Origin of the sequence: Cupriavidus gilardii, from assembly GCF_017598945.1 — a bacterium.
GTDB classification, from domain to species: domain Bacteria; phylum Pseudomonadota; class Gammaproteobacteria; order Burkholderiales; family Burkholderiaceae; genus Cupriavidus; species Cupriavidus gilardii_E.
This window is the reverse complement of the sequence record NZ_JAGFTW010000052.1, coordinates 1-43,083: the sequence shown is the minus strand read 5'-3', so window position 1 is coordinate 43,083 and position 43,083 is coordinate 1. Positions and strand designations below refer to the sequence as shown.

The 43,083-nt window shown below is 68.9% G+C and carries 40 protein-coding genes and 1 riboswitch; of the genes, 21 read left to right on the top strand and 19 right to left on the bottom strand.

Going from position 1 to position 43,083, the window contains the following annotated elements:
* Positions 1 to 117 precede the first annotated feature (117 nt).
* The 3 genes from J5T34_RS19630 (at position 118) to J5T34_RS19620 (ending at position 3,686) form a co-directional block, all read left to right on the top strand.
* The gene (locus J5T34_RS19630) at positions 118 to 1,563 is read left to right on the top strand and encodes a class I adenylate-forming enzyme family protein (RefSeq protein ID WP_244259089.1); all 1,446 of its coding nucleotides are present in this window, start codon (positions 118 to 120) and stop codon (positions 1,561 to 1,563) included.
* Between the two features lie 34 nt (positions 1,564 to 1,597).
* Entirely contained in the window at positions 1,598 to 2,452 is an 855-nt protein-coding gene (locus J5T34_RS19625) for an IclR family transcriptional regulator (RefSeq protein ID WP_208582121.1), read from the top strand.
* A 193-nt stretch (positions 2,453 to 2,645) separates the two neighbouring features.
* Entirely contained in the window at positions 2,646 to 3,686 is a 1,041-nt protein-coding gene (locus J5T34_RS19620; protein ID WP_208582104.1) for a hypothetical protein, read from the top strand.
* Here J5T34_RS19620 and J5T34_RS19615 read toward each other — a convergent pair.
* Entirely contained in the window at positions 3,676 to 5,394 is a 1,719-nt protein-coding gene (locus J5T34_RS19615) for a thiamine pyrophosphate-binding protein (protein ID WP_432207687.1), read from the bottom strand. The genes J5T34_RS19620 and J5T34_RS19615 overlap by 11 nt on opposite strands.
* A gap of 290 nt (positions 5,395 to 5,684) precedes the next feature.
* On the opposite strand from J5T34_RS19615, the gene J5T34_RS19610 reads away from it, so the two are divergent.
* The gene (locus J5T34_RS19610) at positions 5,685 to 6,797 is read left to right on the top strand and encodes a malate/lactate/ureidoglycolate dehydrogenase (protein WP_208582100.1); all 1,113 of its coding nucleotides are present in this window, start codon (positions 5,685 to 5,687) and stop codon (positions 6,795 to 6,797) included.
* An 85-nt stretch (positions 6,798 to 6,882) separates the two neighbouring features.
* Positions 6,883 to 7,251, top strand: a complete 369-nt coding sequence (locus J5T34_RS19605; protein WP_208582098.1) for a 5-carboxymethyl-2-hydroxymuconate Delta-isomerase — start codon at positions 6,883 to 6,885, stop codon at positions 7,249 to 7,251.
* A 13-nt stretch (positions 7,252 to 7,264) separates the two neighbouring features.
* Here J5T34_RS19605 and J5T34_RS19600 read toward each other — a convergent pair whose 3' ends face one another.
* Genes J5T34_RS19600 through J5T34_RS19590 form a run of 3 tightly spaced genes read right to left on the bottom strand, consistent with a single transcriptional unit; the run spans position 7,265 to position 10,712 of the window.
* Positions 7,265 to 8,575 (bottom strand): alpha/beta hydrolase, encoded by a 1,311-nt coding sequence (locus J5T34_RS19600; RefSeq protein ID WP_244259087.1) that lies wholly within the window; start codon positions 8,573 to 8,575, stop codon positions 7,265 to 7,267.
* 38 nt (positions 8,576 to 8,613) lie between these two features.
* Positions 8,614 to 10,032: a heavy metal sensor histidine kinase gene (locus tag J5T34_RS19595; RefSeq protein ID WP_208582096.1), complete on the bottom strand. Its 1,419-nt coding sequence runs from the start codon at positions 10,030 to 10,032 to the stop codon at positions 8,614 to 8,616.
* The gene (locus tag J5T34_RS19590) at positions 10,029 to 10,712 is read right to left on the bottom strand and encodes a heavy metal response regulator transcription factor (RefSeq protein WP_208582094.1); all 684 of its coding nucleotides are present in this window, start codon (positions 10,710 to 10,712) and stop codon (positions 10,029 to 10,031) included. Before J5T34_RS19590 ends, J5T34_RS19595 begins: the two co-directional genes overlap by 4 nt.
* A gap of 336 nt (positions 10,713 to 11,048) precedes the next feature.
* Between J5T34_RS19590 and J5T34_RS19585 the strand changes: the two genes are divergently transcribed.
* Positions 11,049 to 11,435 carry a hypothetical protein gene (locus J5T34_RS19585; protein ID WP_244259086.1) on the top strand — a complete coding sequence of 129 codons (387 nt, stop codon included), beginning with the start codon at positions 11,049 to 11,051 and terminating at the stop codon, positions 11,433 to 11,435.
* 185 nt (positions 11,436 to 11,620) lie between these two features.
* On the opposite strand, the gene J5T34_RS19580 is transcribed toward J5T34_RS19585, so the two are convergent.
* Entirely contained in the window at positions 11,621 to 12,064 is a 444-nt protein-coding gene (locus J5T34_RS19580) for an HU family DNA-binding protein (RefSeq protein WP_174104700.1), read from the bottom strand.
* Positions 12,065 to 12,343: 279 nt separating this feature from the next.
* Entirely contained in the window at positions 12,344 to 12,841 is a 498-nt protein-coding gene (locus J5T34_RS19575) for a DUF962 domain-containing protein (protein ID WP_208582092.1), read from the bottom strand.
* 221 nt (positions 12,842 to 13,062) lie between these two features.
* On the opposite strand from J5T34_RS19575, the gene J5T34_RS19570 reads away from it, so the two are divergent.
* The 4 genes from J5T34_RS19570 (at position 13,063) to J5T34_RS19555 (ending at position 17,451) form a co-directional block, all read left to right on the top strand.
* A complete protein-coding gene (locus J5T34_RS19570; RefSeq protein ID WP_208582090.1) occupies positions 13,063 to 13,815 on the top strand; it encodes a Crp/Fnr family transcriptional regulator in 753 nt (250 codons plus the stop codon).
* Between the two features lie 2 nt (positions 13,816 to 13,817).
* On the top strand, positions 13,818 to 14,672 hold the full coding sequence (locus J5T34_RS19565; protein WP_208582110.1) for an arylamine N-acetyltransferase family protein: 855 nt from the start codon (positions 13,818 to 13,820) through the stop codon (positions 14,670 to 14,672).
* A gap of 194 nt (positions 14,673 to 14,866) precedes the next feature.
* A complete protein-coding gene (locus J5T34_RS19560; protein ID WP_208582088.1) occupies positions 14,867 to 15,631 on the top strand; it encodes an SDR family oxidoreductase in 765 nt (254 codons plus the stop codon).
* A gap of 23 nt (positions 15,632 to 15,654) precedes the next feature.
* Positions 15,655 to 17,451 carry a class I adenylate-forming enzyme family protein gene (locus J5T34_RS19555; RefSeq protein WP_208582086.1) on the top strand — a complete coding sequence of 599 codons (1,797 nt, stop codon included), beginning with the start codon at positions 15,655 to 15,657 and terminating at the stop codon, positions 17,449 to 17,451.
* A 28-nt stretch (positions 17,452 to 17,479) separates the two neighbouring features.
* Here J5T34_RS19555 and J5T34_RS19550 read toward each other — a convergent pair whose 3' ends face one another.
* From J5T34_RS19550 to J5T34_RS19535, 4 genes are all read right to left on the bottom strand, one after another.
* Positions 17,480 to 17,992, bottom strand: a complete 513-nt coding sequence (locus tag J5T34_RS19550) for a CreA family protein (protein WP_208582084.1) — start codon at positions 17,990 to 17,992, stop codon at positions 17,480 to 17,482.
* Positions 17,993 to 17,994: 2 nt separating this feature from the next.
* Positions 17,995 to 18,480 (bottom strand): acyl-CoA thioesterase, encoded by a 486-nt coding sequence (locus tag J5T34_RS19545; RefSeq protein WP_149318152.1) that lies wholly within the window; start codon positions 18,478 to 18,480, stop codon positions 17,995 to 17,997.
* Between the two features lie 153 nt (positions 18,481 to 18,633).
* Positions 18,634 to 18,915 (bottom strand): HU family DNA-binding protein, encoded by a 282-nt coding sequence (locus J5T34_RS19540; protein ID WP_006577833.1) that lies wholly within the window; start codon positions 18,913 to 18,915, stop codon positions 18,634 to 18,636.
* A 243-nt stretch (positions 18,916 to 19,158) separates the two neighbouring features.
* Entirely contained in the window at positions 19,159 to 20,379 is a 1,221-nt protein-coding gene (locus J5T34_RS19535; RefSeq protein ID WP_208582082.1) for a Bcr/CflA family multidrug efflux MFS transporter, read from the bottom strand.
* 383 nt (positions 20,380 to 20,762) lie between these two features.
* Between J5T34_RS19535 and J5T34_RS19530 the strand changes: the two genes are divergently transcribed.
* Entirely contained in the window at positions 20,763 to 21,293 is a 531-nt protein-coding gene (locus J5T34_RS19530; RefSeq protein WP_208582080.1) for a hypothetical protein, read from the top strand.
* 279 nt (positions 21,294 to 21,572) lie between these two features.
* Here the strand turns inward: J5T34_RS19530 and mdoH are convergent, their stop codons facing one another.
* Positions 21,573 to 24,152 carry a glucans biosynthesis glucosyltransferase MdoH gene (gene mdoH, locus J5T34_RS19525; RefSeq protein WP_208582078.1) on the bottom strand — a complete coding sequence of 860 codons (2,580 nt, stop codon included), beginning with the start codon at positions 24,150 to 24,152 and terminating at the stop codon, positions 21,573 to 21,575.
* Complete coding sequence (locus tag J5T34_RS19520) at positions 24,125 to 25,705, bottom strand: glucan biosynthesis protein G (protein ID WP_208582076.1); 1,581 nt, start codon at positions 25,703 to 25,705, stop codon at positions 24,125 to 24,127. Before J5T34_RS19520 ends, mdoH begins: the two co-directional genes overlap by 28 nt.
* Before the next feature lie 707 nt (positions 25,706 to 26,412).
* On the opposite strand from J5T34_RS19520, the gene J5T34_RS19515 reads away from it, so the two are divergent.
* On the top strand, positions 26,413 to 26,835 hold the full coding sequence (locus tag J5T34_RS19515; protein WP_208582074.1) for a hypothetical protein: 423 nt from the start codon (positions 26,413 to 26,415) through the stop codon (positions 26,833 to 26,835).
* A gap of 40 nt (positions 26,836 to 26,875) precedes the next feature.
* Here the strand turns inward: J5T34_RS19515 and J5T34_RS19510 are convergent, their stop codons facing one another.
* Both J5T34_RS19510 and ribB read right to left on the bottom strand, forming a co-directional pair.
* Complete coding sequence (locus J5T34_RS19510; protein WP_208582072.1) at positions 26,876 to 27,514, bottom strand: surface-adhesin E family protein; 639 nt, start codon at positions 27,512 to 27,514, stop codon at positions 26,876 to 26,878.
* 148 nt (positions 27,515 to 27,662) lie between these two features.
* Positions 27,663 to 28,382 (bottom strand): 3,4-dihydroxy-2-butanone-4-phosphate synthase, encoded by a 720-nt coding sequence (gene ribB / locus J5T34_RS19505; protein ID WP_208582070.1) that lies wholly within the window; start codon positions 28,380 to 28,382, stop codon positions 27,663 to 27,665.
* 234 nt (positions 28,383 to 28,616) lie between these two features.
* Positions 28,617 to 28,809, bottom strand: a riboswitch (FMN riboswitch).
* Positions 28,810 to 29,058: 249 nt separating this feature from the next.
* On the opposite strand from ribB, the gene J5T34_RS19500 reads away from it, so the two are divergent.
* Positions 29,059 to 29,658, top strand: coding sequence for an acyloxyacyl hydrolase (locus J5T34_RS19500; protein ID WP_244259085.1), 600 nt, complete (start codon positions 29,059 to 29,061; stop codon positions 29,656 to 29,658).
* Here the strand turns inward: J5T34_RS19500 and J5T34_RS19495 are convergent.
* A complete protein-coding gene (locus J5T34_RS19495) occupies positions 29,646 to 30,548 on the bottom strand; it encodes a helix-turn-helix domain-containing protein (protein WP_208582068.1) in 903 nt (300 codons plus the stop codon). The genes J5T34_RS19500 and J5T34_RS19495 overlap by 13 nt on opposite strands.
* A 167-nt stretch (positions 30,549 to 30,715) precedes the next feature.
* Here J5T34_RS19495 and J5T34_RS19490 point away from each other — a divergent pair, with 167 nt between their 5' ends.
* From J5T34_RS19490 to J5T34_RS19475, 4 genes are all read left to right on the top strand, one after another.
* Positions 30,716 to 32,029: a hemolysin family protein gene (locus tag J5T34_RS19490; protein ID WP_208582066.1), complete on the top strand. Its 1,314-nt coding sequence runs from the start codon at positions 30,716 to 30,718 to the stop codon at positions 32,027 to 32,029.
* Between the two features lie 233 nt (positions 32,030 to 32,262).
* A complete protein-coding gene (locus J5T34_RS19485) occupies positions 32,263 to 32,646 on the top strand; it encodes a DUF6152 family protein (RefSeq protein ID WP_244259084.1) in 384 nt (127 codons plus the stop codon).
* 19 nt (positions 32,647 to 32,665) lie between these two features.
* Positions 32,666 to 33,172, top strand: a complete 507-nt coding sequence (locus J5T34_RS19480; protein WP_208582064.1) for a DUF6644 family protein — start codon at positions 32,666 to 32,668, stop codon at positions 33,170 to 33,172.
* Positions 33,173 to 33,300: 128 nt separating this feature from the next.
* Entirely contained in the window at positions 33,301 to 33,432 is a 132-nt protein-coding gene (locus J5T34_RS19475) for an entericidin A/B family lipoprotein (RefSeq protein WP_144828365.1), read from the top strand.
* 74 nt (positions 33,433 to 33,506) lie between these two features.
* On the opposite strand, the gene J5T34_RS19470 is transcribed toward J5T34_RS19475, so the two are convergent.
* From J5T34_RS19470 to J5T34_RS19455, 4 genes are all read right to left on the bottom strand, one after another.
* Entirely contained in the window at positions 33,507 to 35,213 is a 1,707-nt protein-coding gene (locus J5T34_RS19470) for a phospholipase D family protein (RefSeq protein WP_208582062.1), read from the bottom strand.
* Between the two features lie 123 nt (positions 35,214 to 35,336).
* Positions 35,337 to 35,978 (bottom strand): bifunctional 4-hydroxy-2-oxoglutarate aldolase/2-dehydro-3-deoxy-phosphogluconate aldolase, encoded by a 642-nt coding sequence (locus tag J5T34_RS19465; protein ID WP_208582060.1) that lies wholly within the window; start codon positions 35,976 to 35,978, stop codon positions 35,337 to 35,339.
* A 77-nt stretch (positions 35,979 to 36,055) separates the two neighbouring features.
* Positions 36,056 to 36,991, bottom strand: a complete 936-nt coding sequence (locus J5T34_RS19460) for a sugar kinase (RefSeq protein ID WP_208582058.1) — start codon at positions 36,989 to 36,991, stop codon at positions 36,056 to 36,058.
* An 11-nt stretch (positions 36,992 to 37,002) separates the two neighbouring features.
* Positions 37,003 to 38,304, bottom strand: coding sequence for an amino acid deaminase (locus tag J5T34_RS19455; RefSeq protein ID WP_208582056.1), 1,302 nt, complete (start codon positions 38,302 to 38,304; stop codon positions 37,003 to 37,005).
* Positions 38,305 to 38,497: 193 nt separating this feature from the next.
* Here J5T34_RS19455 and J5T34_RS19450 point away from each other — a divergent pair, with 193 nt between their 5' ends.
* The 4 genes from J5T34_RS19450 (at position 38,498) to J5T34_RS19435 (ending at position 42,911) form a co-directional block, all read left to right on the top strand.
* The gene (locus J5T34_RS19450; protein ID WP_208582054.1) at positions 38,498 to 39,412 is read left to right on the top strand and encodes a MurR/RpiR family transcriptional regulator; all 915 of its coding nucleotides are present in this window, start codon (positions 38,498 to 38,500) and stop codon (positions 39,410 to 39,412) included.
* Between the two features lie 2 nt (positions 39,413 to 39,414).
* Positions 39,415 to 40,941: an N-acyl-D-amino-acid deacylase family protein gene (locus J5T34_RS19445; RefSeq protein ID WP_208582051.1), complete on the top strand. Its 1,527-nt coding sequence runs from the start codon at positions 39,415 to 39,417 to the stop codon at positions 40,939 to 40,941.
* A gap of 98 nt (positions 40,942 to 41,039) precedes the next feature.
* Positions 41,040 to 41,432: a RidA family protein gene (locus tag J5T34_RS19440; protein ID WP_208582049.1), complete on the top strand. Its 393-nt coding sequence runs from the start codon at positions 41,040 to 41,042 to the stop codon at positions 41,430 to 41,432.
* Positions 41,433 to 41,549: 117 nt separating this feature from the next.
* Positions 41,550 to 42,911 (top strand): GntP family permease, encoded by a 1,362-nt coding sequence (locus J5T34_RS19435; RefSeq protein WP_208582047.1) that lies wholly within the window; start codon positions 41,550 to 41,552, stop codon positions 42,909 to 42,911.
* Positions 42,912 to 43,083: the final 172 nt, after the last annotated feature.

Here is a 43,083-nt window from a genome sequence, read left to right as displayed (position 1 = left end):
CCGTTGGACAGCGGGCCGACCAGCAGCACCGACAGGCCGTAGACATGCGAGATCGGGAGGACGCCATAGACGCGATCGCGTGGTGCTGGTGACCGAGAACAGCGTCGGCAGCGTCAGATGTGTATAAGAGACAGCCGCGCAGCCGACGCTGTTCTCGGTCACCAGCACCACGCGATCGCCGCCGCGGCCGCCTTGGCCAAGGCCGGCGTCCGCGGCGGCGATCGCGTGGTGCTGGTGACCGAGAACAGCGTCGGCTGCGCGGTGCTGATCCTGGCCCTGAGCTCGCTCGACGCCTGGGCGATCCCGGTCAACGCGCGGCTGTCGGCGCGCGAGATCGACAACATCATCGAGCACGCCGGCGCCCGCCTGGCGCTGTATCTGGACAACGCCTACCCCGAGGCGCGCGAGCACGGCCTGGCGCGCGGCGCGCAATGGGCCGAATGGCCGCATGTCGGGCGGCTGCTGATCGGCAAGCTCAATGCCGAGGCGGTGCCCGAACCGGTGCAGGCGGACGCGCGCGAACAGGTGGCGGCGGTGATCTACACCACCGGCACCACCGGCGCTTCCAAGGGCGTGATGCTGACGCATTCGAACCTGATGTTCATCGGCCACAGCAATCGCGTACAGGCGCGCGTGCAGCCGGGCGATCGCGTCTATGGCGTCCTCCCGATCTCGCATGTCTACGGCCTGTCGGTGCTGCTGGTCGGCCCGCTGTCCAACGGCGCCACGGTCTACTACGAGCCGCGCTTCCGGCCCGAACGGCTGGCGCGCGCGCTGGTCGAGGAGAACCTGTCGGTGCTGCACGGCGTGCCGGCGATGTACGCCAAACTGATCGAATGGGGCCGCAGCCAGCCGACGCCGCTGCGCGCGCCGGCCCTGCGCATGGCGCAGTCGGGCGGCGCGCCGCTGACCGCGACGCTGAAGGCGGCCTTCGAGCAGACCTTCGGTATCACGCTGCACAACGGTTACGGCATGACCGAAACCTCGCCGACGGTCAGCCAGACCCGCGTCGATGCGCCGCGCAGCGACTGCTCGGTAGGCCAGGCGGTGCCGGGCGTCGAGGTGCGGCTCGGCAATCCGCTGCCGGACGGCAGCGGCGAGCTGCTGGTGCGCGGCCCCAACGTGATGAAGGGCTACTACAAGCGCCCCGATCTGACCGCGCAGGCAATCGATGCCGACGGCTGGCTGCATACCGGCGACCTGGCGAAGATCGACGGCGACGGCGCCATCTCGATCGTCGGCCGCTCGAAGGAAATCATCATCCACTCGGGCTTCAACGTGTATCCCGAGGAAGTCGAACAGTCGATCAACGCCTATCCGGCGGTGGTGCAGTCGGCCGTGGTCGGCCGCGCGATCGAAGGCAACGAGGAGGTGATCGCCTTCGTCGAGGTCCGGGCCGGCATGACGCTCGATCCGGCCGCGCTGAAGGCCTTCCTGCGCGAACGCCTGTCGCCGTACAAGATCCCGGCCGAGATCAAGGTGGTCGCGCAATTGCCGGCCGCGCCGTCGGGCAAGATCCTGAAGGCCCGGCTGCGCGAGATGCTGGCCGCCGGCGAATTCTGATCTCGCCATGACGACCGAGGACCAGGCCGAAGCGATGCTGCGCGAGCCCGCCGAGCGGGTCGAAGGCGACCGCACGGAAGACCAGGCCCCGCGCCACAAGGAGGACCGGCACTTCGTCACTGCGCTGGCGCGCGGCCTCGACGTGCTGGCCTGCTTCCGCGGTTTCGATGCGCGGCTGGGCAACGCCGAACTGGCGCAGCGCTGCGGGCTGCCCAAGTCCACCGTGTCGCGGCTGACCCATACGCTGACCGAACTGGGCTATCTGCGGCTGGAGCCCGACGTCGGCAAATATCGTCTCGGCAGCTCCGCGCTGGCACTGGCGCCTGCCGCACGCGAAGGCGCCGATGTGCTGGCAGTGGTGCGGCCGCACATGCAACGGCTGGCCGATCTGTCGCAAGGCGTGGCCTCGCTGATCCTGCGCGATCGCGGCCGCATGCTGATCTTCGAGAACTGCCAGGCCGAAAGCTATCTGACTCTGCGCGTGGCGGTCGGCACGCGCATCTCGGGCCTGACCACCGCCGCGGGCCGCGCCTATCTGCAGGCCCTGCCGGCCGCCGATGCGCGCCAGGCGCTGGCCGCCTTCCGCGCCGACGACGGGCTTGGCGAGGCCGACGCGCAGGCGGTACTGGCGCGCAGCCGCGACGAAGTCCGCCGGATCGGCTGCACCAGCTCGTTCGGCGAATGGCTGCCGGACATCAACTCGATCGCTGCCGCCTTTCATCCGGGCCCCGCGCTGCCGCCCATGACGTTGAGCTGCAGCGGCCCCAATGCGGTCGTCCCGCCCCGCCATCTGCTCGACGTGGTGCGGCCGGTGCTGATCGAATGCGTGGCGCGCATCGAGCGCGAACTCGGCAGCGGCGCAGCGGCGGCCGGCACGCCGCGGCGCTGACGGGCGAGCCGGCACGTCGCCAGCGGGCTACCGTTTGCGACACTGGCGGCGACAAATTCGCAAGCAAGCGGCCAGCATGCCGCCATGATTCCGGTGTTCCGCGAACCGATCGGCCCGCCTGGGGGCGCGGCCCATCGGAGCGGCAATTCCACTGCCCGCGCGTCCGTGCGGCATCTCCCGGATCGGTCCTCGCATGCCTGCTCTGCCCTTCTGCGCCCGCACTTCCCTTCCCGCGCGCTTTGCGACGCCGCACGACTTCTTCGAAGCCCTGGCAACAGGCAGCGACGAATCCACGCTGCGGCCGATCGTCAATCGGCGCGCCGCCTTCTTCGTCGGCGGTCGCGGCGTCAGGCTGGTCGTCGAGGAAGCCCGCAACGCCAATGCGGGCCACCCCGTCGATATTCGGCTGGAACGCACCTGGCGCGAGTTGGGCTGGTTTCGCCGCGTCGTGGTAACGCTGCTCCGCTGCGTAGTGCCAGGCGACACCAACCGATGCGCTCGGCCGCATCGCGGCCAGCTCCGCGCCGTATCGAACGCCATCGGGCGGCTGCGCCAGCGTGCCGGTGTGGCTGGCGCCGCCGCTGCGCCGCCGCAGGGGGAACCAGCCATGCCCGGCAATTCCGGCATTGCCGTTGCCAATCCGCCTCCGCCGATTGCCCCGTCGATGCCGCCCGAGCTGTACCGCGAAAGGTTGCGGTCCCTCGCCGACCGCATCGGCAAGGCCAGCCGCTGCAAGCTCTTCGAAAGCAAGGAGAAGTGGCGCGACGTGGTCCTCTCGGTCGCACGCAACGACCCGCCCGAATGCCTGGACGTCGTCGCCGCCGTCGTACTGGCACAGATGGCCGCCGTGGTCACATACCTGCGTCGCAGCCGCGCGGGCAACGAATCGTCGGCGTACCCGCAGGTGCGCGACGTGATGCAGGCCATCTGCAACGCCGCCGATGCCGAGGACGACAAGCTGGCCGACCTCGCCGTGCGCCTGACCGAAGTGTGGAAACAGCACTGGTGGCGCGGCGAGAGCGCGCGGCATTCGCCGTTCCGAGAGTTCAAGCTGCCCGTCGGCGTGGTCCGGCGCATCGGTGCGTCCTTGCGCGACGACTGGCTGCTCGTTGCCGACGAGTTCTGCACGCTGGAGCTGCGCGACCGCGAGATCAAGCGCCTGATCGTTGCCGCGTCGGCAAGGTCCATCACCACTGCCACCGGCCCGGCAGATCCGTCCCCTTCTATTCGCTGAGCCGCATCGCCGGCGTGATCTGCCGCGGATCGGTGCACAGTTCCAGCAGCGCCGGCTTGCCCGCGGCACAGGCCCGGGCGAATGCGTCGGCGAACCCGGCCGCGCTGGTCAACCGCTCGGCCCAGGCCCCACAGGCCTGCGCCAGCGCAACGAAATCCGGATTGACGATACCGGTGCCGCTGACACGGCCCGGATAACGCCGCTCCTGATGCATGCGGATCGTGCCATACATGCCGTTGTTGACGACCAGCACCACCACATTGGCGCCCACTGCCGCGGCGGTGGTCAGCTCCTGCGGATACATCTGAAAGCAGCCATCGCCGGCGAAACAGACCACCGTGCGCTCCGGGTGGCGCAGCTTGGCCGAGATCGCTGCCGGCAGCCCATAGCCCATCGCGCCGCAGGTCGGCGCCAGTTGCGTGCGCGGGCGGCGATAGGCGAAGTAGCGATGCAGCCAGACGGCATAGTTGCCGGCGCCGTTGGTGACGATCGCATCGTCCGGCAGCGTCCGGTTCAGATGGTCGACCACCGCGGTCATGTCGACGCCGCTCGCCTGCGCATGCGGCGCCGCCGGCGCGACGAAGCTCTCGTGATCGGCGCGGGCTGCGGCAGTCCACTCCCGCCAGCGGACCGTGGCCGGTGCCGCCAGGCCGGCCAGCATCGCGGCGCCCGGACCGATGCCGGCGTGAATCGCCAGTTCCGGCTGATACACGCGGCCCAGTTCCGCGGCATCCGCATGGATATGCACCAGACGCTGGCGCGGCCGCGGCGGCTCGAGCAGCGTATAGCCGTCGGTCGCGACATCGCCGAGCCGCGTGCCGAAGGCGACGATCAGATCGGCGCCGCGCACGCGCTCGGCCAGGCGCGGATTGACACCCAGGCTCAGATGGCCGACGTAGTGCGGGTCGCGGTTGTCGAGCACGTCCTGGCGGCGGAAGGCACAGGCCACAGGCAGATCCCAGGCATGCACGAAGCGGGCGAACGCGGCCGCATCCTCGTCGTGCCAGTTGGCGCCGCCGGCGATCACCAGCGGGCGCTGCGAGGCGGACAGCAGCTCGGCCAGCTTGACGCCATCCGCGGCCGAAGGCGAGGCCGCCACGGGCCGATACGCGCCGGTGTCGCGGCAGACCGCATCGCCGTCGAGCACGTCCTCGGGCAGCGCCAGCACCACCGGTCCGGGCCGGCCCGAGGTCGCGACCTGGAAGGCGCGCGCCACCAGTTCCGGGATCCGTGCGGGGTCGTCGATCTCGGCCGCCCATTTGGCCATGCCGCCGAACATCGCCGCGTAGTCGACCTCCTGGAACGCTTCCCTGCCCCGGTGCTCGCGGGCAATCTGCCCGACGAACAGGATCATCGGCGTCGAGTCCTGCGCGGCGATATGCACGCCCACGCTCGCATGCGTGGCGCCGGGTCCGCGCGTGACAAAGCAGATGCCGGGACGTCCCGTCAGCTTGCCGTCGGCCTCGGCCATATTGGCCGCCGCGCCTTCGTGCTTGCAGACCACCAGGTCGATGGCGGGCTGATCGTGCAGGGCGTCGAGCACGTCGAGGAAGCTCTCGCCCGGCACGCAGAACACGCGCTCGACGCCGTGGATGCGCAGCGCATCGACCAGGATGCGGCCGCCGCTGCGCGGCGCGGGTGCGGGCGTGCCGGCGGCAGATTCGGGAAGGTTGGCGGTAGGGGCGGTAGAGGCGGCAGGCATGGTCATCGGCTGGCTCATCGAATCGGAGTCGAAATCGGAAGCGGGACGGCGGTCGTACAGCGTCCCATTCTGCAGGCGAACGCCAATCGCGCGACAAGGCAGGACCGATTATCGCGCCAAAATTTCGGGCCGCCGCTGCGCTTGCCCGCGCGGGCGTTGGCCATGCGACGGCACGGCGCTTATCATGATTGCCCCGCGCCGTGCCCTGCCCCGGCGGCAGGCCAGCGTCGGCGGCTACTACAACAACGCGCGCGGCAACGAACAAGAACGATGAGAGCGAGACGATGAACGAGGCAATGACCGAACCCCTGCTGCCGACCGAAGCCCTGCTGCCGACCGAAGCCCTGCACCGATGGGTCACCGAGCTGTGGCTCGCCGCCGGCTCCGACGCGCGCGAGGCGCGGCTGACCGCCGACCATCTGGTCGGCGCCAACCTGAGCGGGCACGACTCCCATGGCGTCGGCATGATCCCCAAGTACGTGCTGTCGTGGCAGGCCGGCGAGCTGCAGCTGAACCGCCAGGTCAGCGTGGTGCAGCAGGCCGGCAGCCTGCTGAGCCTGGACGGCAACCGCGGCATGGGGCAGGCGGTGACCGAGCAGGCCATGGCGATGGCGATCGAGCGCGCGCGCGAGCATGGCGTCTGCGTGATGGGCCTGCGTCATGCGCACCATCTCGGCCGGGTCGGCCATTGGGCCGAGCAGGCCTGCGCGGCCGGCATGATTTCGATCCACTTCGTCAACGTGCTGTCCAAGCCGATCGTCGCGCCGCATGGGGGCTACGAGGCGCGCTATGGCACCAACCCGTTCACCATCGGCGTGCCGGTCGCCGACGCGCCGCCGCTGGTGCTGGACTTCGCCACCAGCGCGATCGCGCTGGGCAAGGTCCGCGTCGCGCATAACAAGGGCGTGCCGGTGCCGCCCGGTTGCCTGGTCGATGCCGAGGGCCGCCCCACCACCGATGCCGGCGTGATGTACCCTGCCGACGGTCAGACGCGCGGCGCGCTGCTCGGCTTCGGCGAGCACAAGGGCTACGTGCTGGCGATGATGTGCGAGCTGCTCGGTGCCGCGGTGACCGGCGGCCACACCATCCGCCCCGAGACGCTGACCCACCGGCACGCGGTCTGGAACAATATGCTGGCGATCGTGTTCGATCCGGCCCGGCTGGCCGACAGCACCGCGTTCGGCCACGAGGTGCAGGCCTTCGTCGACTGGGTGCGCGCGTCGCGCCGGCAGCCCGGTTGCGATGCGATCCTGCTGCCGGGCGAGCCCGAACGCGAGGCGCGGCGCCGGCGCGCCGAGGCCATCCCGATCGACGCCGGCACGCTCGCCGAGCTCGACGATGCGGCAGCGCGCGTGGCGGCGGCCACCGGGCGGTCGCCGGGGCCGCTGTCACGGCTGTGCCGGCACTGAGGTCTTCTCGCTTTTTCCCCGCCGTATTTCCGCTGTCCTTTCTCGCTACTTGATACTTGCTGCTCGCTACCCGACGGAGTCTTCCATGCCCCATCTCGTCATCGAAATCACCGAAAACGCACGCCTGAACTGCTCGCCCGAGGAATTGCTGGACCAGGCCAACGCCGCGCTGCTGGCATCGGGCCAGTTCCAGGAGCCCGATATCAAGTCGCGTTGCATCACGCTGCAGACCTACCGCCAGGGCACGGAGCCGGTCGAACGCGCCTTCGTCCATGGCCGGCTGTCGATTCTCGATGGCCGCGACGTGGCGACGCGGCAGGCGCTGGGCCAGGCGGTCTGCGAGGTGATCGCCGAAGCGGTCCGCTCCGGCGCCAACAATACGCCGGTGCAGGTCAGCGTCGAGGTGCGGGAGATGGAGCGCGCCAGCTATGCGAAGCAGGTGATCGGCGGCTGAAGGGCGCGCCGCGCTATTGCGATGCCGTCGTGGAAACTGGCGCGGGCGCGGCGTTCCCGTCCAGCCCCAGCACCGACAGCATCACGCCGGTCTGCCAGGCGAAATACGGGTTGTAGGTCAGCCGCGCGTGCACCTTGCCCGGCTCTCGATAACCCCAGTCGGAAAACCAGACCTCGCCGCCATCGACGCAGCGCTGGTACTCGGCCGGCTCCTGCCCGTTCAGGCACAACCGCAGCGATCCCTGCCGGCCATAGAGCGGGTTCGCGTCGGAAAACAGCACCCCCATGTGCGAAAACTGGCTGATGCGCTCGGCCGGCAGGCGGTCCGGCCGCACCAGCACGCGGCCGGCGCTTGCTTCGTTGCCTGCTTCGTTGCCTGCTTCGTTGCCTGCTTCGTTGCCCGCGCCGATGCTGCCGTCCATGCCTGCCTCGCCCGCCTCCGCGCCATACCAGATCAGCCGGCTGGCCGGGTGCGTGAAGCGCGTGCCGAACACCTGCCGCACGTAATGCGCGTCGACCACCGAGTCGTGCTCGGCGACGATCAGCAGCGCCGGCTTGTCGTAGGGGCGCGCATCGAGCGCCGCGCGCGCCGCTACATTGCTGCGGTAGTACTGCGCGAAGCCGTTGGTCGGCGTGTTCAGATAACGCACCGGCGTCTGCTGCGGCCGGTCGTCGCCGGTGGACAGCAGCCACGGCACCACCGGCGCGAGCCAGGGTGTCACCCACTCCCAGCGGCTGCCGGAGCGCAGCGCCGGCGACACCAGCAGCAGCCCGGCGATCTCGGGATGTGCGTGCGCGTAGTCCAGCACCAGATTGGCACCGGTGGAGAAACCGCCGAGATACAGCGGCCCCTCCCCGACGCTGTTCCGCAACGCCGTGACCTGCTCGCGCAGCACGCGCTGCCAGTCCTCCAGCCGCACGCCCATCAGGTCCGACGGCGCGGTGCCATGCCCCGGCAGCAACACCGTGCGCACGAGCAGGCCGCGTTCGGCCAGCCGCGGCGCGATATCGACGAAGGACCACGGCGAGTCGCCGAGCCCGTGCACCAGCAGCGCGCCGCCCTGCGGCGTGCCGGTCGGGCGCCATTCGCGCGGCAGGTTCCACTCGGTTTCGGCATGCATGTCCGCAGAGACATAGCGGCGGCGACCTTCGAGCGCCGCGAGCGCCTGCGCGCGATGGGCGGCGAAGGTCGGCGCCATCGCAGGCGTGCGGCCCGCGATGTCGTCCTGCGCGGTGGTGCTGCAGGCCGCGGCGAACAGCATGCAAAGCCCGGCCGCGGTGGCGATCAGCGCCGCGGCGCCGAGGCGGCGGACACGGTTTGCCATGCGCACGCCGTGCGGCGTGCGCGGTTTGCTGCCGCCGATCATGCCGTGGCCGCCTGCGTCAATGGCGGCAGGCTATCAGACGCCGGCGCCTGCGGCGGCAGCGCCGGCAGCGTCAGGCCGATGCAGACCACGCCGCGCGACTGGCGCGCGAATACCGCACCGCCATGCATGGTGGCGATGGCCTTGACGATCGCCAGCCCGAGCCCGTGGTTCTGCCGGCTGTCGGCGCGCGCGCTGTCGACGCGGTAGAAGCGGTCGAACAGCCGGTCCATCTGCGCGGTCGACAGCGGCTCCGCCTCGTTGCGTACCGCGATCGTTACCAGGCCGCCCTCGTCGCCGATCTCGACCGCGACCGGCCGTCCGTGCAGGCCATGCTGCAGCGCATTGCCGAGCAGGTTGGTGATGGCCCGCTGCAGCAGCGAGGCGTTGACGCGGGCACGCGCGTCGCCGACGACCTCCAGCGTCGCGCCGGCATCCTCGAACAGCATGTCGAGAAAGTCCGCGCTGCGGCGGACTTCATTGGCCACCGATACCTCGACCAGATCGCGCGCCAGCGCGCCGCGGTCCGATTGCGCGAGAAACAGCATGTCGACGACGATGCGGCCGAGCCGTTCCAGGTCCTCCAGGTTCGACTGCAGGATGTCCTCCAGCTCGCGCACGCTGCGCGGGCGCGACAGCGCCACCTGGGTCTGGCCGATCACGTTGCCCAGCGGCGTGCGCAACTCGTGCGCGACATCGGCATTGAACGCGGACAGCTGCACGTAGGCGCGTTCGAGCTTGTCGAGCGCGCCGTTGAAGGCCAGCACCAGGCCGCACAGTTCGGCCGGCAGATCGGTATCGGGCAGCCGCTCCAGCTTGCGCGGATTGAGCTCGCCGGCATGGCGCGACAGCGCCTCGATCGGCGCCAGCCCCACCTTGGCGATGCGCCAGCCAAGCACCGCCACGGCCAGCACGCCCAGCGCCGAGCAGACGATCAGGGCGACGCCCAGCACGCGGCTGGTCTGGTAGAACGGCGCCTGATCGACTGCGACCACCAGCGCCAGCGCGGGGCGGTCGTCCAGTGCGGGGATGATGCGCTTGAGCATCAGGAAGCTGCGGTCGTCGAACTGCACCGTCCAGACATCGGGCGCACGCTGCGTCGTCACCGCGTCGGGCGGAAACGGCTTGCCGAAGCGGAAGCGCGTGTCCGGCGTGTCGACGAAGTAGCGCAGGCTGTCGTCCTCCGGCGTCATGCCGGTCAGCACCGCGCCGAAGCGCTCCCATTGCGGCTGCGTGCCGTAGTGGGCCGCCTTCGGGCCGATCAGCTGGAAGCGCGCCTCCAGCTCCTCGACCTGGCGCTTCTCGAGTTCGACGCATTGGACGTAGTACATCACGAAGCCGGTGACCGAGAACACCAGCGCCGCCGCGAGGGCGAACATCGCGGCCAGCCGCGTGGCGATCGAGCGGCGGCGGCTCACGCGACTTCCTCGGCGCGGCACTCGAGCACATAGCCCATGCCGCGGATGGTATGCAGCAGCTTGGGCTCGCCGGGCCAGTCGAGCTTGGCGCGCAGGCGCTTGATCGCGACCTCCACCACATTGGTATTGCAGTCGAAGCTGATGTCCCAGACCAGCTCGGTGATCGCGGTCTTCGAGACGATCTGCGACTGACGCCGTGCCAGCACCGACAGCAGCGTGAATTCGCGCGCGCTCAGGTCCAGCCGCCGGGTGCCGCGCATCGCGCGCCGCGACAGCAGATCGATGCGCAGGTCGCCGACCGTCAGCTGCGACGGCTCGCTCTGGCGGCCGCGGCGGGTCAGCACATTGAGCCGGGCCAGCAGCTCCAGGAAGGAAAACGGCTTGGCCAGGTAATCATCGGCGCCGGCATCGAAGGCGTTGAGCCGGTCGTCGAGATCGTCACGCGCGGTCAGCATGATGACCGGCGTCTGCTGCTCGCGCCGCAGCGATTTGAGCATCGACACGCCGTCCAGATCGGGCAGCATCACGTCGAGCACGATCGCATCGTAGGGCTCGGTGCACGCCATGTGCAGGCCGTCGACACCGTTGGTCGCCGTGTCGACCACATAGCCGTTCTCCGACAGTCCACGGCGCAGATAGTCGACGGTCTTGACCTCGTCCTCTACCAACAACAGTTTCATGGGTCCGGCCCTCCGTGTCCGGGAATGTTTCGCGGCGCCCGCAACGGCCGGCCCCGCCATTTCCGGCAACTATAGGTGAAAGCCGCCGGCCGAACCTGTCAACGTTGTCAGCTTGCCGCCAGCACGCCGGCCCGGCCCGAACGGCATGCTGCCGGCGATATCCGGCCGATGCGTCGCGGTGCAGCGAAGGCCCTCGCATCCTGACGCAATTGTCAGGCTGGCGTCACCGCCGCGTCCGGCCCGGTTCGTAGACTGCAAACCGTGCTTGGCCAAGCCGTCTCCCCTCGTCAAGGTTCCTCGAACCACCCCGGACCTCACCTCTGAAGGAGTGTTGCCATGACTCGAACGACCCCGACCACCGTCTCTCCCCGAACGTCCAGCGCCCCACCCCGCCCGCGTCCGCCGCTAGCGGCCCAGCGGCTGCGCGCCTTGCGCCAGCGCTGGCATGCGCGCCGCCGTGCGATGCTGGCCGCGCTGCTGCCCACGATGGCAATGATGATCGGCGCCACCGTCTCGCTGTCGGCCAAGGCCGCGCCGCGCACGACCGACCCCTACACCGACGGTGCCCGCAGCGCGACCCAGAAGTTCGATGTGTTCACCGAAGGCGCGAACCGCCTCGGCCCGCGCGACAGCTTCACGCAGGGCGGACACAGCGCGGACCATCGCGATCGCTTCAGCGACGGCGCGCACACGCAGGAAACGCCGGCCGATCACAGCGCCTAAGTCGGGAGGGCTCCGGCTCGCTGCTCGCCATGATTGGTGGGTGGGCGAAAATGCCTGGCGGTTAATTGCAAATACACATGGCATCGTACCGAGCCGCCAATAGAAAAGGGAGCCGCAACGCGGCTCCCTTTTTCACTGCCTGCCGCCACGGGCAAGATGCCCGTCGCGGCCACGTCGATGACGAATTACAGCGCAGCGTCCTTCAGCTTCTTCAGCGGGCGGACCTTGACCTTGACGCTGGCCGGCTTGGCCGGGAACCAGCGCTCTTCGCCGGTGAACGGATCCTTGCCGAAGCGCTTCTTCTTCGCCGGGACCTGTTGCGCGGTGATCTTCAGCAGGCCGGGCAGCGTGAATTCGCCGGCGCCCTTCTTGTGCAGCGCGCTGACGATGGTGTTTTCCAGATGGGCGAGCACCGTCTTCACGGCCTTCGGCTCGACTTGCGTCTGCGCGACCAGGTGAGCGACCAGGCTGGATTTGTTGAAGGTGTCCTTCAGCGGACGCGGGGTTGCGGTTGCCGGCGCAGCGGCCTTCTTCGCGGCAGCCTTCACGGGCGCCTTGGTTGCCGGTGCCTTCTTGGTCGCGGTGGTCTTGGTTGCAGCTTTCGCGGTCGATTTCGCTTTGGTCGCCATATTGGTCAGATAGAGTTGAACGGTTGGCGCCGCAAACCCCGCGAAAACAGCGTACGGCTGCGGCGGCCACCGAATCATAGCGGAAAGTGACGCATTTCCAAGGGGGTTTGGCCCGTTACCCCCCGAAAACCCCGTAAAAACCCGGGGAAAAGTCCCGCTGTCTGTCGCGCCGATGCATCGATGCACGTGCACGGCAACGCCGGCGGCTGCGATCGACGCGCATCGCTGCGCTGCGCGCGTGAGGCCGTGATGGCCCGCGCCTTCGCTGGCGCAGCCGATTCAGTGCGCGTGCGCGTCCATCCGTTCGCGCGTATCGCGCGCCAGGCCCAGCGCGAAGGCAGTCTCGGCTACCAGGAACAACGGCCCGATCAGCAGCCCGACCAGATCGTCGACGAAGGCCGGCTTGCGCCCCTCGTAATAGTGGCCGACGAACTGGATGACCCATCCGAGCACGAACAGCCCGATGCCGATCGCGAGCCATGCGGCGGTCGACATCTCGCCGATCAGATGGCCGGCATAGACGAACAACGCCAGGATCAGCGTCATCGCAACGCCGAAGCCCGCCGACAGCCGCAGGTAGAACAGACAGGACAGCAGATAGACCACGATCGCCGGCGTCAGCACCGCGGCACCGTCGCCGAGCGGAATCTGCGGGCGCGCCAGCAGCGTGGTGACCGCCAGCACGATCATCGGGATGCCGACGAAGTGCGTTGCCACGTTGCGGCGGTCGCGGTGATAGGCGGCGTACTGGGATAGATGGTCTACCAGCGTTTTCATGGCGTCTCCTCCTGTGAGCAGCGGCGCGAAGCGCATGCCGTTGGCCGGTTGCGGCGCCGTGCTGCGCGCGCCGGCCCGGCGCGATCGATTTATAGTAATGGGCGCACCGGGCACGGTCTGTCCGAATTTTGACAGTCCGGGTTTGCACCGAGGGCTGCCCTGCCTCGCGGACCGGCGCGCGCGCACCGGCGCCCTGCGCCGCGATGACGAGGGAGACCACCATGGGCATTCCGCCCCTTGCCCGCCCCACGCACGACAGCAGCCGCGATGCCGACGCGCTGGCCCCGCTGCGCACGGGAAGCTGGTTTCGCGGCCTGCCCGACGACATGCGGGCGGCGCTGCTCGACGGCGGCGCGATGCGCCGGCTCGAAGCGGGCGAGGTGCTGTTCCAGCGCGGCGATCCCTTCGATGGCCTGTACGCGGTGATCGCCGGTGCGGTACTGGTGCATGCGCACGATGCCGGCGGCAAGGCCGCGCTGCTCGGCCTGCTCGAAGCGGGCGCATGGTTCGGCGAGATCTGCCTGTTCGACGGGCTGCTGCGCACGCATGACGCCCGCGCGGCCACGCGTGCCGCGGTGTGGCACGTCCCGCGCGCCCGGCTCGACGCGATGCTGGGCGAGCAGCCGGCCTGGTGGCGCGAATTCGGCAGGCTGCTGGCCGGCAAGACGCGCGAGGCGTTCCGCTATGTCGAGGAGGCGCAGCTGCTGCCGCCGGTGGCACGCACCGCGCGCCGGCTCGCCGCGATCGCCCGCGCCTATGGCGACACGCCGCCGGCGACGGGCGAGCCCGGGGTGTCCGCACGGCAGCCCCATCGCTCGATTCACCTGCCGCAGGAACAGCTCGCGCAAATGCTTGGGCTCTCCCGGCAAACGGTCAACCACGCGCTGCGCGAACTGGAGGCACGCGGCCTGCTGCGGCTGCGCTACGCCGACATCGAACTGCTCGATCCTTCGACACTGGAGACCCTGACGTGACCATGCCCGACCAGCCGGCCCTGGACGCCGCTCGACTCGACGCCTACCTGCATCGCATCGGCCTGCCGCAACGCCCCACCCCCAGCCGCGAGGCGCTCGACGCGATCGTCGCCGCGCACCTGCAGCGCATCCCCTTCGAGAATATCGACGTGCTGCTCGGCCGCCCCATCGATATCGCGCTCGACGCGGTGTTCGACAAGCTGGTGACGCGCGAACGCGGCGGCTATTGTTTCGAGCACAACACGCTGCTGGCCGCCGCGCTGACCGCGCTGGACTTCGATGTGGTGCCGCTCGCGGCGCGCGTGCGCTTCGGCATCGAGGAAGGCGTGCCGACGCCGCAGTCGCATCTGCTGCTGCGCGTGCGCGTCGCCCATCGCGACTACATCGCCGATGCCGGCTTCGGCGGCCCCAACCCGCCCTGCTCGCTGCCGCTGTCCGAGCCGGCGCCGCAGGGGCTGCCGTACCGGCTGGTCGGCGCGCCGCCGAGCGCGGCATCGAACGGCGCCTTCCATCTGCTCGACCTCGAGCTCAACAGCGGGGACGAGTGGATCAAGCTCTATCGCTTCGACCTGTCGCCGCAGGCCTGGATCGACTACGCGGCGCGCAACTGGTATGTCTGCACGCATCCGGACAGCATCTTCCTGCACCGGCTGATGGCGGCGCGCACCGACGGCGCGGTCCGCCTGACGATGACCAACGGCGAGCTGACCGAACGCGATGCCGATGGCGGCAGCCGGCACGTGGTGCTGGAAACGCCGGCACAGATCGTGGCCACGCTGCGCGAACGGATCGGCGTGCGCCTCGATGACGAGACGGCGGCCGGATTGAAGGCATGGCTGGCGCGGCGCACCGTTTGATCCGCCCACCATGCACGCCGTGAATCCCCCGCAGAAAGAATGCTGATAAGGGCCAAAGAACGCGTGCCGGCCTGTGGACGGGCCCCGACCCTCCGACCATAATGTGCCGGTCGGCGCCGCCTCGCATCGCGAACCGCGGCGCCGCAACAACATCAGAGTCCACCGGAAAACGGGATCGGTAGAGGAGACACCCCATGTCATTGTTCGATCTGAGCGGCAAGGTCGCCATCGTCACCGGCTCTTCGCGCGGCATCGGCCGTGCGATCGCCGAGCAGATGGCAGTCCAGGGCGCCAAGGTGGTCATTTCGTCGCGCAAGGCCGAGGCCTGCCAGGAAGTGGTCGACGCCATCAACGCAAAGCACGGCGACGGCACCGCGATTGCCGTGCCCGCCAACATCTCGTCCAAGAGCGAACTCCAGCATCTGGTCGACGAGACCAACCGCGTGTTCGGCAAGATCGACGTGCTGGTCTGCAATGCCGCGTCCAACCCCTACTACGGCCCGATGGGCGGGGTCACCGACGAGCAGTTCCGCAAGGTGCTCGACAACAACGTGATCTCGAACCACTGGCTGATCCAGATGGTGGCGCCGCAGATGATCGACCGCAAGGACGGCTCGATCATCATCGTGTCGTCGATCGGCGGCCTGCGCGGCTCGCCGACCATCGGCGTCTACAACATCTCGAAGGCGGCGGACTTCCAGCTCGCGCGCAATCTGGCAGTCGAGTTCGGCCCGCACAACGTGCGCGTCAACTGCATCGCCCCGGGCCTGATCAAGACCGACTTCGCCCGCGCGCTGTGGGAAGACCCGGTGCGCTACAAGCAGTCGACCGAGAACGCGCCGCTGCGCCGCATCGGCGAACCGATCGAGATCGCCGGCGCGGCGGTCTATCTGGCCTCGAGCGCAAGCTCCTTCATGACGGGCCAGGCGCTGGTGGTCGACGGCGGCGTGACGATCTGAGCGGCCGCCCGCTCGTCACCGCCATGGCACCGTCCGCCCGCAGTGCACACGGGGACTCCCAGGGAAGTTCGCCGCGAATTTCGCCTGCCTGGCCGGCGATCTCGCTGGCCGAGGCCCACGCCCGCCTGACCGCGCCCGGCGCGCCCTTCGAGACCGAGGTGCGCGAGGTCCGCGGCACCCCTACCACGGTATGGAAGCACGCGCCGCCGACGCTGCGCGATCTGTTCCTGCAGGCGCGCGCCCGCGGCGAGCGCACCTTCGTCGTCTACGAGGACCAGCGGGTTTCCTATGCCGGCTTCGCGCGCGCCGCGCTGGCGATCGCGCATGCGCTGATCGAGGACGGCGTGCGGCCGGGCGATCGTGTCGCGGTGGCGATGCGCAATCTGCCCGAATGGCCCGCCGCGTTCTACGGCGCGCTGCTGACCGGCGCCATCGCGACGCCGCTCAACGCGTGGTGGACCGGCCCCGAACTCCAGTACGGGCTCGCCGATTCCGGCTGCAAGGTGGCGATCGTCGACGACGAGCGGCTCGAGCGGCTGCGTCCGCATCTGGCCGACTGCCCTGCGCTGGTGCGCGTCCATGTCTGCCGGGGCGCCGCGGATGCGCCAGACGGCGACCCGCGCGTGGTACCGCTGGAGCGGACCACCGGCGACGTGATGGCCTGGGACCGTCTGCCCGAACTGCCGCTGCCGGATGTCGCCATCGATCCCGAAGACGACGCCACGCTGTTCTATACCTCCGGCACCACCGGCAAGCCCAAGGGCGCCATCGGCACGCACCGCAATGCGACCACGGTGGCCTTCTGCGGCGGCTTCGGCCCGGCCCGCAACTGTCTGCGCCGGGGCGAGCCGATCCCCGAACCCGATCCGCTTGCACCGCAGAAGGCAACGCTGCTGTCGGTGCCTTTTTTTCATGTGACCGGCTGCATGTCGGTGCTGAACGGCGCGCTGCACGCCGGCAGCAAGATCGTGCTGATGCGCCGCTGGGACGCGCTGCGCGCGCTGGCGTTGATCGAGCGCGAGCGCTGCACGGTGGCCGGCGGCGTGCCGACCATCGCGTGGCAACTGGTCGAGCATCCCGAGCGCGAGCGCTTCGACCTGTCCTCGCTGGAGAGCGTCAACTACGGCGGCGCGCCGGCTTCCCCCGAACTGGTGCGCCGCATCGTCGAGGTCTTTCCGAAGTCGATGCCGGGCATCGGCTGGGGCATGACCGAGACCTCTGCCACCTTCACCAGCCACAACGCCGAGGAGTATCTGCACCGCCCGGACAGCAGCGGTCCTGCGCTGCCGATCGGCGAGATGAAGGTGGTCGACGGCCGCGGCCGCGCCTTGCCGCCCGGCGAGGTCGGCGAGCTGATGGTGCGGGGCGCCAATGTCGTGCGCGGCTACTGGAACAAGCCCGAGGCCACGGCCAATACCTTCGTCGACGGCTGGCTGCGCACCGGCGATATCGCGCGGCTGGACGAGGAAGGCTTTCTCTATATCGTCGACCGCGCCAAGGACATGCTGATCCGCGGCGGCGAGAACATCTATTGCATCGAGGTCGAGAGCGCGCTGTACGAGCATCCCGCGGTGATGGACGCGGCCCTGGTCGGCATCCCGCACCGCACGCTCGGCGAGGAGCCGGGCGCGTTGGTCGGCATCAAGCCGGGGGCCAGCGTCACCGAGGCCGAGCTGCAGGCCTTCGTCGCCCAGCGGCTGGCGGCGTTCAAGGTGCCGGTCCGCGTGATCGTGCGCAACGAAACGCTGCCGCGCAATGCCAACGGCAAGATCCTGAAGTCGGAACTGCGCAAGCTGTTCGACGACGGCGCCGGCGCCTAGGCCCCGCTCCTGCAGCGCGCCGAGCCGCTCAGCGCAGCGGGATCGGCGTGCCGGCCTCCACCGGCACCGCGGTCACGCTGTTCTTCGGGCTGCCCGACACGATGCGGTCCGAGTAGGTCAGATAGACCAGCGTGTTGCGCTTGCGATCGACCACGCGCACCACATGCAGCGTCTTGAACAGGATCGACATGCGTTCGGAAAACACATTGTCCTGCTGACGCAGCGGCCCCTTGAAGCCGATCTTGCCGACCTGGCGGCAGGCGATCGACGCTTCGGCCGGATCCTCGGCCATGCCGAGCGAGCCCTTGATGCCGCCGGTGCGGGCGCGCGAGACGTAGCAGGTAATGCCGTCGACTTCGGGATCGTCGTAGGCCTCGATCACGACGCGGTCCGAGCCGGTCACGCGGAAATGCGTGTTGACGCTGCCGATCTCTTCGCCGTGCGCCGGCGCGATCCATGCGAACGCAGCAGCGGAACAAAGCGCGGCAGTCAGCGATGCCGCCGACGATGCGGCCAACGGACGACGGGAAGCGTGCGCCATGGTCAGCTCACCGCGCCCTGGATCTGGTCGTGCCGGTGCTCCATCTCCTGGCGCAGCTGGCGGCGCAACTGCGCGGCGGCGAAGCGCTGGCGCTCGACTTCGTCGCGCGGCACCAGCGGCGGCACCTCGGCCGGCTTGCCGTCGTCGTCGACCGCGACCATCGTGAAATAGCAGCTGTTGGTATGGCGCACCAGCTTGCTGCGGATGTTCTCGGTGATGACCTTGATACCGATCTCCATCGAGCTGCGGCCGGTGTAGTTGACCGCGGCAAGAAAGGTCACCAGTTCGCCGACGTGGATCGGCTGGCGGAACACCACCTGATCGACCGACAGCGTGACGACATAGCGGCCCGCGTAGCGGCTGGCGCAGGCATAGGCGACCATGTCCAGATATTTGAGGATGGTGCCGCCGTGGACATTGCCGGAGAAATTGGCCATGTCCGGCGTCATCAGCACGGTCATCGACAGTTGATGCGAGAGGTCGTTCATCGGGAGCGGCGCGGTGGGTTGAGAAATGCGGGGCAAGGATGCCTTGCAGAACGCGAGTGTAGCGCGGCTGCGCGACCGTGCGATGGCGGCGCCCCAATGAAAAAGCGGCCCACATGGGCCGCTCTTCCGGTTGGCATCCGTGGATGCCCGCTCTTACTTCTTCTTGTTCACGGCGTCCTTGAAACCCTGGCCGGCAGAGAACTTGACCGTCTTCGCCGCCGGAATCTTGATCGTTTCGCCGGTGCGCGGATTGCGACCGGTACGGGCGGCGCGCTTGCCGGCGCCGAAGCTGCCGAAGCCCACCAGCGTGACCGAATCTCCCTTGGCAACCGCCTTCTTGATGTTTTCCAGCGCGGCGTTCAGGGCGCGTTCCGCTGCAGCGTTGCTCAGTTCCGCGTCTGCGGCGATGGCAGACACCAGTTCACCTTTATTCATGGCTGTATCCCTTGTTGGTCGTCGTCACCGGTGATCAGCCTGAGCCGTTTCACCGACCGGCGCAGTCTAATCCGCCGCTTGCGCATTGGGCAATCCCCAGTCGCACCGGCGCAACGAAAATCCCGGAAATCCTTCCGTCAAGCGGCTTTCGGGGAGATTTACCCCCTCAATTCCGGGCTTTGAAGCGGGCCGGACAGCGGGTTATCCCCAATGCGCCGTTCGGGGCGGTGGACGCCGGGCGTTTTACTCGGCGGCCACCGTCGCAGCCGAACGACGGCCCAGCATGCGCATCAGCACCGCGCCGATGCCGCCGATCGCCATCACCACGCCCAGCGGCAAGGCGGTGCCGTCGTGCCACACGCTGACCGCGGTACCGGCCAGCGTGCCCATGCCGAATTGCAGCGTGCCCATCAGCGCCGAGGCGGTGCCCGCGCGATGGCCCTGATGCGCGAGCGACAGCGCCGATGCATTGGGCATGATGCAGCCGAGCGCTGCCACGTAGACGAAGAAGCCGACCAGCAGCACGGGCAATGTCGCCACGTTCCCGAGATTGGCCACAGCCAGCAGCAAGCCCGCCGCGCACGGTGCGACCAGCGCCAGCTGCAGCACGCGATCGAGCGAGCGGCCGCGCACCAGGGCGGCATTGAGCTGCGACATCGCGATCAGGCCGAAGGCATTGGCGCCGAACACGAAGCCATAGTGGGAGGGATCGATGCCGTGCAATTCGATCAGCACGAAGGGCGAGCCGGCGATATAGGCGAACATGCCCGATTGCGCGAAGCCGGCGCACAGCGAATAGCCAAGGAACTCTCGGTCGCGCAGCAACGCGCCGTAGTTGCGGAAGACTTCGGCCAACCGAAGCGGGATCGCGCGTCGCGGATCGAGCGACTCCTCCAGCCGGAAATGCACCAGCAGCAGGATCATCGTGCCGACCGCGGCCATCACCCAGAAGATCGCGCGCCAGCCGAGCGTGGTCAGGATCGCGCCACCGACGATCGGGGCCAGGATCGGCGCGAGGCCCATCACCAGCATCAGCGACGAGAACGCGCGCGCGGACTCGTGGGCCTCGAGCCGATCGCGCACCATCGCGCGCGCCATCACCATGCCGGCGCAGCCCCCGGCCGCCTGCACGAAGCGCCAGGCCATCAGCGCCGGGGCATCGCTCGACAGCGCGCAGGCCACCGACGCCAGCACGTAGAGGCTCAGGCCCACATACAGCGGCGCCTTGCGTCCGAAGCGATCGCTGACCGGGCCGTAGAACGACTGCCCGATCGCCAGGCCGACCAGAAAGGTGCCGAGCGTCAGCTGCACGCTGCCGATGTCGACGCCGAGATCGGCGGCCAGCGTGGGGAACGCCGGCAGATACATGTCGATCGACAGCGGCGCCAGCGCGGTCAGCGACGCGCAGATCAGCAGCCATAGCGGGAAACGCGGCGTCGCGGCCGGGCGGGAGGATTGGGTCATTGCGATGGGAGGGGTCGCGTCCGCGCCGGCCTGCGAGTGCGCGTGGAGGACCGGCGAATGGCGCGCGCAAAAGCGGACGCGATCCTTGGGGCAACGCACTGGCGGACGACGGAAACGGCGTCAAGCGAAAGCCGCAATTGTTGCACACCGTGATGTATCGCGCGCTTGCGGGTTCCGCGTCACGGGGTCGGCAGGTACAATGCACCCGGTCGACACATTGCCGGTCCGTCATCATCGCCGGCCTCGATCGCGGGACGACAGCGCAGCCCTGCCCCGTGCCGTTCCAGGCGTTCTTCCCCTGCATGCGAACCATATCGAACCACACGACTGCATCGATCGCCCGAGGAACGTCGGCCTCCATCGGGATCGCTACCGCAACCTGCTTGCTGTGGGCCTCGTCCGCCTGCGCGGCGCCGGTCACCGCGCGCACGGTCGCGGCGCATCCGGGCGCGAGCGCCGCGGTGGTGGTCGATGAGGCCGATTCGCTGACCCGCATGCTGCGCGGCGCGGCCACCGGCCAGAACACCGGCGCGGCCGGCGTGCCGGAATTCCTGCGCAGCTCGCGCCGGCCCGATACCGTGCTGGCGCGCGCCTGCCGCCAGCTCAACGACGCGCTGCCGATCGAGATCGACAAGGAAACGCGTCTGCGCCGCTGCCAGGCGGTGCCCGGCAAACACATCCTGTTCCAGCTGGAATTGACCAACTACAGCGGGCCGATGCTGGACCTCGCCAGCTTCGAGGTCAGCTATGCGGCGCCGCTACAGCGCAATATCTGCGCGAACCGCGACGTCGAGATCCTGACCAAGCTGGGCGTCAGCATGATGTTCCGCTACATGACACGCAAGGCGCGAGGCGAGCGCCGCGTCGGCGACGTCTATATCAACGGCCCGATCTGCACGGCGGCGCTGCGCTGAACGGCGCTTTCGTTTCACTGGCGATGGCATGACCACCGCCCCTTACCCTCTCCCCCAACCCCGCTCCCGCACGCGGGAGAGGGGAGCGAAGCTCTGAATTGGCGTTGGCGGTTTCAAGCCGGCGTCTTGTGTTCTCCCTCTCCCCCTCAGGGGGGAGAGGGTTGGGGAGAGGGGGTGGTTTCTAGCGTGATCGCATAACCACCGCCCCTGCCCTCTCCCCTGCCCCCTCTCCCGCAAGCGGGAGAGGGGAACGATCAGCGTACGGGAATCAGCGATCCATCAAGCCGCCGCACTCCCCCGCGGGCGCAGGGGCACGACGTTGGCCGCGCGGCGCAGCAGCGCGCGGGTGGCCTTCCAGCCGTCGTCGGCCAATGGCGACGACCAGACGGCTTCATGCAGGCGCGACAGCGCCAGCGGATCGTTCAGCAGCAGCAGCTTCTGCTTCGGCGTGAGCTTGTCCGGGCCGCTGGTCAGCGCCTGCTGCACCAGCACCGCGTGCTGACGCTGCGTGCTGGCCGGCTGGACCACGCGGGCGGTCGCGGTGGCGCACATCAGCGCATTGGTGACCGGATCGACCACCGCGTCGACGAAGCCCGGCGTGTCGCCGGCCTCGGCCACATGGCGTTGCGTGTCGACGATCTCGCGCGGCGGCTCGGCTTCTTCGGGAATCACGAACAATCCGGCCCGGCGCGTGGCACGGCCCAGGCTGACGCGCGACAGCCAGACCGACAGCGGAATCGACATCGCCAGCGCGCCGACGATCGGCAGCAGCCACCAGACGAAGCCCGGATCGAGCCAGTACACCAGCGCGCCCCAGCCCAGGCCGAGCAGCGTGTGCCAGCCGTGGCGGCGCACCGCCTCGCCCCAGGTCGTCTCGGCGTCCTCGCGCGGCGGCGACTTCCACGAGATGCCCCAGCCGATGTAGGCAGCCAGCACGAACTGGGTATGGAACAGCATCCGCACCGGCGCCAGCAAGGCCGAGATCACGACCTCGATCAGCATCGACAGCATCAGCCGCAGCGCCCCGCCGTAGCGGCGCGCCTGCTTCATCAGCAGCACCACGCCGAACAGCTTGGGCAGGAACAGCAGCGTCGCGGTGGCCGAGAACAGCGCCAGCGCCTTCTCCGGATGCCACTCCGGCCAGTTCGGATAGAACTGATACGGCTGCGAGAAATACTCCGGCGGCACCAGCGCATGCTTGGCCAGCATCGCGGTCGACAGCAGCAGGAACAGGAACCACAACGGCGCCGACAGATACGCCATCACGCCGGTCAGGAACACCGCGCGGTGCACCGTGTGGAAGCCCTGCTTCATCCACAGCCGGAAGTTCATCAGGTTGCCCTGGCACCAGCGGCGGTCGCGCTTGACCTCGTCCAGCAGATTGGGCGGCAGTTCCTCGAACGAGCCGGGCAGATCGTAGGCGATCCACACGCCCCACCCCGCGCGGCGCATCAGCGCGGCCTCGACGAAATCGTGCGACAGGATCTCGCCGGCCAGCGGCCCCTTGCCGGGCAGCGGCGCCAGCGCGCAATGCTCCATGAAGGGCTTGATGCGGATGATCGCGTTGTGGCCCCAGTAGTGCGATTCGCCCAGCTGCCAGTAATGCAGGCCGGCCGTGAACAGCGGACCGTAGACGCGCGTGGCGAACTGCTGCACGCGGGCATACATGGTCTCGCGGCCGGTGGCCAGCGGCGCGGTCTGGATGATGCCGGCGCCCGGATTGGCCTCCATCAGCCGCACCAGCGTGGCGAGGCAATCGCCGCTCATCACGCTGTCGGCGTCGAGCACCACCATGTAGCGGTACTTGCTGCCCCAGCGGCGGCAGAAATCGGCGACGTTGCCGGTCTTGCGCTTGACCCGATGGCGGCGCCAGCGATAGAAGATGCGGCCGAAGCCGTTGACGGCGCGGCAGGTCTCCATCCATGCATCGGTCTCGGCCGTGCGCAGATCGGGATTGCCGCTGTCGGACAGCACGAAGAAATCGAAGTGGGCGAGCTCGCCGGTGCGTTCCAGCGATTCGTAGGTCGCGCGCAGGCCGGCGAAGACGCGGGTCACGTCCTCGTTGCAGATCGGCATGATGACCGCGGTGCGGGCCTCCTGCGCGATCGGCGCGTTGCCGCTGGCCGAGCGCGAGATCAGATGGCGATCGCCGCCCTTGGCAAGCACCAGGAAACCCATCATCGCGGTCCAGAAGCCGGCCGACACCCACGAGAACAGCACCGTGAACAGGCCCAGCGTGATCATCTCGAGGGTGTCGTTGCCCTTGTACGGCAGCACCGTCGACATGAAGTACGTCGCCATCATGGTCTGCACGATCACCAGGAACAGCAGCACCCAGCGGCGGTGCGCGCCGGCCGGATGCCACTTGCCCTCGGCATCGGGGCCGTCGTGCAGCGTGTCCCACGTTTCCGGGACCGGCGGCTTGCCCAGCAGCTTGCGCACGCCGTTGCGCACGAACGCGGCGACCAGATGCGGCGGCCACGGCCGCGGCACCATCGACGCGCGTTTCGGTTCGGGGCCGGTGGCCACGTGGACCGTGCCGTCGGCGCGCCGCTCGATCAGCGGTTCGCCGCCGACCCTGGGTTCGCCGTAGGCGAGTTGAAGACGCCGTTCGATCGAGGCATAGGCCGCGCCGGCAGGGGAAGCCGCGCCGTCGCCATTGGCCAGCGCCTTTTGCAGCGAGCGCACGCCGGGATCGTCGCCAGTGGCATCGCCCTTGATGACGATGCCTTCATGCAGCGCGGTATCGGCCAGCAGGTCGCGGCGCTGTTCCGGCGAAACCGGCAGGCGGTCGACATAGCGCTCGCACGCCGCCGCGGCCGAGCGCTGCTTTAGCCTGGGGGTAAGATGTAGCTCCATGTCTCTGACAGGGTTGTGTTGCCGTTGCGAAGATAGCCGCGCAACTCGACCGGCTTGTTCTCGTCCTTGCGGCGCAGGAACATCGTCATGCGCCAGCCACCGGTGGCCTCGTTACGCTGCGTCGAAGTGCGCAGCAGTTCCGCGTTGCCATCGGCCGATACCACCGCATCGAGATGCGCGGCGGGATCCAGCTTCTTGAATGCGGGACCTTCGAAATCCACCAGCAGCGAGAAGCTGGTGTCTTCCTTGTTGCGGGTCAGCCCCTGGCCGCGGCGGGTCTGCGTGACCCACGACAGCGGCGGCATGCGCTCGCGGTCCTTCTGCCACAGCAGCCGGTATTCCAGATCGAACGGCTGCTTCGGCTTGGGCGGATTGTCCGGGACCCAGTAGGCCACGATGTTGTCGTTGGTCTCGTCCGGCGTCGGGATCATCACCAGCTCGACCCGCCCCGAGCCCCAGTTACCGCGCGGTTCGACCCAGCCGCTCGGCCGGCGTTCATACCATTCGCCGATTTCCTGGTAGTTCGAGAACGAGCGGTCGCGCTGCATCAGGCCGAATCCCTGCGGATTGGTCGCGGAGAACGAGGTCACCAGCAGGCGCTTCGGATTGACCAGCGGACGCCAGATCCATTCGCCGGTGCCCAGCTGGATCGACAGGCCGTCGGAATCGTGCACCTCGGGACGGAACTCCGGTGCGGCCGGCGGCTGGTTCTCGCCGAACAGGTACATGCTGGTCAGCGGCGCCAAGCCCAGCTTGGTGACGTTCTCGCGCAGATAGAGGCGTGCCTTGACCTCGGTCTCGGTGTCGACGCCGGGCCGGATCACGAAGCGATAGGCGCCGCTCATGCGGCGCGAGTCCATCAGCGCATAGATGGTCAGATGCTTGTCGCCCGGTGCCGGACGCTCGATCCAGTACTCGACGAAACGGGGGAATTCCTCGCCCGAGGCGAGCGCGGTATCGACCGCGACGCCGCGCGCCGACAGCCCGTACCACTGATCCTTGCCGACGCCGCGGAAGTAGCTGGCGCCCACGAAGGACACCACCTCGTCCTTCTGCTTGCCGTTGACCGGATGCAGCACGCGGAAGCCCGCAAACCCGAGCCCCTTCAGCATCTCGGGATCGAACTTGTGCGGGCCGTAGTTGAAATCCGCCGGATTGAAGCGCAGCTCGCGCACGCGGTTGCCGGTGACCTCGTTGATCTTGACCGGCTGGTCGAACACCATGCCCTCGTGGAAGAACGACAGCTCGAACGGCAGCTTGGTATTGCGCCAGACAAAGCGTTCCGGCTTGTACTGGATCTCCCGATAGCGCGGGTACGACAGTTCGCGCAGTTCGGTGGGCAGATGGGCCTTGGGGGCCTTGTACGGGGAATTGGCCAGCTGGCGGGCGCGCGCCGCGACGGTATCGAAGCTGAACGCCTGCGCCGTCATCGCGAAGCAGGCCAGTGCACCGGCACACAGCCAGCGTCCCAGTCGCAGGCCATCGAAGCGCGCCGGCAACCTGGGCGGGCGTGAACGGGCGGAAAGCGGCAAGGAAATGGCGGAGTCGATCATGAATGCCGTCATCAAAGGCGGTAGTCGGTCATGCAATTGGTTATTCGGGAAGCCGCGAAACAGGACGCGGAAACTCGTCGATGGCCAGGCCGGGAAACCGGTGCCTGCGCCGCCCCATGACGGACGATGCCGGGGGCTGTGACGTTGGTGACGCTTGGAAGGTATTGGATTTGCTGCAATGCGGGACAAAACCTTAACAAATTTACCTAGCAAAAGTCACGTTTCGGTCACGCAACGGTTGCAACAATTTGAAACGATTGTTGCTTATCCGCCTCTTGATTGATCAACGTCGGTTATCCTCCCCATGGCATAAATGACGCCGAAGTTGCACCGCAACAAGTCCGCCGCACAACGCAGACGCAAGGCCTGCCCGCTCCTGTCGACGTGCGTCAAGGAGCAGCGATTCGGTGACGGGATCGAATGCGCGCCGGACGGCACGCGGGTCTGTCGGGTGCGGCCTGCCCTCGGCCGCGACAAGCGCCGGCGGTCGGACCAGCCGAGCGAGGCGCGACGATTGAAACTAGGTCCCTGTCGTTGCCACGTCAATCGGACGCTGTCCGACAAACGCCGGCCTTGGTGGTGCGGGACACGCATGCGCACGCGTGGTAGCGGCGCGGGGTCTCGACGGGCACTACAATCGACCGACCCGCCCGATGGCGCGCCCGGGCAAGACCGCGCGGCGCCATTGCCCTCCACGCCGACAAGGGATGCCGATGCCGCACGCAGGGCTTGCCCGCCTGACGCTGGCCCCGGGGTTTGCCCCTGCCCTGGCGTTGGCGCTCGCCCTGAGCGCGTCACCGCCGGCGCGTGCCTATGTCGATCACTATCTGGCCAGCACGGTCGTCGGCACGATGACGCAGAGCGAGGCGCGGGCCTTCGCCGAGGCGGTCAATCGCGCCTTGAACGCGACCGAGGACGGCACCGCGGTCTCGTGGCGAACGCAGGCCACGCCACGGCGCGCGGCTACCTACGCCAGGATCACGCCGCTGCAGAGCAAGACCGACCACGGCCAGCCCTGCCGCCAGATCCGCAGCGAACTGAAGCGCTCCAGCAACGAGGAAAGCTGGACCGGCTGGTTCTGCAAGCAGCCCGATGGCCGCTGGCGTGCGCGCGTGGTCGAGGAAGAATGAGGGAGGGAAGTGCGTCAGCGAGCGTCGCTCGGCGCGGCGCTCAGCGGCACAGGCGCGCCATCGCCTCGCTCGCCAGCGAGCCGGACGAAGCCACCTGGGGCGTCGCGCGTTGCGGCGAACGGATCGTATATAGCGGCTCGCCGCGCGCAAAGCGGCGCGGGAACAGCGTCTGTTCGACCACCGCATACATCGACGTGGCGCAGTCCAGCACCATGCGCCGCAGCGACGACCGGATCGGCTCGCCGCTGGCCGTATGGATGGCGCCGCCGACCGGCGCGTTGCGCATCACGACCACACCGACCCGCGCACCGCTGCGGCGCACCGAGCGCTGGTCCAGATACGAGATCACGCCGTTGCTGCCCATCAGCGGCAGCCAGCGCTGCGGGTCCGGCGCGGAAGGATCCGGCGCGGCCAGCGTCACGCAACCCTCGCGCGGGGTCGAACGGAAGACGGTACCGCCGTTCGGACCCTGGCATTGATAGAGCCCTGCGGCCGCGGCCGGCACCACCTTGCCGCGCGCGGTGTCTGCGCGAGCGTCGGGGCTGAATGCCGGCGCCAGCGTCAGCGCGGCGGCCAGCAGCAGCGGCGTGCCATGCGGGAAGTTGAAACGGGCGAGGGACGCGACGCCGGCGCGGAGGGCGCGGCGACGCAATGCGGGCGTGGCGGCACGAGACGACATGATGCTGGGCGCGATGGTGAAACGAAGGCGGCCCGGGGACCGGCGGCGCGCGCGGCCACGATGATCCCCGGGCCGCGCGACAGCCGGCATTGTCGCACAGCGACCCGGCTCAGTGCTCCAGCTCAGTGCCCCAGCTCAGTGCCCAAGCTCAGTGCCCAAGCTCGCGCCAGGCAACCAGCTCCTCGATCGTCAGCACCGGCAGATCGTGCTGCGCGGCGAAAGCCAGCGCCTGTTCGCCGCGGGCCATCGTGCCATCGGCATTCATCAGTTCGCACAGCACCGCGGCGGGCGCGAGGCCGGCCAGGCGCGCCAGCTCGACCGATCCCTCGGTATGGCCGCGCCGGGTCAGCACGCCGCCGTCGCTGGCCACCAGGGGAAAGACATGGCCGGGGCTGACCACGGCGTCGAGCCCGGCATCGTCGGCGATCGCGGCGCGGATGGTGGTGATGCGATCGGCCGCACTGACGCCGGTGGTGACGCCGGTACGCGCCTCGATCGAGACCGTGAAGGCGGTGCCGTACTGGCTGCGATTGTTCTCGACCATCGGCCGCAGCCCCAGCTGCGCGACCTTCTCGCGCGTCAGGCACAGGCAGACGATGCCGCTGCATTCGCGGATCAGCATCGCCATGTTGGCCAGCGTCAGCCGCTCGGCGGCGACGATCAGATCGGCCTCGTTCTCGCGATCGTGGTCGTCCATCAGCACCACCGGGCGGCCCTCGCGCATGGCCTGCAGGGCCTGCTCGATGCGGGTCGACAGATCGTGGGGAAGCGCCGGCACGATGGCGTCGGCATGGTCGACGGCGGCCGGCGCGCAGGCGCCGTGGTCGGCGGAAAGGTTGGCTTGGGAAGGCGACAGCGTGGACAGCATTGAAACGCTCCTTGCGTAAAGATCAACGGGCGTTTCAGGGGATTGGCGACGCAAGCGGGAACGCGGCAAGCGCGCACGATGCCCGGCGCCAGGCGCCGATCGCGGCGATGACCACGACGCTGTTCGTTCGTGCATGGCAAGGCGACGAACCGCCGGCCGCACGCACTGACACGCGACCGCGCAGGCTCGCGCCGACCCAGCCGAACGGCAGTGAAGCGGCAGCGATGCTTGCTCGCCCATCTTCTTTCATCCGGACTATGACCGTCGGCCCTGGCCTCTCACCAGGTCTGCTGACCCCGCGCGACACCATGTGCGATACAACGAAAACACATGGAACGACGCGGGCGCTCGCGGGCTCGCCGGCCGCGTCGGAGAACGCGTTCGGCATACCGCCGGTGGGGACTTTCACCCCGCCCTGAAGACGTAACGAAACCGGCGAAACGGGCTTGCCCTTCGAAGAATCCGTGGGGGACTCCGTGGGGCGCAGGCCCGCGCCGGCGTTGCGATGTTATCACGTGACCCAGCGTACGCGCTCGATCTGTACTACAACTAAACGACTTGCGCGGGCGCCGCGCCCGCCATGCGGGCACCGAAGTCTTCCGTCGCCCCGCAGGCTTTCCGCGCGCTCTCCGCGTTTTCCGCGTTCTCCGTTCCCGTTTTCATTGCCGCGATCACGATGCCATTCGACGACAACCCGCTTGCACGCCTGTCCCGCCGCCCTTCCCCTTCCTTACATTCCCCACGCGCCCTGCGCTGGCTCGCCGCGCTGCCGCTGCTGATCGCCGGCAGCGCGGCATGGGCCGACCCGACCGTGCAGATCGGCTACGGCACCGACAGCCGCACCGACGTACGCAAGGTCGACATCGCCTTCGGCTGGGATTCCGGCTACGGCTGGGGCGACCCGACCGGCCTGCGGCTTGGTCTGCTGTGGGAGCTCAATGTCGCGCGCTGGGACAGCACCAGCGACGCCAATCCGCGCAACCTGTGGGAGATCGGCGCACAGCCCGTGTTAAGGCTGGCCTGGCAGCGCCATCGCTGGGTGCCCTTCTTCGAGGCATCGATCGGCGTGCGGTTGATGAGCGGGACCCGGACCTCCGACAACCACACCATGTCGACCGCCTTCCAGTTCTCCGACATGGCCGGGGTCGGCATCGCCTTCGGCAAGGACCAGCGCTTCGCCGTCGGCTACCGCTACCAGCACATCTCCAATGCCGGCATCAAGAAGCCCAACCCCGGCTCGGACTTCCACACCGCCTACCTGCGCTACCGGTTCTGAACGGCGGCAGGCTCGGCGTCGCGCCCCAGCGCTTCGAGCGCGAGGCGCGACGGCTCGTCGGCCGGGAAGAAGCATTCGATCCGCAGTTCCTGCAGCGTGACGTCGTGGGGATTGCCCAGCGTGGTCAGCGTCGAGAACAGCGAGGCCTGGAAGCCCTCGGCGCGCAGCACCACCGGCAGTACCGGCGGCAGCGGCCCCTCGCTGCCGTCGTCGTCGGCATGCGGCACGCCGCCCGGGCCGATCATCTCCGGATGCCATTGCGCGATGCGGGCGAAGATCTCGCGGGCGACGCGGTCGTGCGCCTGGGCCTGCAGCTCCTGCCAGACCCGGCGCAGCAGGTAGCGGCCGACCTGCTGGGCGTTCTCGATCATCGGCCACAGGCCCTGCGGGTCGAACACCGTCAGCATCAGATTGATGCGCGGGCCACCGGCATCGCTGCCCAGCCCCTCGGGCAGCACCGCGGCGGCACGGCCATCGAGCAGCGCGTCGACCATGCGGCGATAGGCGCGGTTGGCATCGCTGATATTCCAGAAGCGGTCGAGCACCACGGCGGGATACGGCTCCTGCTTGGCGAGGATCAGCGCGATCGCCTGGCGCACCATCTGCAGCGGCGGCTCGGCCAGCGCGTGCTCGCTGTATGCGGGGGCGAAGCCGGCCGCCAGCAGCAGCCGGTTGCGCTGGCGCAGCGGCACGCCCAGCCGGTCCGACAGCGCGAGGATCATCTCGCGGCTGGGCCGGGCGCGGCCCGATTCGAGAAAGCTGATATGCCGCTGCGACACGCCCGCGGCGAGCGACAGCGCCAGCTGGCTGTAGCCGCGGCGCCCGCGCCAGTAGCGCAGCAGGGCGGGAAAGTCGAGGGCGGTTTCGGAGGCGGGGGTCAGCGTGTCCATGGTCGGCATTACAGCATGCGGCGCGCGCTCTGGCGATAACCTGCCAGGTAATGGCGGACGGACGCGGGTCGACAGACCGGCGGGCCAGCGGGGCCCGCAGGCCGGTCGGATGCCGATGTTATGCTTGACGGCTCGACAACACCCGCGCGCGTAGGGCGCGCACCCTGATGGAAATAGCCATCCTGCTGGCGCTGATCCTGCTCAACGGCGTGTTCGCCATGTCGGAGATCGCGCTGGTTTCGGCCCGCAAGGCCCGCCTGCAGAAGCTGATCGACGAGGGCGATCGCGGTGCGATCGAGGCGGTCAAGCTGGGCGAGGATCCGACCCGTTTCCTGTCCACCGTGCAGATCGGCATCACGTCGATCGGCGTGCTCAACGGCGTGGTCGGCGAGTCCGCGCTGGCGCAGCCGCTCGGCATCTGGCTGCAGGGCATGGGCATGCTGCAGCCGACCGCAGGCTATGTGGCGACCGCGATCGTGGTCGCGGGGCTGACCTACTTTTCGATCGTGCTCGGCGAGCTGGTGCCCAAACGGCTGGGCCAGCTGGCACCGGAGACCCTGGCCCGTGCGGTCGCGCGGCCCCTGTCCTGGCTGGCGATCGCCTCGACGCCGTTCGTCAAGCTGCTGTCGAGCTCGACCCGTCTGGTGCTGCGCCTGATCGGCGTCAAGAGCGGCGCCGGTCCCGCGGTCACCGAGGAAGAAATCCATGCGCTGCTGGTCGAGGGCTCGGAGGCCGGCGTGATCGAGCGCCACGAGCACACGATGGTGCGCAACGTGTTCCGGCTCGACGACCGGCAGCTGACTTCGCTGATGGTGCCGCGCGGCGACGTGATCTGCCTGGACGTCGAATTGCCGCTGGAGGAAAACCTGCGCCGCATCGAGGAATCGGACCATTCGCGTTTTCCGGTGGTGCGCGGCGGCATGCATGACGTGATCGGCGTGGTCAGCGCGCGCCAGCTGCTGGCGCGCAAGCTGCGCGGCGAGGCGACCGACCTGGCGGCGGTGATGCAGACCCCGGTCTACGTGCCGGAGAGCGTCACCGGCATGGAGCTGCTCGAACATTTCCGCTCGTCGGGCGGCCAGATGGCGTTCGTCATCGACGAGTACGGCGAGGTGCTGGGCATCGTCACGCTGCAGGACCTGATCGAGGCGATCACCGGCGAGTTCAAGCCGGACATCGCCGGCGACGAATGGGCGGTGCAGCGCGAGGACGGTTCCTGGCTGCTCGACGGCCTGATTCCGATCCCCGAGCTGAAGGACCGCATCGGCCTGCGCAACGTGCCCGAGGAGGACAAGGAGCGCTATCACACGCTGTCCGGCATGCTGTTGCTGCTTCTGGGACGGCTGCCGCAGATCGCCGATTCGGTCAGCTGGCTGGACTGGAAGTTCGAGATCGTCGATATGGACGGCAAGCGCATCGACAAGGTGCTGGCCACCCCGCTGCCGCCCGAGGAAGGACCGGAGCCGGATACGACGGGCTAAACGGTCGGGCTGCGATGCGGCCGCGCCCTCTCCCCCAACCCCTCTCCCGCAAGCGGGAGAGGGGAGCGCGGTGGGAGCAGGAGCCGGCGCCGCATTCAAGCGACATCGCCAAACAGCACTGCCGACCTGCTCCCTCTCCCGCTTGCGGGAGAGGGCTGGGGAGAGGGAGAGCCGCGACGACCCTTTGTCGAGCGGCAGCTATACTCGACGCACGCCAATGCAGGAGAACCGCCATGTCCCGCCTGTTCCGCTCGATCCCCCGCGCCCCGCTTGCCGGGCTTTGCACCGTCGCCGCACTCGCCGCCCTGCTGGCGGCCCCGGCCGCCGCTCACCACGGCTGGTCCAGCTACGACGACAGCAAGACGATGACGCTGACCGGCAAGCTGACCGAGGTCAAATACGAGAACCCGCACGCGACGGTGCGGATCGAGGCCAACGGCAAGCGCTGGCTCGCCGTGCTGGCGCCGATCTCGCGGATGCAGGCGCGCGGCGCGACGGCCGACAAGGTCGCGGTCGGCCGCGAGGTCACGATCGTCGGCTATCCCAGCAAGGAACACGGCGACGAGATGCGCGCCGAGCGGATCGTTCTCGACGGTCAGACCGTCGAACTGCGCTGACTTTCCCGCGTCGGGCGCCGTGGCATCGCTGACCGAGCTGGGCGCCGCGCTCGCGGCGCTACCGCTGTCGAGCGCGCTGCGCGGTTCCGCCTGGGCCTATCCGGCCGTCGAGATCGTCCATCTGGCCGGCATGGGGCTGCTGTTCGGCACCATTGCGGTGGTCGATCTGCGGCTGGCCGGGCTCTGGCGCAATCTGCCGGTGACGGCGCTGCTGCGGCAGGTGTTGCCGCTGACGATGGCGGCCTTCGCCGCGATGGTGGTCAGCGGCATCCTGTTGCTGCTGGCGCATGCCGACGAACTGGCGACCAACCCCGCGCTGTATGCCAAGCTGGCCCTGATCGCGCTGGGGCTGCTCAATGCGCTGGCCTTTCATCTGTGGCCCTATCGCGCCTTGCAGCGGGCGGCGGGCCCGGCCGACTGGAACGTCGGCGCCCGGCCGCCGCGCTGGGCGCGCACCGCAGCGGTGCTGTCGCTGCTGACCTGGACGCTGGTGATCGCCGCCGGGCGGCTGATCGCCTATGTCTAGGGCGCCGGCCCTCCCCCGCCTCCCGGCTCCCCTTTGCTGCCCGTTACAAATAGCCACACTGCCCTGTGCGCAGCGGGCCGCACCAATTGTAAAATCGCCCGTTCGCAACACCTCACAAGGAGCGCAGTGTGAAAAAAGGTTGGATTTTCGGTCTGATGCTGGCTGTGCTGCTGGCCGGCTGCAACACGATGGCGGGTCTCGGCCAGGACATCCAGCGTGGCGGCCAGAAGCTCGAAGGCGCCGCGGATCGTCACAAGTAAGCCACGCAGCCGGTCGGGCAGGCCGCCAGCCGCACGGGCGGCGGCCTGCCGACATGCCGGCGCATGCCGGCCCCCTATAGCAGCTCTTCCGGCGTAAACGGCGTCAGCACGTCGATCCACAAGCGCTGCGACCAGGTGGTATCGGGCTCGGTTTCGAGCACCACCGCCTGCTTCCCCTGCCCGTCCACCCACTGCAGCTTGTCGTCCTCCGACAACTGCAGCCGCCAGCTGTTGACGCCGATGGCGTCCGAGAAGATCTGCGCCACCTGCCCCGCCAGCCGCCCATTGCGCACGATGATGCCGGTCTCGGTGTTCTGCGTGATCGAGCGCGGATCGAAGTTCATCGAGCCGACGAACAGCGTCTGACGGTCCACCACCGCCGCCTTGACGTGCAGGCTCGCCTGCGAGGATCCGAAATTCCCCACGGAGCGCTGCTGCCGCTGCAGCCGCGACTTCAGCTCGTGCAGTTCGACTCCGGCGTGCAGCAGTTCCTTCCGGTAGCGCTTGTAGCCGACGTGCACGATCGGCGAATCGGTCGCCGACAGCGAGTTGGTCAACACGCGCACCTTGACGCCGCGCGCCGCCAATCGGCTGAGCCATTCGACGCCGCGCTTGCCGGGCACCAGGTACGGCGAAATGATGATGATCTCCTCGCGCGCCTCGTTCATCATCCGCGCGACCTCGTCGGCCAGCGTATCGTCGCTGTCCGGCAGCTTGTCGGGCTCGACCTTGGCGGGGTTGTCGACCAGCACGCTGGCGCGCGCCCATTCGAGATTCAGCTTGCCGCCGCGGGAGAGTTCGCGCGCCAGAAAGCTCTTGCCCGGATCGATCTTCTGCGGCGCCGTCATGCCGCTTGCCTCGAGCCGCTTCTGCTCGGCCTCGCGCTGCGCGGCCTCGTCGACCAGCGCCTGCTCGGGCGGCGGCGAACCCGAACCGGCCGAGCCGCCCGATCCCCGCGCCGATGACGCCTGCACGCCCGAACCGGGCGGCGTGCCCGCTGGACCCGGCGCCGCCTCGTCCGGATTGGCCAGTGCCTCCACCGGGTATGCGTACTGGCTGTTCCAGTATTCGTCGAAGCCTGCCGACAGCCGGCGCACCGCCGGCCCGGCCACGACCACGTCGAGGTCGACGAAGTTGGTATCCGGCGCGCGCAGGAAATAGGCGTTGCCGATATTGCGGCCGCCTGTCATCGCCATCGCGTTGTCCGCGATGAAGACCTTGTTGTGCATGCGCCGATTGACCCGGCGCGCGTCGCCGGCCACGCTGATGAAGCGCGTCAGCTTCGAGAAGCGCCCCGCCGGAAACGGATTGAAGTAGCGCACTTCGATGTTCGGATGGCGCGCGAAACGCAGGAAGGCCGGGTCCTTGCCGTCGCTGTGCAGGTCGTCGACCAGCAGCCGCACATGCACGCCACGTTCGGCGGCGGCCCGCACGCGGCGCAGGATCTCGCGCGACGATTCGTCGGCGGCGACGATGTAGTACTGCAGGTCCAGCGAACGGGTGGCGCGGTCGGCCAGCGTGATCAGCGTGCCGTAGGCCTCCTCGCCCGACGACACCAGATGGAAGCCGGACAGCGCCGGGTCCGGCGTACTGCGGGCGACGGTTTGCCCCAGCGGGGTAGCGGCCCAGCCGGTGAAGGCAGTCGAGGGCCGGCGCGGCACCTCCTGCGGCAGGCTGGCGCAGGCGGAAGCGCTGAGCGCCAGCGTCACCGTGGCAAGCCAACGCAGCCAGCTTGCCGTGCGCGGCCTCGCTATCCCCCACGACACCGCAAACGCCGTCATGCCGACTCCATCAGTCCCGATGCTGTCAGCTTAGATGGCGCCGCCGGCACCAACAATCGGCCTTTGTCCGACAGCACGCCAAGCGCCCCGGGCGCTGCAATGCAGCGCGACTCGAGCCGGGGCTCAGCTGCGCCGCAGCGCCGCCGCCTCTTGCGCCAGCGAGCGGATGCGGGCCCAGTCGCCGCTGGCGACCGCGTCCTTCGGCACCACCCAGGAGCCGCCGACGCAGACCACGTTCGGCAGCGCCAGATAGGCCGGTGCGCGCGCCGCGTCGATGCCGCCGGTCGGGCAGAAGCGCAGCCGCGGCAGCGGGCCGTTCAGCGACTTGAGCATCGGCATGCCGCCGGCGGCCTCGGCCGGGAAGAACTTCAGGAAGGTAAAGCCGGCCTCGAGCGCGGCCATCGCCTCGCTGGCTGTGGCCACCCCGGGCAGCAGCGAAATGCCGCCATCGCGTGCGCCTTCGGCGAGCCGCGGCGTCAGCCCCGGCGACACCGCGAACTGCGCGCCGGCATCGCGCACGGCATGCAGCTGCGCGACGTCGAGCACGGTGCCGGCGCCGACAACGGCCTGCGGCAACGCCGCCGAGACCGCGCGCATCGCCTCGATGGCGACCGGCGTGCGCAGCGTGATTTCGAGCACCGGCAGGCCGCCGGCCACCAGCGCCTCGGAAACGCGCAGCGCCTCGTCGACGGACTGGAATTCGAGCACGGGGATGACCGGCACGCCGGCCAGGCGGTCGATCAGCGAAGGAGATTGGCTTGGCATGGCGGAATCAGGAGCGAAGTCGTAACGGATCAAAGGGAAGCGTCGTCACACGGCAGCGGCGACGCGAACACAGGTCTTCAGCGGATTACCGAGACCGACTCGGCCAGCCGCGCCAGCACGGTTTCCGCCGACGGAATCGGCGCCACCGCGCCAAAGCCGGTGGTCGACAGCGCCGCGGCGACATTGGCATAGCGCGCGGCCTCGAACGGCTCGTCGCCGGCCGACAGCCGGGCGATAAAGCTGCCGCCGAAGCAATCGCCGGCGCCGGTCGCGTCCAGCGGCTGCACCCGGTACGCGGGCACGAGCGCGCGCGCATCGGGCGTGGCGACATACGCGCCATCTTCGCCAAGCTTCAGCGCGACCATCTTCACGCCGCAGCCGAGCAGATGGTCGACGATCGCGTCGCGGTCGTCCAGGCCGGTCAGCACCGTGACATCGTCCCAGCTCGGCAGGCAGATATCGGTCATCCCCAGCGCCTCGCGCATGATGCCGCGCGCCCGGGCCAGCGACCACAGCCGCAGCCGCAGATTGGTGTCGAGCGAGACCTGGACGCCAGCCTTGCGCGCCAGCTCCATCGCGGCCAGCCCGGCATCGCAGGCGCTGTTGCTGATCGCCAGGCTGATGCCCGACAGATGCAGATAGCGCGCCTCGGCAATGGCCTGCTGCGGCAGATCGTCATGGCTGTAGCAACTCGCCGCCGAGCCTGCGCGCAGATAGTCGAAGCGATGGCCGTGATTGTCGTGGCTGACGAAGTAGACGCCGGTCGGCGCCCGCGGGTCGGTGCGGACATGGCGGGTATCGACGCGCTCCTGCGTCCACAGCGCCAGCAGCCGCTCGCCGAAGCTGTCGGCGCCGACCGCGCTGATGAAGCCGGTCTGCGCGCCCTGGCGCGCGGCGGCAATGCAGAAGTTGGAGGTGTCGCCGCCGAAACCCTGCAGATAGCGCTCGGGCGCGTCGGGCTGCTGGTTGAACTCGACCAGCGCTTCGCCGAAGGCGAGGATATCGATGCTCATGGTGAAAGCCGTCAGAAGAAGGTCTGCACGATATCGACCACGCGCAGTTCGTCGTCCAGCACCGGAATATGCCGCCACTTGTCGAAGGTCAGGCAAGGATGCGAGATGTCGAACGCGATCATGTCGCCGACCCGCACATCGTCGCCAGGCGCGATCCGCAGATAGGCGTGCTGATCCATCATGCCGGTGATCTCCCAGTGAGAAGGTATGGACGGCGAGGGCCCGGCTGCGGTTCCCTGCGCTTTCTCCGAGCCGGGGCGGAAGTGCCGCGCTGGGATCGGCATGCCGGCGTCGAAGGCCGCGTCGCGCTTGCCCATGCCGATGATGGCGCGGTCCGGCTCGGGGATCGACTGCACATAGGCCCATAGCTGCAAGGCGGGCAGCAACCCCTCCCGCATCTTCTGCGCCACCGGGTTGCTGGCGAGGATCCGCTGCTGCGCCTGCCGGTAGATGCCGACGTCATGCGTCAGATAGCAGCCGGGGCGCAGCACGATGTCGACCGGCGCACCGATGTCGGCGCCGGCGAATTCCTCGGCGACCACGTCGTACCAGGCCGAGCCCGCGCCGGACAGCACCACCGGGCGACGTTCGGAACCCACGCCAAAGCGGCCCTGCCCTGCGAGCTCGCGCGTGACCGCGACCGTGCGGCGCAGGAAGGCGCGGATATCGGCCTCCTGCTGCAGCACGCCCTCGTAGATCTCGACGCCGGCCAGCGTCAGCGCATCGGGCCAGCGGTCCAGCGCATCCAGTACCTGCTGCTGTTGCGCGGCGTCCCGCACGCCGGTGCGCCCGCCCGCCACGCCGAGTTCGAGCAGCACCTGCAGCCGCTGGCCGCGTGCGCGGAAGAAGCCGCCGAGCTGATCGACCAGCTCGGCCGAATCGACCAGGCAGAAGTATTCGAAATCCGGATCGCGCAGCAGGTGGGCCACGATCTCCATATTGCGCCGGCCCACCAGCTGGTTGGCCATCAGCACGCGCCTGACGCCGTGCGCGTGGGCTGCGGCGGTCTGCTGCGCGGTGGCCAGCGTGATACCCCAGGCGCCGGCCTCGAGCTGGCGTGCGAACAGCTTCGGCGCCATCGTGGTCTTGCCGTGGGGCGCGAGCTTCACGCCGTACTCGTCCATGAATCGGCGCATCCACGCCAGGTTGTGGGCCAGCCTGGATTCGTACAGCACCGCGGCCGGCAGGCTCAGTTCCTCGTCGAGCAGGCGCCAGCCGGTGGCCGCCTCGGCCGGCGCCAGCGGCGCCTCCAGCTTGCCCAGTGCCTTGTTCAGCGGATCGATGATCCCGCTTTGGTACTTTATTTCACGCATGCCAGTCCTTGTTCCGCCGCGCCTTGCCCGCGCCCTGCAGCGTCGCGACGCAAATTCCGATTGACGTAATGATAGCGGCGAAATTACGATATTTCATCCTTGTTATAAAGTAACAGACCGAGGCGCCGGGCCTTGCCGGCCAGAGCCGGACCTCCGGCACCCCGGCGGCACCGGTCTGCCGAGCCTCACGCCCATGCCCGCTACCTTCGACATCCTGACCCGCATCGCCGAGCGCGGCCCCACGCTGCGCCTGGCCGAGCAGAAGGTCGCCCAGGTGATCCTCGAAGACGTCGCCGGCGCGGCCTCGGCCAGCATCAATGCGCTGGCGCGCAAGGCCGGCGTCAGCGAGGCCAGTGTGACGCGCTTTGCCAAGGCGCTGGGCTGCCGCGACGTGCGTGATCTGAAGCTGCGGCTGGCGCGCGCGAGCGCCGTCGGCCAACGTTTCCTGCAGCACGAGTCCGACACCGCCGGCGCCGAGCCGGCCCCGCTTTCGCTGACCGATCGCCTGCATCAGGACGTGGTCGCGGTGCTGGAGGCCAACCGCCGGCTGATCGACGACACCCAGATCGAGCACGCCGCGCGCCTGTTGCAGGACACACGCATGGTCTACGCTTTCGGCATGGGTGGCGGCTCGACCTGGCTGGCCGACGAGGCGCGCTATCGTCTGGCGCGGCTGGGCAGGCCGGTCGCCAGCTACCACGACGCGGTGCTGCAGCAGATGGTCGCGGCCACGCTGGTCAAGGGCGACGTGGTGCTGGCCTTCTCGGTCAGCGGCAGCGTGCCCGAGATGCTGGCCAGCTGCGATGTCGCGCGCGAATACGGTGCGCGCGTGATCGCCGTGACCGCGCTGGGCTCGCCGCTGGCCGCGCGCGCCGACGTGCTGCTGCCGGTGCGCGCGCTGGAGACCGATTTCATCTTCAAGCCGTCGGCCTCGCGCTATGCGATGTTGCTGGTGCTGGACGTGCTGGCCACGCGGCTGGCGCTGCTGCAGCAGGACGACAGCCAGGAACGGCTGCGGCGGCTCAAGTACGTGCTGGACGCGCATCGGGGCGGCGGCGAGCGCGGCAACGCGGCGCTGCGCGACAGCCGTCAGCCGCTCGGAGACTGACCATGGCAGCGAGCTCGGACCACGCCTTCGTCTATGACACGCTGATCCGCGGCGCCACCGTGATCGACGGTTCGGGCGCCGCCGCACGCGTGGCCGATGTGGGGCTGCGCGACGGCCGCATCGCCCGCATCGTCGATATCGGCCCCGACGACGATGCCGGCGACGATGCCGGCGAACGCATCGCCGCACACTCCGCCGCCGAGGTCATCGAGGCCGATGGGCTCGTGCTGGCACCCGGCTTCATCGACGTCCATACGCACGACGACACCAATGTCGTGCGCCAGCCCGAGATGACCCCGAAGCTGTCGCAAGGCGTCACCACCGTGGTGGTCGGCAATTGCGGCATCAGCGCGGCACCGGTGGCCTTGCACGGCGAGCCGCCCGATCCGATGAATCTGCTCGGCGATGCGGACGCATTCCGGTATCCGAGCTTCGCCGCCTATGTCGCCGCGGTGGAAGCCGCCCGGCCCGCGGTCAATGTGGCAGCGCTGGTCGGCCACACCGCGCTGCGCAGCAATCATCTGGACCGGCTCGACCGCGCCGCCGGCGCCGGCGAAATCGCGGCGATGCGCGCGCAATTGCAGGAGGCGCTGGACCACGGGGCGCTCGGCCTGTCCACGGGCCTGGCCTACGCCAACGCCTTCGCGGCGCCGACCGAGGAGGTGCTGGCGCTGGCCGAGCCGCTGGCGCGTGCCGGCGCGCTGTACGCCACGCATTTGCGCAGCGAATTCGCCGAGATCCTGGACGCGATGGACGAAGCCTTCCGCATCGGCCGCCATGCGCGCGTGCCGGTCGTGATCTCGCATCTGAAATGCGCCGGCGTGGACAACTGGGGCCGCAGCGGCGCGGTGCTGGCCGCGCTCGATGCCGCGCAGCGCTGGCAGCCGGTCGGCTGCGACTGCTATCCGTACACCGCCAGTTCGTCGACGCTGGACCTGAAGCAGGTCACCGGCGACTTCGACATCATGGTCACCTGGTCCACGCCGCATCCCGAGATGGGCGGACGCCTGCTCGCCGATATCGCGGCCGAATGGCAGGTCGATCTGCACGAGGCGGCGCGGCAGCTGCAGCCGGCGGGCGCGGTCTATCACTGCATGGAAGACGCCGACGTCGACCGCATCCTGGCCCATCCGGCCACGGTGATCGGCTCGGACGGCTTGCCCAACGATCCGCTGCCGCATCCGCGGCTGTGGGGCGCGTTTCCGCGCGTGCTGGGCCACTATGCGCGCGACCGCGAGCTGTTTCCGCTGACCATCGCCATCGCCAAGATGACCGGCCTGTCGGCCGAGCGCTTCGGGCTCGCGGGGCGCGGCTTCGTGCGCGAAGGCCATTGGGCCGACCTGGTGCTGTTCGATGCCGCGACGATTCGCGACGCGGCCACGTTCACCGAGCCGATGCAGCCGGCCGAGGGCATCGCCGCGGTGTGGGTCAACGGCACGTTGTCGTGGCACCACCGCCGCAGCACCGGCGCGCGCGCCGGGCGCTTCCTGCCGCGCGGCGCGCCCTCGCCGGTCATGATGGACAGCTAGCGGCGCGCTGCGACGATCTCCGTCTTTGCCGTTCCCGTTTCCAGTTTCATTCCCGTTTCAAGCATCCCGTTTCAAGCATCCCGTTCCAAGGAGTCTTCATGGATATCCAACGCTTTGGCGTCGAAGGCGGCACCGGCACCGGCGGCCAGCACATGCCGTTCGCGCGCGCGGTCGCGGCCGACGGCTGGCTCTATGTGTCCGGCCAGGTGCCGATGGTCGATGGCGAGGTCGTCGACGGCGGCATCGTCGCGCAGACCCACCAGGCCATCAAGAACGTGCTGGCGATCCTGGCCGAGGCCGGCTACGGCCCCGAGCATGTGGTCCGCTGCGGCGTCTGGCTCGACGACGCGCGCGACTTCGCCTCGTTCAACAAGATCTTCAAGCAGTATTTCGGCGCCAATCCGCCGGCGCGCGCCTGCGTGCAGTCCAGCATGGTGGTCGACTGCAAGGTCGAGATCGACTGCATCGCGTACAAGCGTCCGGGCAGCTGATCCGGCGGATTACGCCGATCCCGGCCGCCTCCCTCCCCTTTCTTCAACCGGGCCGCGCCAGCGGCCTCTTTCATACCGCCGCGGCGCCGACCGGCCCCGCGCACCCAAGGAGACAACATGGTCCCAGTCACCGGAACCACGCTGTTGCTGTATGCGCTGATCGCCGTGATCGCGCTGGTCGTGCTGATCGCGCGATTCAAGCTGAACCCCTTCATCACGCTGGTGGTGGTCTCGGTGCTGCTCGGCTTCTCGGTCGGCATGCCGATGGGCGAGATCGTCAAGTCGTTCGAGGCCGGCGTCGGCGGCACGCTCGGCCATATCGCGCTGGTGGTGGGCCTGGGCACGATGCTCGGCAAGATGATGGCCGAGTCCGGCGGCGCCGAGCGCATCGCGCGCACGCTGATCGATTTCTTCGGCGAGAAGCACGTGCACTGGGCGATGGCGACGATCGCCTTCATCGTCGGCCTGCCGGTGTTCTTCGAGGTCGGCTTCGTGCTGCTGATCCCGATCGCCTTCAATATCGCGCAGCGCACCGGCACCTCGATGGTCAAGGTCGGCATCCCGATGGTGGCCGGCCTGTCGGTGGTGCACGGGCTGATCCCGCCGCACCCTGCGGCGCTGCTGGCGGTGACGGCCTATGGCGCCGACATCGGCCGCACCATCCTGTATGCGCTGATCGTCGGCATTCCGACCGCGGCGATCGCCGGACCGATCTTCGCCACGCTGATGGACCGCTATATCAAGCTGCCGGCCGACAACCCGCTGGCCGAGCAGTTCATCGAGGAAGCGGACGACGCCGCGCCGACCCAGGCGCTGCCCGGCTTCGGCATCACCGTGTTCACGATCCTGCTGCCGGTGATCCTGATGCTGATCGGCAGCAGCGCCGACCTGCTGACGACGCCGAAGACCTGGGCCAACGACTTCCTGAAGCTGATCGGCAATTCGGTGATCGCGCTGCTGATCGCGGCGCTGGTCAGCTTCTACACCTTCGGCAAGGCGCGCGGCTTCAATCGCGAGGCGATCCTGCGCTTCACCAACGAATCGGTGGCGCCCACCGCGATCATCACGCTGGTGGTCGGCGCGGGCGGGGGCTTCGGCCGCATCCTGCGCGACTCGGGCATCTCGAACTCGATCGTGCAGGTCGCGACCGGTGCCAACGTCTCGGTGCTGGTGCTGGGCTGGCTGGTGGCGGTGATGATCCGGATCGCGACCGGCTCGGCCACCGTGGCGATGACCACCGCGGCGGGCATCGTCGCACCGATCGCGGCCAGCGTGCCGGGTACGCGTCCGGAGCTGCTGGTGCTGGCCACCGGCGCCGGCTCGCTGATCCTGTCGCACGTCAACGATGCGGGCTTCTGGCTGGTCAAGGAGTACTTCAACATGACCGTGGCGCAGACCTTCAAGACCTGGACCGTCTGCGAGACGATCATCTCGGTGGTGGCGCTGCTGCTGACGCTGGGGCTGGCGACGGTGATCTGATCGGGCGGTTGCCTATGGGCGGCGTCGCGCAGGCGTGCGCCCGTTGCCCTCTCCCCCGCCCCTCTCCCGCGAACGGGAGAGGGGAGATAACCCACGGCTCTGCTGCGCGCCGACGTATTAGCGCACCGCCAACGCGACTCCCCTCTCCCGCTTGCGGGAGAGGGGTTGGGGG

Bases quoted from the DNA above. Each gene is read 5' to 3' on its own strand.
- J5T34_RS19490 (WP_208582066.1), top strand. From the start codon at position 30,716: ATGGAAATAGCCATCCTGCTGGCGCTGATCCTGCTCAACGGCGTGTTC.
- J5T34_RS19540 (WP_006577833.1), bottom strand. From the start codon at position 18,915: ATGAATAAAGGTGAACTGGTGTCTGCCATCGCCGCAGACGCGGAACTG.
- J5T34_RS19495 (WP_208582068.1), bottom strand. From the start codon at position 30,548: ATGGACACGCTGACCCCCGCCTCCGAAACCGCCCTCGACTTTCCCGCC.
- J5T34_RS19555 (WP_208582086.1), top strand. From the start codon at position 15,655: ATGGCACCGTCCGCCCGCAGTGCACACGGGGACTCCCAGGGAAGTTCG.
- J5T34_RS19510 (WP_208582072.1), bottom strand. From the start codon at position 27,514: ATGTCGTCTCGTGCCGCCACGCCCGCATTGCGTCGCCGCGCCCTCCGC.
- J5T34_RS19515 (WP_208582074.1), top strand. From the start codon at position 26,413: ATGCCGATGCCGCACGCAGGGCTTGCCCGCCTGACGCTGGCCCCGGGG.
- J5T34_RS19625 (WP_208582121.1), top strand. From the start codon at position 1,598: ATGCTGCGCGAGCCCGCCGAGCGGGTCGAAGGCGACCGCACGGAAGAC.
- J5T34_RS19590 (WP_208582094.1), bottom strand. From the start codon at position 10,712: ATGAAACTGTTGTTGGTAGAGGACGAGGTCAAGACCGTCGACTATCTG.
- J5T34_RS19600 (WP_244259087.1), bottom strand. From the start codon at position 8,575: ATGGCAAACCGTGTCCGCCGCCTCGGCGCCGCGGCGCTGATCGCCACC.
- J5T34_RS19580 (WP_174104700.1), bottom strand. From the start codon at position 12,064: ATGGCGACCAAAGCGAAATCGACCGCGAAAGCTGCAACCAAGACCACC.
- ribB (WP_208582070.1), bottom strand. From the start codon at position 28,382: ATGCTGTCCACGCTGTCGCCTTCCCAAGCCAACCTTTCCGCCGACCAC.
- J5T34_RS19465 (WP_208582060.1), bottom strand. From the start codon at position 35,978: ATGCCAAGCCAATCTCCTTCGCTGATCGACCGCCTGGCCGGCGTGCCG.
- J5T34_RS19450 (WP_208582054.1), top strand. From the start codon at position 38,498: ATGCCCGCTACCTTCGACATCCTGACCCGCATCGCCGAGCGCGGCCCC.
- J5T34_RS19565 (WP_208582110.1), top strand. From the start codon at position 13,818: ATGCCCGACCAGCCGGCCCTGGACGCCGCTCGACTCGACGCCTACCTG.
- J5T34_RS19570 (WP_208582090.1), top strand. From the start codon at position 13,063: ATGGGCATTCCGCCCCTTGCCCGCCCCACGCACGACAGCAGCCGCGAT.
- J5T34_RS19560 (WP_208582088.1), top strand. From the start codon at position 14,867: ATGTCATTGTTCGATCTGAGCGGCAAGGTCGCCATCGTCACCGGCTCT.
- J5T34_RS19550 (WP_208582084.1), bottom strand. From the start codon at position 17,992: ATGGCGCACGCTTCCCGTCGTCCGTTGGCCGCATCGTCGGCGGCATCG.
- J5T34_RS19535 (WP_208582082.1), bottom strand. From the start codon at position 20,379: ATGACCCAATCCTCCCGCCCGGCCGCGACGCCGCGTTTCCCGCTATGG.
- J5T34_RS19470 (WP_208582062.1), bottom strand. From the start codon at position 35,213: ATGACGGCGTTTGCGGTGTCGTGGGGGATAGCGAGGCCGCGCACGGCA.
- J5T34_RS19615 (WP_432207687.1), bottom strand. From the start codon at position 5,394: ATGACCATGCCTGCCGCCTCTACCGCCCCTACCGCCAACCTTCCCGAA.
- J5T34_RS19520 (WP_208582076.1), bottom strand. From the start codon at position 25,705: ATGATCGACTCCGCCATTTCCTTGCCGCTTTCCGCCCGTTCACGCCCG.
- J5T34_RS19440 (WP_208582049.1), top strand. From the start codon at position 41,040: ATGGATATCCAACGCTTTGGCGTCGAAGGCGGCACCGGCACCGGCGGC.
- J5T34_RS19500 (WP_244259085.1), top strand. From the start codon at position 29,059: ATGCCATTCGACGACAACCCGCTTGCACGCCTGTCCCGCCGCCCTTCC.
- J5T34_RS19585 (WP_244259086.1), top strand. From the start codon at position 11,049: ATGACTCGAACGACCCCGACCACCGTCTCTCCCCGAACGTCCAGCGCC.
- J5T34_RS19610 (WP_208582100.1), top strand. From the start codon at position 5,685: ATGACCGAACCCCTGCTGCCGACCGAAGCCCTGCTGCCGACCGAAGCC.
- J5T34_RS19435 (WP_208582047.1), top strand. From the start codon at position 41,550: ATGGTCCCAGTCACCGGAACCACGCTGTTGCTGTATGCGCTGATCGCC.
- J5T34_RS19605 (WP_208582098.1), top strand. From the start codon at position 6,883: ATGCCCCATCTCGTCATCGAAATCACCGAAAACGCACGCCTGAACTGC.
- mdoH (WP_208582078.1), bottom strand. From the start codon at position 24,152: ATGGAGCTACATCTTACCCCCAGGCTAAAGCAGCGCTCGGCCGCGGCG.
- J5T34_RS19445 (WP_208582051.1), top strand. From the start codon at position 39,415: ATGGCAGCGAGCTCGGACCACGCCTTCGTCTATGACACGCTGATCCGC.
- J5T34_RS19485 (WP_244259084.1), top strand. From the start codon at position 32,263: ATGTCCCGCCTGTTCCGCTCGATCCCCCGCGCCCCGCTTGCCGGGCTT.
- J5T34_RS19545 (WP_149318152.1), bottom strand. From the start codon at position 18,480: ATGAACGACCTCTCGCATCAACTGTCGATGACCGTGCTGATGACGCCG.
- J5T34_RS19460 (WP_208582058.1), bottom strand. From the start codon at position 36,991: ATGAGCATCGATATCCTCGCCTTCGGCGAAGCGCTGGTCGAGTTCAAC.
- J5T34_RS19575 (WP_208582092.1), bottom strand. From the start codon at position 12,841: ATGAAAACGCTGGTAGACCATCTATCCCAGTACGCCGCCTATCACCGC.
- J5T34_RS19620 (WP_208582104.1), top strand. From the start codon at position 2,646: ATGCCTGCTCTGCCCTTCTGCGCCCGCACTTCCCTTCCCGCGCGCTTT.
- J5T34_RS19630 (WP_244259089.1), top strand. From the start codon at position 118: ATGTGTATAAGAGACAGCCGCGCAGCCGACGCTGTTCTCGGTCACCAG.
- J5T34_RS19455 (WP_208582056.1), bottom strand. From the start codon at position 38,304: ATGCGTGAAATAAAGTACCAAAGCGGGATCATCGATCCGCTGAACAAG.